Genomic DNA, 57671 nt, shown 5'->3' on the forward strand with positions numbered 1-57671 from the left:
TTTTAACTCCTGCTCCAAATCCGCCAAGAGCGTTTTTCTTTGTAGCATTATTTCCAATAACGGCAATAGATTTTACTCCGTCTAGTTGTAATGGTAAAGCGTTGTTTTCGTTTTTCAACAATACAATTGCTTCAGCAGCAATTTTGTAAGCGTCTTGGTAGTGTGCTTCAGTTGCGATGCTTCCTTTTGCACGCTCGCCTCCGCCCATTGCTTTCACTTGGAATAAAACTCTTAAAATTCGTTTTACATGCAGATCAATTTCTTTTTCCGAAACTTCTCCAGATTTAACTGCAACAATTAATTTATCGGCTAAGAAAAATTCATTGAAAGGTTTTGGCGTTCCCATTTCAATATCTAAACCATTTTTCAAAGATTTTGCTGTAGAATGCACTGCAGCCCAATCTGAAACTACGACACCTTTGAATCCCCATTCGTCACGAAGGATTTTATTCAGCATATAATCGTTTTCACATAAATATTCACCTCTAAATTTATTGTAAGCGCCCATAATGCTATAGGCCTTTGCTTCTTTTACCGAAGCTTCAAAAGCTGGAAGATAAATTTCACGAAGTGTACGCTCGTCAATTTGTACATCAACAAAATCACGATTCGTTTCCTGATTGTTTGCTGCGTAATGTTTCACGCAAGCCATTACATCTTTTTCTTGTAAACCAACAATCAAAGGCACTGCGATTTTTTTATTCAAAAACGGATCTTCAGACATGTATTCGTATGTTCTTCCTCCAAGCGGTGTTCTCACCATATTAATCGCTGGAGAAAGCAGCATGTCTTTATCTCTTGCACGTAACTCTTCTCCTAAACTGGTTCCAAAAGTATGTGCCATTTCTGCGTTCCATGTTGCAGCCAAAGCGCCACCTGCTGGATAATATGTTGCAAAGTCATTTGTCCATCCTGCTGGAGCCCAATTGTCGCGTGAGATTTCTTCGCGAACTCCCAACGGCCCATCGGCCATTTTTAATTCTGGAATTCCTAAACGTTTTACGCCTGCATTGGCGAACATGCTGTTTCCGTGAAGCATTCCCACTTTTTCTTCTAATGTCATCTGCGAAATCAGTTTGTCGATTTCTGCATCATGATCTGTGCTTATTTCTTTTCCAACGTATTCTTCGGTCTGCGCCGAATTTGAAGCTAAAGTTTGTGCATCATTTTTACAAGAAGTAAAAAATGCAAAAACCAAAGCCGATGAAAGGAACATCATTTTGTTTTTCATAGATAGTTAGGTGTTTTGAATTTAAAGATTTTGATTCCTCACACATAGCCTTCAAATCCAGTTAATAATTATATTATTTGTGGTTTTTTATCTAAAATTATTGTTTCATTAATTGTATGAAAATATTTTAACACATAGAACTAGGTATTAAAGCTAGCTTTTTCTGTAATCTTTAAAGAGAATAAAAATCTATGTTTCTATGTGTTTAAATTAAAATCTGTTATTGTTTAATTAAATTCAGCATCACAACATCATTTTCATTGATTTTAAATTCCTTGCTGAAAGTTCCTTTTCCGTCAATCGTAATTTTTTCTGTCGAAATTGGCGCCCCGTTATTTTTCTTTTTTATCGAATTGACTTGCTCACGTGTTAACTGGCTTGGTTTATTCATCGTTAGATAATCCGCGTAAGCGTCATTTACCTTATACCCCACTTTGTAAATTTCTAAGATATATTTTCCTTTCTGCATTCCGTTCACTTCAACTTTGACTTTTCCTTTTTCTTTTGATTGAAGGTCTTTTATGTAATAGGTTTGATTCAGCTCTTTATCGCCAGGATGAGTATTGGTAAAATCCCAAAGCAAAACTTGCACATCACCTTTTGTATTTTTAGAAACCCAAGAAGCTTTATCTGAATTCTGAAGTTCTGTTTCTCCCAATTTATTCATTAAATAATAAGAAAAATAGGCAGGCTTTTTAATTCCTTGCGTATTCAATAATCCGAAACCGCCGTGAAAAGGCGTAAATCTTGGCCCCGCTTCTTCAAAGATATCGGTAAAAACCCAATAGGACATGGAGTTTGCAGCATTTCCAACTTGTTTTATTTTTTGCAGAATATAAGCAGCCGAATGATAACTGTCATGAATTGGATCTGCTGGGGTATACGATGAACTCCATTCTGTATAATGCAATTCTAAATTTGGTTTAGCCGATTCTGTAATTTGTTTTCGTGAATTTATAATTTCTCCGCTTACGCTAAATTCATCTTTACTTAATATGGTTCCAGAAGTTCCGAATTCATCCAAATAGCCGTGCTTCACTCCGTATGCATGTGTTGAAATAAAATCAATCGGAAGATTATTCTTGGCACAAAAATCAATGGTTTCAGGAACCCAAGCTGCACCTGCTGTTGCTGGACCGCCCACTTTATAGGATGGATTTACTGCCTTTACGCCTCGAGCAGCGTAATCATATAATTTGAAATATTCTGTTTGTGTTCCTGTCCAAAAACCTGGTGATAAATTCGGTTCATTCCATACTTCAAAATACCAAGTTTTTACTTCTTCATCTCCGTAACGATCTTTAAAATGCTGCGTTAAATTTCTAATTAAATCTTCCCATTTTTTATAATCTTTTGGAGGCGTTACATTTCCCTTCCACCAAAAAATAGTTTCTTTTCCGCTTGCCAATGCATTCGGCATAAAACCTAATTCTACAAATGGTTTCATTTTGAGACTTACAATATAATCAAATAAAACGTCAACATATTGGTAATTGTATTCTGGATTTCCTTTTTCGTCTTCACGATAAACGGCCATATCATCAGACAATAAACCATGAAAGCGGATGTACTTAAAATCGCATTCTTTTTTAACCAATGCCAGTTGCTGCTGCCAATCGGCACGAAGTCCTTCATTTGCCCTTCCTGCGCCAATGCATTCTTTGAATATTGTGTTTAATTTTCCGGCAGTTTTATTGAAATCTACTTTTATGGTTCGGCTTTCATTTTGTGCGAACGAATTAATTGAAGAAATTAAAACGGCTGTTATTATTAAAAGTTTTTTCATCTGAAAATGGTTTCCTTTTTATTATCCTAACAGGTTTCCAAAACCTGTTAGGTATCTTTGCAATCCTAATATCTCAAAACTAATTATAATCTCACTTTAAATTAAATACCTAACAGGTTTTGGAAACCTGTTAGGATATTAAAACCAATAATTATATTTTTTTGAATCTAACAGCTCCACCACCTGCACCGCCTAATTTCAATTGTAATTTATCTGAAGCTTTTACGGTTTTCTTCGAAATTGCCACTGCTTCTGGATTATGCGTTTGGTCTGTTCCTTCAGCATCAACATAAATCTGTGCTTCGTATGTTGCATTTGGATCTAAGAATGATAATGAAACTTCTACATTTCTTGGTTTTTCATTGGTCAAAGTTCCTAGATACCAGTCGGCGCTATTTCTGTCTTTTCTTGCTGTTGTGATGTATTCACCAATTTTTCCTTCTAAGATTTTAGTGTCTTCCCAATCTGTTGGAACATCTTTTAGGAATTGCAAAGCTGGTTTCCCTTCGTAGTTTTCAGGAAGATCTGCCAGCATTTGAATCGGAGAATAAATCGTAACGTACAATGCCAATTGCTGACCCACAGTTCCCTGAATTCTTTTTCCTGGATAACCTTGTTTTACCTCAACATCAAAAATTCCAGGTGTGAAATCCATTGGACCAGAAAGTAATCTTGTAAACGGAATAATCGTTAAGTGGTTTGGTGGATTTCCTTCGCTCCAAGCGTTATATTCTTGACCGCGAGCCGCTTCTCTCGAAACCATGTTTGGATAAGTTCTTCTTTCTCCTGTATCTTTAATTGATTCGTGGTATAAAACAGCTAAATCGTATTGTGCCGCTTTTTCTAAAATGTATCTGAAATAGTTTACTCCAAACTGTCCAAAGTGCATTTGTTTCATATTCAATTTAGAACCAACATGACCGATTTTCACGGTATGAATACCTAGCTTTTTGTATAAGGCAAAACCTTCGTCAACTTCTTTTAAGTAGTTAATTAAGTTCGAACCTGTTTCGTGATAACCGATTAATTCGATATTCTTTTTCTTTCCGTATTCAACCACTTTTTCTAAGTCGAAATTGTCTGCGCTTTTCGTGAAGCTGAACATGTGCATACGGTTTTCATACCAACCCGGAGTCCATCCTTTATTCCATCCTTCGATTAATAAATGGTGAAAACCTTCTTTTGCTGTAAAATCAATATATTCTTCAGCATGTTTGGTTGTCGCACCTTGTTTGTCGCTTTCCCAGAAAGTATATTTCCCAATGTGCATTCCCCACCAAATTCCTAAATATTTATAAGGCTTGAAATAGCTGTTTGTGTTTTTTAATTTATTTGGTTCGTTTAAGTTTAAAACCAAATAAGAAGTAATTAATTCTCCTGGATTTTCCCCAATTTGAATAGTTCTCCAAGAAGAAGTAAACGAATCTTTCACACGAACTTTTACGCCATCTGCCCAAGGCACTAAATCTGATTTTAATTCTGTTCCCTTTGTGTTGACCAAAGTCATGCTTGCAAAATCATACAAGTTTGCTTCGTGGAAACTTAAAGCTAATCCGCTTTTGCTTTCGATTGTTAATGGAGTTAAAACCGTATCCAGTGTACTTACTGGCGCATCTTTGAAAAGATATTCGTCACGGTTTTCTCTATTAGCCGGAATCCACCAAGCTTTTCCATCTTCTTTTAAATTAAAAGTCGTTTTTTCATCCATGATGAAAATGCTGTCTTTTACATTTTGTTTTGGATAAACATATCTAAAAGCCACTCCGTCATCAAAAGCACGAAACTGAATCTGAAGTTTTCTTTTGTTTCCAGTTTTTTGCTGTAAATCAACAACTAATTGATTGTAGTGGTTTCTGATGTTTTTCTTTTCTCCCCAAACTTGTTCCCAAGTTTCATCAAAAGTCGAAGTTTTGGCTCCTTTGATTTCGAAATTTGAACTTAAGTCTTCATTTCCTTTCAACACAAATCCCATATCAGACGGAGAAATCACTTCTGTTTTTCCGTGAGAAACGGCATATTTTGGGGCGTTTTTTACCAGCTCAAATTTGATTTTGTTTTTTCCGTTTGGCGATGCCAATTCGTAAACGTTCTTCGTTTTTTGACTGTAGCCGATTGTCATTGAAAAGAGTACGGCTGGGAGAATAAGATAGTTTTTCATGTTTTTTGGTATTATGTTTTTTGCCACTGATTTAAAGGATTTTTTTCTTTTCTCTCGCAGATTTGGCAGATTGTGCAGATCTATTTTTTTAATTGTTTCAATCTGCATTTCCTATACTGATTAAAAAATCAAAAAAATCTGCTTGATCTGCTAAATCTGCGAGAGAAATAACCTCTCAATCTGTGGCTATATTTTTTCACCACAAATTCCGCAAATTATCACAAATTCAATTCGTGTTAATTCGTGCAATTTGTGTTTAACTTTTTTATTTTGCCCACTCTGTTTTGAAAGTGGTTTTTCCATTTAATGGATTTGCTGCTACATCAAAATTGTTTCCAGTTTTGTTCACTTTTATTTCTTGAACTGCATCACCTTCTGGTAAAAATACTTTGGCTGCTGCCGAAGTCGTTTTATCGCTTGCAAATACTTTTAATGTCAGTTTGCTCCAATCCATATCTTTGGTTGACTGCGCCAAACCAATGTGCGGAATCGCTGTTCCATCTTTTACTAAAACTACGATTGGCACTTCGCCCGCTTTGATTTTATGCCAGCCAGATTGATAGACTTTTTTAGTTTGATAATCAATCCAAGTTCCTTCTGGAAGGTAAACGTCTCTTTCTTCAACTTCTTCAAAAAGCGGTGCAACCAACATGCTTGATCCAAATAAATATTGATTATCAACTAACCAAGCTCCTGGATCATTTGGATATTCTACAAATAAAGCACGCATCATTGGTAAACCTTTTTGAGAACTTTCTTTTGCTTGAGCGTAGATATATGGCATTAATTCGTAACGCATATTATCTGCTTTTCTAAATCCTTCTAAGAATTCTTTGCTATACAACCAAGGTTCGCGAGGCGGTTCTCCGTGGCTTCTTACGTGTGAAGTAAACATTCCAAATGGCGTCCATCTTCTGTAAATGTTTTCAGGTGATTTAGTTGCAAATCCTCCAACATCATGACTCCAGAAACTAAATCCTGAAAGACCTAAAGAAAGTCCGCCACGTAATTCTGCCGACATTGCTCCGTTTGTAGTTTCAGAATCTCCTCCCCAATGTAATGGGTAACGCTGGCTTCCAGCCCAAGTACTTCTTGCCCAAATTAAAGTATATCCTTTTTCTTTTTGAGTAATTTCTGCAACTGCTTTATTGTATCTTAATGGATATAAATTATGCTCGTAGAAACCTGTTCTTCCAGAATGGTAAATTCCGTCTGGCGGTGCTGCTTCTCCAAAATCAACCTTAAAAACCGCGACCCCATCATCAAACAACTTTTTCAATTTTCCTTGGTACCAAGAAATAGTTTCTGGATTTGAGAAATCTAAAACAGCATCTTCGTACGGAAGATTTCCTTTTCTGTCTCTTACCGCTAAGTTTTTATCCATGATTTCTGGAAACAAAGTATTCTTTGGCGTGAAATAAGGCAACTGCCAAAGACAAACTTGGAAACCGTCTTTCTTTAAATCAGACATCATTTTTGTAGCATCTGGGAAACGAGATTTTGCAAACTCGTAGTTGTTTCTCCAATCTACATCAAACCATCCTGTATCAAAATGAATAACATCGGTTGGGATTTTATATTTACGCAAATCTCTTGCTACATCTCTTCCTTCTTTTTCTGAGAAATACGTAATACGGCTCATCCAAAAACCAAATGACCAAAGTGGCGGCATTGCCGCTTTTCCAGTCAAATTCGTGTATTGATCTAAAATGTCTTTTGGTTCTCCAATGAAGAAAAATAAATCGGCTTCGTCGTCTCCAATATACATTTCGTTGGCACTTGAAAAATATTTTCCGAAGTCAACTGTAATTGGTGTTGAATGGTGCATGAAAACTCCGTAACCACGACTGCTCATGTAAAACGGAATTGGTTTGTACATCGTTTCATTTTGGATTCCGTTGGCGTCATCCGTCCATAAAACTACTTTTGAACCGCGTTTGTTGAATTGTGTGAATGATTCACCACAGCCAAATATTTTTTCGTCTGGTTCTAAACTGAACGCAGCGCCCATACTTCTTGAGTAATCGCTGTTTCTGCGAACATAAGAAAACGGAAGTGTTGGCGTATAGGTATTTTTAAAATCAGTATCGTGAAGCGTGCTTGTTAGCAGTTTTCCTTTTTCATCATAAATTTTTACGTGCCAAGGTTTTACTAATATTTCAACTTTTCCGTGTTTGCTGGTATAACTGTGACCACCTTCGATTTTAGCATATTTCCATAATTCTGGATGATTTGGCGAAACACCGTCAACCAACATTAAAGATTCTTTTTGTGGATGAAACTGTGGTCCAGAAGTCGTTTTGATACGAAGGGTTCTATCTGAAACAAACTGAATTTCGAATGGCAAAACTGGCGAAGCTTCATATTCTGTTGTTGGGAATTCGTTTGCTTTTTCCACATCCGGTTTCATCATCATATTGTTGAAAGCCTGACGTGTTTTATAATTGTATCTTAAATATTTAATTGTTCCTTTTCCCGTTGCAGGATCAAAAGAAGCCAATTCGTCTGCGAAATAAAAAGTATTCAGATAGTTCTGAAAATCTTTACTGATATCGATTGGTGCATTCAGTACATCTGCATTTTGGATTTGAGCATTAGCATTTGGAACTGCCAAAAATCCAAACATAACAGCAGAAAATAATGCGGTTAGTTTTGAGTTTTTCATGAGTTAGTTTTATTTCTTTATATATCTTAAAATCTTTTAAACACATAGAATCATAGCTTATCGGAGTCTTTAAAAAAGGCGTTTCACTTGTTTAAATTCACATAGCTATGTGTTAGAAACTAGTTTCTTTTAATTTTCTTTTTTACAAACAAAAAATCTATGTTTCTATGTGTTTAAATTTTAACGTATTATTACTTTTATTCAGTCGTAATTACAATTGTCGATTGTTTTAGTCCATTCGCTTTTGCTGTTAATTCCAATCTTCCAGATTTATCTCCCGATTGCACAATCACCAAACATTTTCCTGCCAAAGCTGTATGTTTATTTCCTTTGTACGATTCGTGGCTAACTGGATCTCCGCTACAAACGCCTACAATTTTTCCGTTTCCTTTTAAAGAGAAATTAATTTCGTTATTTGCATTTGGTGCTAAAGTTCCTTTAACATCTAAAATATCAACTGTAATAAATGACAAATCATTTTTATCCGCTTTGATGGTGCTTCTATCTGCAGTTAATTTTAATTGTGCAGGATTTCCAGCGGTTTTAATTTCTTTTTCTAACACTACTTTTCCATCTTTACGAGAAATGACTTTTAAAGTTCCCGCTTCAAAAGGAATTCTCCACATTACGTGCAAATCATCTCCTTTTTTACTTCGTTTTCCAACTGATTTTCCGTTTACGAAAAGTTCCACTTCATCTGCATTATTATAGTATGCCCAAACGTCAACCGTTTGTCCAGCTTTCCAATTCCAATGAGGGAAAACGTGAAGAACCGTTTTATTTGTCCATTCACTTTGGTACATATAATAAACGTCTTTCGGGAAACCGGCTAAATCTACAATTCCGAAATACGAACTTACGGATGGCCATTCGTATGGCGTTGGTTCTCCGATGTAATCGAAACCTGTCCAAACATACATTCCTGCTAAGAAATCATGTTTTTTAATGATTTTCCAAGTTGCTTCGTGCGTAGATCCCCAAGGTGTTTGAACTTGATCATATGCTGAAACGGTGTTTCCTGGATTTCCTTCTGTAAATTTAAGATCCCATCTTATTGGCCATTTTTTGATAGTATCTGAAACAGCGTCATAATAACCTCTTGTCTGCAAACCTGAAGTAGTTTCAGTTGCAATGAAAGGAGTTTTTGGGAAGTTCTTTAGATGATGTTCAAATGTCTGGTGCGCATAATTGTATCCGATTAAATCTAAAACTCCAGATCCAGCAAGCGGATTAATCGACACATCTTTTTTCTCAAATTGTAAAGTCACAGCATCAATATTCATATTTACAGGTGGATTCATTCCAGCTGTAAGCGGACGCGTTTTATCGTATTGACGTGTAATTGCGGCTAATTCTTTTGCAATCTCGATACCTTTTTCATTCCATTGTTCTGGAATTTCGTTTCCAATACTCCACATAAAGATGCTTGGATGATTTCTGTCACGGCGCAATTGATCTACCAAATCTTTTTTATGCCATTTGTCCCAATCATTAGCATAATCATATTTGGTTTTATTTTGTTTCCACATATCGAAAGCTTCATCCATGACAATGAAACCCATTTTATCGCAAAGATCTAAAAGTTCAGGTGCAGGCGGATTATGAGAAGTTCGGATTCCGTTTACGCCCATTTCTTTCAGAATTTCTAACTGACGTTCGATTGCACGTGTGTTGATTGCAGAACCTAATGGCCCTAAATCGTGGTGCATACAAACACCTTTTATTTTGACTTGTTTTCCATTCAAAATAAAACCTTTGTTTAGGTCAAATTTGAAATCTCTGATTCCGAAAGTGGTTTTGTATTGATCGACGATTTTATCATCAACAGAAATTTCAGTAACTGCAGTGTAGAGTTCCGGTTTTTCGACTGACCATAAAATTGGCGATTCAATTTCAGCTTTTACATTTAGCAATGTGCCACTTTTTGGAGTAAGAGTCATTTCTATAACATCAGCTGATCCTACTTTTTTATCTTCTTTATAAATAGTAGTTACTAATGTGAATTTCTTTGATTCAGAATGATCATTCTGAATTCGATTTTCAATATTTATCGAGGCTTTTTCAGGTGTAACTTTTGGAGTTGTAACGTAAGTTCCCCATTGCCCAACATGAAGTTTATCTGTGGTTTCGATCCAGACATTTCTAAAAATTCCTGAACCCGAATACCAACGTGAATTGGGTTGTTTTGAATTGTCAACCTTAACAATAATTTCGTTGTTTTTGTCTCCGTAGTTTAAGTACGGCGTAATTTCATATTGAAAACCAATATATCCGTTTGGACGTTTTCCTAAATAATGCCCGTTTACCCAAACTTCGCTGTTTCTATAAACGCCATCAAAAGTGATTGAAGTAATTTTTGTGCTGTCTTCTGCAGCAACTTTAAATGTTTTTTTGTACCAACCCAGACCTCCATTTAGAGATCCTCCGCCATAACCGCCAGGACTTTTTTCATCAAACTTTCCTTCGATGCTCCAATCGTGAGGAACGTCTAAAGTTCTCCATTTTGTTGAAGCTCCAATAGTATCTTTATCAACAATACTATCGTTTAGATGAAAGCTCCAATCTGCATTAAAAGAAACTTTTCGGTTTACAAATGCATCTTCTTTTTTTGCACAAGAATTCAAGAAAAGAACTCCGGCTGCAACTGCCCATAAACTTATGTTTTTTATGTTTTTTATAATATGCATGGGTACTTTTTTGTTTTTTGGAATTTGAAGATAGAAATAAAAAACGGTTTCATTTATTTCTCCATAAAATAATTTAAGTCTCAGTCTTAAAGAACATTACGAATGCTTTTAGGACTGAGACTTCAAAACTAACTAACTTACGATTTCGGCTTGTAGTGGAATACAATTAGACAAACTCCTTCACCAGTTCTGCTTTGATCACGCACTACTGCTAATCTTAAAGATGTTGCTGTAAGCTCAACCACTTTTACACTGATCCAGTTGCTGCAGTCTCCATAATAGTCTCCACCGTAAAGCATTTGTACTCCACCGTTAAAAACCAATTTATTATTTGCAATATCAAATGAATAGGTTCCTTTTTTTGTTGTTTGATTGTTGTTTGCAATCGCTGTTTGAGTAACCGATGTATTGTAATTTCCATTTAAATCAAAATACATTTCTCCCCAGTTTTTGTTAGCCATTACCCAAGAGTTGCTTGCGTAATCTGGAAACCAATTCCAATAGTCACTACCTTTTGGATTATAAGGATAATCTAAACCTGCCCATCCCACTGGATCTGTAAAATCTAAAACCCATGTTTTTCCGTCAACACCATTAGTTAACATTTGCCATTTCGGATCTCTAAAATAACTTTCGTCATTCTCAGGGACGTTTACAGTCACAGGGGCAGCTTCTACAGAACCTCCTCTTGTGTAAGCGGTATAGTAAATTGTATATTTTCCTGCAAAAGGCAAAATCACTTGATCACTGCTTTTGTTAGAATGTCCCAGTTCATTTCCCGATGCATCTACATATTTCCAAAATGGAATTACCGTTGGATCATCACTTTTAAAGTTTACAAGATTTTTATTTGTAGCATCTTGCGTTACAGAAAACTTAAGTGTTTCTGATGTCAAAGTAACTGCTGGAAGGCTTTCGCGATCCTCGATTGCCTCGCAAGAAAATAACAGCGAACCCATTGTAACAGCTGCTATTAAAATATATAATATACGTTTCATAGTCTTTTGTTTTAAATTAATTCCAGCCTGGATTTTGAGTTATTGTACCATTTGAAAGAATGATCTGAGATTGCGGTAATGGGAACCAACCTTGAGTCTCTGTTCTAAAAGTTACATTAAACTGAGAATCTCCAGTGTTGTTATCAATAGCTGCTTTTGCAACCGTCATTCCTTGTCTTATTAAGTCAAAATAACGAAGTCCTTCAAGCGCTAATTCTAACTGACGCTCTTTCATGATGTTCTCTAAACTGACTGTTTTTCTGTGAGTAGTATTTTTAAAAGCACGATCACGTACTCTATCATAATCTGCCTGTGCTAAAGCTGGGTTCGATTGTAAATTCAACTCAGCTGCCATTAGCAATACATCTGAGAAACGAATAATAGCATAATCTTGGTAGTTGTCAATTTGAAAATTTCCTCCGTTTGCCTCTACGACAGCTGTTCCTGCTGCATTGGTAATTGGACAATATTTTTTCCAAGAATATCCTGTGTACTGACGCTGCTCTCTAGCTTGCGGATCAAAATTTAAATTTTCACCTGCATAATCAATAAATGATGCTGCTTTTCTGGTATCTCCAGCTTCGTAAGAATCTACCAACTTAGGATTTACTGTCGCTCCTCCCCAGCCTGTTGCATATCTTCCTATTGATCCTCCACGAGGCGCAATGTTTACCTGAAAACGGTTTCCTTCATGAAGATCCCAGTTTCCTTTTCCTGAACCGTTAAAACGAACCGCCCAAACCATTTCTGTATTATCTTCTCCAACGAAATTTTCGAAAGACGCTGCTAACCAAAGATTAGCAAAATCAGCCACTAAACCGTGTCCGCTATTATTTACGGCATCATTAATATAAGCTGTTGCTTCTGCTTTAGAAACTACACCAGCTAAATCTGCTTTACCATATGTTCCTGTATAGAATAAGAATGTTCTAGCCAAATACGCTTCTGCAGCCCATTTTGTAATACGCCCATAATTAGCATTTCCTGCTTGTGAGTAGTTTTCTGGACCTAAATTATCTGCTGCAAATTTTAAATCGCTTGCTATTAAAGCATACGTAACTTCTGGAGCTTGTCTTGGTAATTCGAACTCACTTGTTGTTACCGTATGGTCAAGTGGGATAATATCTCCAAACATTTTAGCTGCTGTAAAATGAAAGTGCGCTCTTAAGAAACGTGCCTCAGCTTCGTAGCGAGTTTTCAAAGCTGTATCTGATCCCCAATTTACTTTGCCTAAATTTTCTAATAAAATGTTAGCTCTGTAAATTCCTAAATAAGCATTTGACCAAACATCTTTGTTCATGTCTTTGTCCGAAACGTACAAGAAACGATCCCATTCGATATCGGTTTGAGCATCGGCAATACCATAACCTCCAAAGCAATCATCAGAAGCTTGCTCGCTAATTAATAATGGTCCGCCGTAAGCTTCGCGCTGTAAAACATCATAAACTGCTACAAGACCTTCAAAAGCATCAGAAGGCGTTTTATAAAAATTCTCTGTTACCTTATCAGTATATGGTTCGTTTTCCAAGAAATCCTGCGAACAAGCTCCTAAAGTAAGTAAGCTTGAAAGCGCAAATAATTTTATATATGTTTTCATAATTTTCGAATTTTAAAAGTTAACATTCAGCCCCATTAAATAGGTTCTTGGCTGTGGATAATATCCAACATCAATTCCTTTAGCCCAAGATTGATTTACGTTTCCGAAACCAATTTCTGGATCCATTCCTTTGTACTTTGTGAATGTGTAAATGTTATTTCCTGCCACGTACAATCTGAATTTAGAGAAGAACTTTAATCCATCTGTCAACTTCGTTAAATCACATCCGATTGTAGCGTTTTTAATTCTGAAGAAATCTGAATCCTGAATATATAAATCTGAGAATTTAGTATAGTTTCCGTTTGCATCAGTTCCGTAAGTTACTCTTGGAATTCTGTTCGAAGTTCCTTCAGTTGTCCATCTGTTCAACACATCTGTAGTGTTGTTTGTGTAAGCACGTGTATAATCGTGAACTCCAAAAACGTTTTGCCCGCCAGCAATACCGTAAGTATTAACAGATAAATCAAAAGCTTTGTATGATAATTCTAAATTAACACCGTAATTAATATCAGGGTTTGGATCTCCTACTTTAGTCTTATCATTGGCATCAATTTTTCCGTCACCATTTAAGTCTACGAAACGAACGTCTCCCGGCTGTGCATTTGGCTGAACACCCGCTGCAACTTCTGTAGCATTTTGGAAAATTCCGTCTGTTTTTAATCCGTAGAAATAACCCATTGGTTTTCCAACCTCAACACGGTTCATCTCGTCTAAACCTTGGAATAGTACATTTGATTCTCCGTGAATGATTCCTTCGTTGTTTGCAATTCTCAACACTTCATTTTGGTTGCGAGAAAGGTTTGCATTAATAGCAAAATTCCAGTCTTTTCCAAAATGTGTGCGATAAGCCAAACCAATTTCAAAACCTTTATTGCTTACGTCACCACCATTAATATAAGGGGCAGTGGCTCCTGCATAAGCTGGTATAGAGGCCAATACTAACCAATCTTTGGTTTTCTTGTCGTAGTAATCAAAAGTTAAAGTAAAGTTGGTAAACAAGGTAGCATCAAAACCTAAATCTAACTGCTCAGAAGTTTCCCATTTTAAGTTACGGTTTGCTAACTGATCTGGGCTTGAACCTACTAAAAGAGTTTCATCACCAGTTCCAAAATGATATGTTTTATCTGTTGAGTTTACTACAGACATGTAAGCAAATCTTCTTGCAAATTGGTCGTTACCATTTTGTCCCCAGCTCGCTCTTAATTTGAAAGTATTTAAAACCTTGTTTTCTTTGAAGAAAGCTTCCTTATCTAAATTCCAACCTGCAGAGAATGATGGGAAAATAGCATATTTATTATCTGGACCAAATTCTGATGAACCGTCACGACGAACTGTTGCAGAGAATAAATACTTATTGTTATAATCGTACAATAAACGTCCGAAGTAAGACTGGATTGCATAATCTCTACGGTTTCCTTTTACAACATTTGATGTAGGATCCTTTGCATTGTCTAGATATGCGTGCTCGAAATCATCAAAAATTAAGTTTCTTCCTTGCCCTTCCAGATAATCAGACGTATTCTTTTTTGCAGAAGTACCTACTAAAACATCAAAATTATGAGAAGTAGCAAGATTGAATTTGTATTGAAGTGTATTCTCAAAAATCCATCCTAACGATTTTGTTGCACTTTGAGTTACGCTCGAAACCGTATTGTTGTCATTTGAAGAAAGTGAATAAACAGGTCTGAATGCACGGTAATTGCTATCTGTCATATCAACCCCATAACTAGTTCTGAAAGTAAAATTCTTTGCAAATTTTAATTCGGCAAAAATATTACCTACATAACGATTCGTCTTAGTCTGATTAAAGTTGTTGTAATATAAAGATCCAACCGGATTGCTGATATCTTGAGAAATAATAGAACGAGCAAAATCTCCGTTCTCATCATAGGGCTGATCAATTGGGGCTGCATTTAAGAAACTTCTAATCGCATTGCTGTAGATACCATCGTCGGCAACACCGCTTGACTTGATGTTTGATAAAGTGAAATTTTCTCCGATTTTTAAGTACCCTTTAATTACTTCTGAAGTAGAGTTTGCTGTAAAAGTAATACGGTCATATTGAGATTGATTGGTAGATCCTCCAATCATACCTTCTTGTCCGTAGTACGATAAACCTGTTGCAATCGTAGATTTTTCGTCACCACCTGTAATCAAAAGCGAATGATTTTGTTTCATTGCGCCTTCATTAAATAAATCTTTCTGCCAATCGTGATCAGGAAATCCTGCGATTTGCTCTTTTGTGTATAACGGAGCATATCCTGAATTTACACGAGCTTCATTCATGATCGTTGTATATTCTTGCGTATTCATTAAATCAAGTTTTTTGGCAATTTGCTGAAAACCTGTATAAGTACTGAAAGACACATTCATTTTACCATCTTTACCTTTTTTGGTTGTAACCAAGATAACTCCATTTGCAGCTCTTGCTCCGTAGATAGAAGCTGCCGAAGCATCTTTTAAAATGTCAACCCTTTCAATAACAGAGGGATCAAGATATCCAATTCCGTTATCTACTACTACACCATCAACCACATAAAGAGGATCGCTATTTCCTGCTGTACCTGCTCCACGAATATTTACCACCATATTCGCTCCAGGCTGACCAGAAGATGAAGTTACAGAAACCCCAGAAGCCTGACCTTGTAAAGCATTTACAACATCAAGAGATGCCACTTGCTGAATGTCTTTTCCAGACACCAATGAAGTCGCAGCAGTATTAACTTTCTTCTTTTGAGTACCGTAACCGATCACTACAATTTCTTTAAGTTCTGCAGTTTCTGGCTGCAAAACCGCATTGATCACTTTTTGAGTTCCAACCGTAATATTCTGCGATTTGAATCCTACAAAAGTGATTACTAAAACATCTCCTGTTTTAGCCTCCAATTTATATTTTCCATCAAAATCGGTAACAGTACTCGATTTTGTTCCCTGTACTTGGACAGTTGCTCCTGGAACTCCAAATCCGTCTTCGGAAGAGGTAATTGTCCCACTAACAGTTTTGGATTCTTGAGCAAATCCAAACTGCATCATAAATACGCTAAGCAGCACCGCCATAAAATATGGAAGCTTTGTTGTTTTAATACAATTTTTGCTTTTCATAATAAGAATTGATTAAGTTTAAGTTATAGTTAGTGTTTTCTACCCTAAGAGAAATCTGGAAAAACTTCCCAAGCAGGTCATGCCGAAAAAGAGGGCCTGAATCTCTTTTCCAACATGTAGTACTTGTAGACTATAAGCAACTTCAAAATCGATTCTTTTGGCAAATTTGACGATGGTAATCTCATCAAAAAGCGATTAAAATCAATTCCTAAAAAAACATTTGTGGTAAGTTTAAGTTAAGTTGTAGTTTTGCCTTTTTTACTTATAGTCAATCTGAATTTATCTTATGGTAAATTTGACTACAAGTGTAAAACAAATTTTCTATATTAACAATATTTTAGGGTTATTTTTTTTTGATTCTGATTAATTGTAATTCATTTTTATGAATGTTGTAAAACCTGAAGGGGAATTGAAATAAAAAATATAGAAAAATCAATGTTTTCATAAAATTGACCGTCAGTCATTTAGAAGTTTAATAGAATTCAAAAGCTTTTTTTACACATTCTTAAACATTTGATTTTCAATTTTTTGTTTCATTCAAAAAATATAAGGCTTTCAAAAAGGCTAATAATGATTTTATTTATTTAATTTGTCAAAATTTATCTCATATATGGTTGAAAATGTAGACGACAAAACTGCTTATAAAAATGAAAACAGCGCGATGAATGCCATCACGATTGACTGTGTCATTTTTGGTTTTGACAAAGGCAGTCTCGAAGTGCTTTTAGTGCAGCATGCTGAAGGTATCAGTAAAGGAAAATGGGGGCTTCCAGGAGGATGGATTTATAAAAAAGAAAGCACAGACAATGCGGCTCATCGTTTATTGAATGAGCTTACAGGTCTTGATAATATTTATCTGGAACAGCTGAAAGCATTTGGAGATCCAGATCGTTTTCCGCTGAGACGTGTCATTACAATTGGTTATTATGCCCTTGTAAAAAGAGAAGATTATAATATTAAAGCAGGTTTTACGGCTTCTGATGCGCAATGGTATAAAATCAACGAAATTCCAGATTTGATTTACGACCATAATGAGATTTTAGATTACAGTTTAAAACACCTTCGAAACAGGGTTCGTCAAGCCCCAATTGGATTTAATTTGCTTCCTGAAAAATTCACTTTATTGCAATTGATGCAACTTTATGAAGAAATTTTAGGAATCGAAATGGATAAGCCCAATTTCAGACGAAAAATTCTGCACATGAAACTCTTGGTGGCATTAGACGAAAAACAGCAAGATGTTTCACATAGAGCAGCTCAGCTATACAAATTTGATCCAGAAATTTATAATCAATTAACTGAAAAGGGATTTAATTTTGTATTCTAATTTTCAATAAACAATAATTACGACAACAATACATTGGCAGAAATAACTAATCATCATCACAAACCAGCCGTAGAGGGAATCACAATTGACTGTGTTTTCTTCGGATTTAACAAAGAGAGCCTCGAAGTTCTCTTGGTTCAGCACGCTCAAGGTGAAAGTAAAGGCAAATGGGGACTTCTTGGCGGATGGCTTCAGCTGGATGAAAGTGCCGATGATGCTGCGCAACGTATTTTGCAAGAACTTACAGGACTTGAAAATATTTATCTAGAACAGCTAAAAGCATTCACAAATCCAAAACGTGTTCCAGAAAGACGTGTTGTAACGATTGGCTATTACACTTTGGTGAATCGTGAAGATTATAATATTAAAGCCAGTTTGAGAGTTATCGAAGCCAAATGGTATAAAATAAAAGATATTCCTGAGTTGATCTTTGACCACAATGAAATTTTAAATTTCAGTTTATTACAGCTCAGAAACCGTGTGCGTCAGGCTCCAATTGGTTTTAATCTTCTTCCAGAAAAATTTACTTTATTGCAGCTCATGCATTTGTACGAAGAAATTCTTGGAATTGAATTGGACAAATCTAATTTCAGACGAAAAATTCTTCACATGAAACTGCTCACAGCATTAGATGAAAAACAAAAAGACGTTTCGCACAGAGCTGCTAAACTTTATAAATTTGATGATGAGATGTACAAAAAATTAACTGAAAAAGGATTTAATTTTGAATTTTAACGCCAATTTTAATTCACATCTTTCAACTATCGAAGATCAGCATTCCAGAATCCAAAACTTTGCGCTATCTTTGCGCCTTAATAACATGCTTTAAAGTAATTGCTTTGAGGCAGATTATTCCCAAAAAAAGACTTAAAATCGATTAGAGAACCGATATATTAAAATGAAGAAGATACGTAATTTTTGCATTATTGCACACATTGACCACGGTAAGAGTACATTAGCAGACCGATTACTAAGTGCTACACAAACCGTTTCTGCCCGTGAAGAAAAAGCACAATTGCTTGACAACATGGACTTGGAACGCGAGCGTGGAATTACCATTAAGAGTCATGCCATTCAGATGGAATACAAATACAAAGGCGAGGAATATATCTTAAACCTAATTGATACTCCTGGCCACGTAGACTTTTCGTATGAAGTTTCTAGATCTATCGCTGCCTGCGAAGGCGCTTTATTGATTGTCGATGCGGCACAGAGTATTCAGGCACAAACAATTTCAAACTTATATTTAGCACTTGAAAACGACTTGGAAATTATTCCTGTTTTAAATAAAGTCGATTTGCCGAGTGCAAACCCTGAAGAAGTTAGTGATGATATTATCGATTTATTAGGATGTAAATTGGAAGATATTATTCATGCTTCAGGAAAAACTGGTTTTGGTGTGGAGAACATTCTGGCTGCCATTATCGAAAAAATTCCTGCTCCAAAAGGAGATCCGGAAGAGCCGTTGCAAGCTTTGATTTTTGACTCAGTTTACAATCCATTCCGTGGAATCGAGGTAATTTTTAGAGTTGTAAACGGTGAAATCAAAAAAGGCCAAAAAATTAAATTTATGGCTACAGATAACGAATATTTTGCTGACGAAATTGGAACTTTAAAATTAAATCAAGTTCCTAAAAATGTAGTTTCTGCAGGAGATGTTGGATATTTGATTTCTGGAATTAAAGAAGCTCGTGAAGTAAAAGTGGGTGATACCATTACAGATGCAAAAGTGCCTACAACCAATATGGTTGCCGGTTTTGAGGATGTAAAACCGATGGTATTTGCGGGTATTTATCCTGTTGATACAGAAGATTACGAGGACTTGCGTTCTTCTATGGAAAAATTACAGTTAAATGACGCTTCATTAGTATTTACTCCTGAAAGTTCTGCGGCATTAGGATTCGGTTTCCGTTGCGGATTCTTAGGAATGCTTCACATGGAAATTATCCAAGAACGTTTAGAACGTGAGTTCGACATGACTGTAATTACTACGGTTCCTAACGTTTCGTACTTAGCGTATACTAAGAAACATCCAGAAACGCCAATCGTTGTAAACAATCCTTCAGATTTACCAGAGCCTTCAAAATTGGATAGAGTTGAAGAGCCTTTTATTAAAGCAACAATCATTACAAAAGCCGATTTCGTTGGAAACGTAATGAGTTTATGTATTGAAAAACGTGGTTTAATCACCAACCAAACGTATTTAACAACAGAACGTGTTGAGTTGAATTTTGATATGCCATTGGCCGAAATTGTATTCGATTTCTACGATCGTTTGAAAACAGTTTCTAAAGGTTACGCTTCTTTCGACTACTCTCCTATTGGAATGAGAACTTCGAAATTGGTTAAACTTGACGTTCTTTTGAATGCTCAAACCGTTGATGCGCTTTCTGCATTGATCCACGAAGACAACGCTTATAACATAGGTAAAAAAATGACCGAAAAACTGCGTGAACTTATCCCAAGACAGCAATTTGATATTCCGATTCAAGCTGCAATTGGAGCTAAGATTATCGCTCGTGAAACTATTAAAGCACTTCGTAAAGACGTTACTGCAAAATGTTACGGTGGAGATATTTCGCGTAAGCGTAAACTTCTTGAAAAACAGAAAAAAGGTAAAAAACGTATGCGTCAAGTAGGAAACGTTGAGATTCCGCAAGAAGCATTTATGGCTGTTTTAAAATTGAATGACTAGATTTTCTTTTTAGATAAAAAGAGTAAAGAACAAAGAATATAGATTAGACCCGATGACTTGTGTTATCGGGTTTTTTATTGTTTAAAGTTTAAAAATTACAACGTCAAAACTTACAAATAAAACAGATTATTAACTCGAAAAATCCAATATTAACTCATTCGAACAAATCGAAAGCCTTTTTAACACAGAAAATGTATTTTTAATCTTACAACTTTAACATTACAAGACTATGAAAACCAAATTTTCTGTTATTTTAGCACTATTCACATTCTGTTTTGCAAATGCTCAACAAGACCAAGTTGATTCAGAAATGAATTCTGCAAAAGGCATCACTTTTCAAAAAGGTGATATGTTTTTAGAAGGATCTATCAAAATTAGTACAGGCGGCGACGCAGACTATTATGGCTTTAGCCCAAAATTTGGCTATTTGCTAAATGATAAATTTGCTGTTGGAGCTAAACTAAACTACTCAAGTAACAAAGTAGAAACAACTCAAGTAAAAACGAATGTTTTTGGAGTTGGAGCTTTTGCTCGTTACTATTTCTTAGAATTAGATAAAAAACGTTTTAAAACGTATGCCGAACTTGGTTTAGGCTATGGAAGAAACAAAACCGAAATACCACAAGTTGGCAGCGATACAGACAATAGCTTAACAGCTGATATTAATGTCGGTTTGAACTATTTTGTAACCAAAAATATTGCCGTTACTTTTGTCCTTGCAAATGTTTTGGCTTACAACAGCGTTTCTCCAGAAAATGGTCCATCGTCTGATACTTTTCAATTAAACATCAACTTATTTGAAAATATTTTCGACCAGCCTCAATTTGGAGTTTTGTATAGATTTTAATTTTTTTTTTTTCGATTTATGATAGAAAGCTGTTTCAATTTGGAACAGCTTTTTTTATCCTCTTTAGTTTTTACATTTGTATCTTTGAATCTTTGCATCAGCAAAAAGACTTAGAATCTCAGTAACTCAGAACCTTAGAATCTTAAAAACAAATGCTCGACGAAACCCCAAAGCGATTTGACCGAATTGTTGCTATTCTCATACAATTGCAATCTAAAAAGATTGTCAAAGCACAAGAATTAGCCGATCGTTTTGAATGCAGTTTGAGAACTATTTATAGAGACATTAGAACTCTTGAAGCTTCGGGAGTTCCTATTTATAGTGAAGCCGGAGTTGGTTATGCTCTGATGGATGGTTATCGTCTTCCTCCCGTGATGTTTACTCGCGAAGAAGTCAGCAGTTTTATTGCTGCTGAAAAACTGATGCAGAAGTTTACCGATCCTTCTTTGGGAACACATTATGCTTCGGCGATGTACAAGCTAAAAGCTGTTTTAAGAAGTAACGACAAAGATTATCTTTCGAACATCGAATCGAGAATTGTAATGCAGGATGCAGAACCAATGTTTAATGATAATTCGCCAAATACTCTATCGGTTTTGTTTGAAAGTATTGCTGAGAAGAAACAGATTTCACTTTCTTATAAAACATTTGGGAAAGATGAATTAACTGAGCGTAATTTGGAACCTGTTGGCGTTTTTCATGATAATAACAATTGGTATTTCCTTGGTTTCTGTCACTTGAGAAAAGATTACAGACAGTTTAGGGCCGACAGAATTCAAAACCTAAAAAAAACAGATTTAGATTTTACAATCGAGCACGATTCTTTGGAAACGTATTTGAACAAAACAGAAACAGTTCCAACTACAAAAGTCCGCCTTCTGGTAGAAAAGAAAATTGCCCGTTATCTAGCTTTCGATAGAAAATATCATGGTTTTGTTTCTGAAAAAGAAGTTGGAGATAAATTAGAAATGACTTTTCTCTGCCGTGATATCGAAAATGGTTTTCCTCGCTGGTTTTTAATGTTTGGCGATTATGCTGAAATTTTGGAACCTGAAATATTAAAAACTAAAGTTTTAAATTTAATCGAAATCAATAAAAAAAGACTATTATAAAAAAACTCCCAAGAGAATTTCAAATTCTTTTGGGAGTTTTTATTATTGGGCCTTAATTACATTATAAAAATTGTAATCGGTGTTGGAAGCATCTGTAATTCCGATATTTCTTCCCATGGTTACAATTTGTCCTCTGTGATAAGTTCCGTGATTTATAACCTGTAGCAGATAATCTGAAACAGGCAATTCGCACTCAAACCACGGATTGGTAATTTTAACTTCTTTCATCAAATCTTCTTCTGACAATGAATTGATAAGATGTTTCAATCTTGTAGATGAATTGAGCAATCCTTCAAATATTTCATCTTTTGACAATTCGTTTTCAGGCTTTTTTTCTATCATATCATTTTCAGAGATTACAGAAAACCAATATTCTTCTGTAGACCAGATATGATCCAACGTTTTCATGATAGTCGGAAAACTTGATTGAACTTCTGCATAAAGCAATTCATCAGCTTTTGGCGAAAGCCAGTTTACAAATTGCTGGTTTACCCATAAATTGTAATCTGCAAAATTGGACATTATCTTTTTTAAACTCATAGCAGTGGTTTTTAGAATGTGATATTAAGATAGTAAAAAATTATCAATTATCTTTCCCAGAAAAATGGCGGTTCGATATTTAAAGCTCTTAAATACACATAAGCTTGTCCACGGTGATGCACTTCATTATCAATAAAATATAAAATATTCTGAATTACAGGAAATTCATATTGCCCAAAAAGGTTAAAGGTTTCGCTAAAATCTTCAACTGATAGTTGCTCCCAATATTTATTGATTTCTTCTGTAGCTTCGTCCCATTTTTCAAGATATTGTGCTTTAAAAATCAATTTTTCTGTTCCTTCTGAAAATGGTGCAGTTTCTTTCGTTACAATTCCTTTTAAACCTGGAACCGCAATAGCCAAAAGTTCATCTACTAATTTTGAGAAAGGCCTCATTCCGCCAATTGAAAATTCGAAGAAATCTTTCTCTGGGAAAATCTCAATTAAACGGCGAGTAAGTGCTCTGTGCCCTTGCCAGTGTTTCAATAAATCTTCTGAAGTAATAACTTGTGCTTCTAATGTTTTCATGGTTTTAAAGTTTAAATATTTTTAATACTTCAAAAGTAAAATAGGCTGGTGACAACAGTTTGTCAGCAGCAAAAAAATATTTTAAAAAAATATTTTTTTGCACATTTTAGACGCACCGCAATGCGTTTAACACATCGGAAATCTACACCCAAATTTATACACAAGGGAGATGCACTGCGGTACTCTAAGGAAAATTCGTTTATAAAAAACTTTGCAACTCTGAACCTTTGTGTCTTTGTAACTTAAAAAGAAAAATCCTTTGTACCTTTGCGCCTTAATAACTTTGGAACTTAACAGAAATGATTGAAGATAAAAATCAGCAGAGAACTAGTATAGCTCAATTGGGCGAATTTGGTTTAATTGACCATTTAACTAAACATTTTGACATTACTCAGGAATCTACCTTAAAAAGTATTGGTGATGACGCCGCTGTTCTTGATTTTAAAGACAAAAAAGTAGTAGTTTCAACCGATTTATTAATTGAAGGAGTTCATTTTGATTTGGCTTACATGCCACTGAAACATTTAGGATACAAAGCCGTTGTAGTAAACGTTTCTGACATTTGCGCGATGAATGCAAAACCGACTCAAATTACGGTTTCGATTGCCGTTTCTAATCGTTTTCCGCTTGAAGCTCTAGAAGAGTTGTTTGCAGGAATTACACTTGCCGCAAAAGAATATAAAGTGGATGTTATTGGCGGAGACACAACCTCATCTCAAAAAGGATTAATCATCAGCATAACTGCCATTGGAGAAGCTGATGAAAATGAATTGGTTTATAGAAATGGAGCTAAAAAAACTGATTTATTAGTTGTAACCGGTGACCTTGGCGCTGCGTATATGGGATTGCAGGTTTTAGAACGTGAAAAACAAGTTTTTCAGGTTAATCCGAACAATCAGCCAGATTTAGATCCCTACACTTATTTGGTAGAACGCCAATTAAAACCTGAAGCGCGAAAAGATGTTCGCACCTTGCTTCATGCTTTAGATATAAAACCAAACGCAATGATTGATATCTCAGACGGATTATCTTCTGAGATTATGCATATCTGCAAACAATCTAAAGTAGGTTGTAATTTATATGAAGACAAACTGCCTTTGGATCCTCAGTTTATTTCTACTTGCGAAGAATTTAATATTGACAGTACAACGGTTGCCATAAATGGTGGAGAAGATTATGAACTTTTGTTTACAATAGATATTAATGATTTCGACAAGATAAAAGGAAACCCAAATTTCTCTGTTATCGGACATATGACGGAAGAAAATGAAGGAATCCATCTTGTAACCCGTGCGAATACAAAAATTGCCTTAAAAGCTCGCGGATGGGATGCTTTGAGCGAGTAATTTAAGTATTTAGTCTCAGTATTCAGTAACAATAAAAAACACCTAATAGGTTAAAATCCATTAGGTGTTTTTTGTGTCATTATATTTCACTTTAAAACTGTAAAATCTGAACTCTGAAATCTAAAATTTTAAAAAAGCCCTTTGCTTTTCGCTTCTTTTACCAAGTCGTGATCAGAACCGCTTTTTATTTTTAGCAATTCCATCAAATGTTTTTTCCGTTTCACGATGGCATTTAAAGAAATTGGAATATTTTGCAACACTTCATGAATTGGGGTTCCTTTATCTAAATGAATTAATATCTGTTTATCGTATTGATCAATTTCAATTGCATTATGCGTTGATTGATTCAGCATTTTTACAACTGACTGGCTGTAATATTTTTCATTTTTCATTACTTTATCAAAAGCCAAAAGCAATTCGTCAAAAGTAAGGTCGTTTTTAATGATCAATCCGTTGGGCTGAATGGTTCTGATAATGGTTTTAATTTTCAGCAATTCGGTATACATCGTCAACAGAATAATCTTGCATGAAGGCATCTTTTTCAAAATCAGCTTAGCTAGATCTTCACCAGAAAAAATCTCTTTTTCCTCATAGGGAGGCATGCTAATATCCAAAAAAGCGATATCAAAATCAGTATTGTTATTATTTTCAATTATATCATAACCGGATCTACAATCGTGTGCCTGCGAAATTAAAAAATCATATTGTTTTGGATTATAACGAGTTATAGCATTCTTATACCCTTCAATAATAAATGGATGGTCATCTACTATTAAAATATTCTTTTTAACTAATTGTGGAGCTGAGGCTGGTAAATCAAATGTCATTATGAAGGTTATTATTTGGCTCTAATGGGACTTTTATGGTGAGAATTGTTCCTTCTCCTTTGGCAGATTTTATCGTAACTGTTCCCTTACACTCTGTGGCTCTATATTCTATATTATTAAGACCAATTCCGTTTTTAGTTTTATTGGTATTAAATCCAATTCCGTCATCCTCGATGGTTAAAACTAAATTATCATTTTCGTTTTTAAACTCTACTCTAATAATATCAGCCTTAGCATATTTGTTACAATTCTGGAGCCCTTCTTGAACTATTCTATACAAATTGATTTTTACGATGTTGCTTATTAAATCCCATTTAATTTCAGGATCAAAAACAGTAATCAATTTAGAACTATACATATTCTTTTGATCTTCAAATAGTTTGTTCAAAATAGAAACAAAATTATTAATTAATTCCGATTTTTCTCTATTTAAATCATGCGAAATTTCCCGAATATCCTGTTCAACATTTTTCAATTCGTCAAGATATTTTTTTCTTTTAGAAATAGCCTCAGATTCATCTAACTTATCCAAACTATCCAAACTTATCCTAATACCGAACATACGCCCTAAAACACCATCGTGTAACTCTTGGGCAACTTTCTTCTTTTCTTTTATTCGCGTAAGCTCAATTTCATTTTGCTGCGAAATCATTAAATTGTAAATATCTTCGTTTGCAATCTGTTGCTGTTGTTTAAAAAGTAGTTCTCGATTTTTAGCCTGCTGTGTTTTGTAAACATAAAAAAACAATCCGAGTAATGTACAAATACTAAATACATAAATCAAGGTTTTATTTTTTTCCTGAAGACTGGAATTTTGATCTTTTATCTCGTTGGTTTCATATTCGATGCGAGAGAATTTTTCTCCCATTCTTCGCTCTGCTTTTAACAGTTTATCATTCAATTGAATATATTCTTTGGAATATTCTGAAGCATTTTTGTGATCAACGATTGCTAGTTGCTTTAAAACTTCAAGTGTATTTCTTAATTTATTGGATGTTCTAGAAAGATATAATGCTTCCTTAGAAAGTTGAATTGCCTTAAGAGTATCTTTTTTGACGGCATAAAATTCAGACAAATGCACCTTGTTCAAAATTATTCCTGATGTCAAATCTAAGCTGTCTCTAATCTTTAAGGATCGATAAAATTGATTGGGAAGATCCTCAAAATCATTTAATTTAAATTTTGAATAGGCTAGATTATCTAACAACATTGCATACAATGGTGTACTTTCCTTAAATAGATTGTTTTGCTGAAGACCATTAGAAAAACTTTTTTTTGCATTTTGGTAGTTCTTCATGGATAAATAAACAAAACCAATATTATTCAACGACGTTGCCTTGAGTTGTAGATCGGATGGGATTGATTGGTCTTGCAGAATATTTAATGCTTTATTATGAAACTCTAAAGCTTTATTATATTCCTCACGTTCATTGTATAATATGCCAAGTAAATTATACGATTGATAAAGCAGGTCGCTTACGTTTTTCTGATCTTTAAGTATTTTTAAAGCTTTAAAAATGGTAATCTCACTTTCAAACAAATCACTTTCTTTAAATTGAAGATCAGCTTTACTTAGATATGTTTTAGCCAAATTATTTTTATCATTAATCTGCTTATACATTTTTTCTGCTTTAAAATAAACTAAGAAAGCACTATCTGAAATTGACTTTCTGCTATAATAATCCCCTAGGTAGGTGTAAGCTTTTGCTAAATTTATTGAATCACTGCTATTGATTGATCTTGTTATTATCAATTTAGAGATACCTCCATATGATTCTAAATCATTCATATTAAAATACCTGTTTGCAACCTTAAACAAATTTACTTTATTTAAAGAGTCATCCTTTTCAGCTAAAATAATTGATAATGCCTTTTTTGTGTCCTGTTGTTTTAAGGCATAAGGCCGATTAATGTCGTTTGCCAGCGATAGATAAATAGACAAACTGTCTTTAGAGGAATTTGAATTTTTATATAAGTTGTCTTTCTTGGTACAACCAAATATAATTAAGAATAGAAGCAATAATATTTGGCTATATTTTTTCAATAGATTTCTGATTTTCACCAAAAATAGCAAAAGTATAAATACAAAAAAAGGCTACCAGTAATTGATAGCCTTTCTTATATTTTGTTTTCTATGTTTAGTCAATTTTTCTATTTAAAGTAGAAAATTGAGTATCAGAGCTAAATCCGCCAAGATTTGTATAATCATGTTTTCTTCCCATATCTGATTTTACTCCTCCATCGATAGGTAAGGTTTTAATAGTATCGTTAGCTGCTAAATATGTTGGTGCTTCAGTTGGTGCAAAAGAAGTTGCAACTGCTACTAAAGAAAATAATCCGATTGTTAAAGCTGTTTTTTTCATGACCTGAGGTTTTAATGTTTGTATTAATTTTTGGAGATGATCCGCTGTTTGCTTGCGAATCAGAGTGTAAAACTAATACCAGGATGAAAAAAAATTTATACAAAAAATTAGGTTTGTGGTAGATCGTACCCAATTGATAGTCAATGAGTAGGAAATCAATGTAATTGCCTAATTTTTAGACCTCTAGGTAATTTCCTGCTGCAAAATCGGAAATAATCTGCTCTATATTTGCCTTGTACGTTTTAGAAAAAGGAATCTTTTTTGTGGAGTTTTTTATGTAACAGATTGAGTTTCCGCTATGAATCCTCGAAATATAATTTCTATTAATGACATAACTGTTATGAATACGGATAAACGGATAGGTCAAAACACTTTCGAAATGCTTTAAAGTTTTGAAGGCCGTAATCATTTCGCCAGTGTTTAAATAAATATCCGTAGAATTATTGTCGGCTTGAAAATAACAAATATCGTCAGCATTTAAATATCGATAATCACCATAAGATTTTATGCAAATGGTTAATGGTCTTTGGATATTTTGAGGAATCTTTACATTATTTACATTGTCAATTACAATTGAAGTCTGTTCTTCTGTTGAACTTACTGTTTTTACCTCAAAATTTGCTTTTTTAAGCTTCAAAACGGTTTTAAGAAGATCGGTATGTGCAATGGGTTTTAAATGATAATCAAACACTCCATATTGAATAGCATCAAACGCTTTGTCTTTCTTATTTGTAGTAATGATAATTTTTGGAATTTCATGAAAGAAACGGTGCAATTCGCTAACGAAAGTCAGAGACAAATGACTTGAAAGATTTTCAGGTTCGATTTCTAGAAAAATCAAATCGGGTTTGTGTTCTAAAACCAAGTTTAAACCGTCCTGGAAATTTGATGCCGATCCCGCAAAAGATAATTCTGAAAAACCTGAAGCGGTTGTTTGGGTTTTCAAAATACTCTCAGCAACATCATCAATTATAATATACGAATACTTTTTCAATTTCGGGTCTTGTTGGTTTTCTCACTGCACAATCATAATAAAAAAACACTTTTGATTTGCTATATGAAGAAAAAAATTGCTCTTTGCAGTAATATAAATTTAAAATTACGGATTTAAACATTCTAAACATCTCATTGTTAACACATTAAGCCAAAATGTTAATACATAAGGATGAAATGCAAAAAAAGCCGATAAAATACTTATTTAAAAAAGAAAATCCCAAACTCTCCCGAAGCTTTGGGACAGAATTTGGGATTTCTATAATAAACTGTAAAGATTACATCTTCATTAACCAGTTTTTCATCGAAACTTCATTTTCGATAATACCTCTTAATTCAGTAATTTTTACACGATCTTGTTTCATGGTATCTCGATGACGAATCGTTACCGTTTCGTCTTCAAGCGTTTGATGATCTACTGTGATACAGAAAGGCGTTCCTAAAGCATCTTGTCTTCTGTAACGGCGTCCTACAGCATCTTTTTCATCGTATGCCACATTGAAATCCCATTTCAAATCTTCTATGATTTTTCTTGAAACTTCTGGTAAACCATCTTTTTTAACTAATGGCAATACTGCCGCTTTAGTTGGCGCTAAAACTGCCGGTAATTTTAGAACTGTTCTTGTAGAACCGTCTTCTAATGTTTCTTCTTTTAATGAAGTAGCAAATACAGCCAAGAACATACGATCTAAACCAACAGAAGTTTCTACTACGTAAGGAACGTAGTTTTCATTTAATTCAGGATCAAAATATTGTAATTTTCTTCCGGAATATTCTTCGTGTGCTTTTAAGTCGAAATCTGTACGAGAGTGAATTCCTTCCAATTCTTTAAATCCAAATGGGAAATTAAATTCGATATCAGCCGCTGCATTTGCGTAGTGCGCTAATTTCTCGTGATCATGAAAACGATAATTTTCTTGTCCTAACCCTAAAGATAAGTGCCATTTTAAACGAGTTGCTTTCCAGTGCTCGTACCATTGCATTTCTTCTCCCGGACGAACAAAGAATTGCATTTCCATTTGTTCGAACTCACGCATACGGAAAATAAATTGTCTTGCCACAATTTCATTTCTGAACGCTTTACCCGTTTGAGCGATTCCGAACGGAACTTTCATACGACCTGATTTCTGAACGTTTAAGAAGTTCACAAAAATACCTTGAGCCGTTTCTGGACGTAAATATAAATCCATTGCATTTTCTGCAGATGCCCCCAATTTAGTTCCGAACATCAAGTTAAATTGTTTTACCTCTGTCCAGTTTTTAGAACCTGTTTCAGGATCAGCAATTTCAAGTTCTTCGATCAATGCTTTAACATCAGCTAAATCTCCAGCTCCCAAAGAACGTCCTAAACGCTCTCTGATTTCTTTTTCTTTAGCTAAATATTCAATAACACGAGCGTTTGTAGTAACAAACTCTTGTTCGTTGAATGCATCGCCAAAACGAGCTTTTGCTTTTTCGATTTCTTTTTGAGCTTTTTGGTGAATTTTTTCAGCAAAATCTTCAACCAAAACGTCAGCTCTATATCTCTTTTTAGAATCTTTATTATCAATTAATGGATCATTGAAAGCATCAACGTGACCAGAAGCTTTCCAAGTTGTTGGATGCATCAATATCGCAGCATCAAGGCCGACAATATTTTCATTCATCTGAACCATTGATTTCCACCAATATTCACGGATATTCTTTTTTAATTCGACACCGTTTTGTGCGTAATCATATACAGCACTTAAACCATCGTAAACTTCGCTTGACGGAAAAATAAATCCGTACTCTTTTGCGTGCGAAACCACATTCTTAAATATATCTTCTTGTTTTGCCATAGTGATGCAAAAATATAAAAACTAGCTATATAAAAAAGAAAAATTATAAAGATTGAAGCTTTGATTTTGTTACTTTTGTAAATAAAATCTCTCTTTTTGTGATTAATTATCTAATAAATCTATTTTTCCCTAAAGTCTGCAGCGGATGCCATTCACTTTTGCTTCAAAATGAAACCGTTTTCTGCACCGTCTGCCGACATGAAATGCCTCTAACACAATATCATTTAAATCCTAAAAACGAAGCTGTCAAAAAGTTTTACGGTAAAATTGACATTCAATTTGCATCAGCTTTTTTGTATTTCAATAAAAAAGGAATCGTTCAAGAATTAATTCATAATTTAAAATACAAAGGTCATCAGGAAATTGGAACCGTTTTAGGAAATTGGTATGCAGAAGATTTAAAGGAACTTCACTTACAAATTCCTTTTGATGCTGTAATTCCCGTTCCGCTGCATAAAAGAAAATTTAAGGAACGAGGTTATAATCAGGTTACCACTTTTGGAAAAGCAATTGCATTGGGTTTTGAAATTCCTTTTGCAGAAAATATTCTAATCCGTAAATTATATACCAAAACGCAATCCAAGAAAAACCTTTTGGGAAGATCTGAAAATATTGAAAACATTTTTGATGTCAAATTCACCGAATCTGATCATAACAAACATTTTTTAATTGTTGACGATGTGCTTACAACTGGAGCAACACTTGAAGCATGCTCAAAAGCTTTACTAAAAATACCTGGCGCTAAGATTAGCATACTCTGTATGGCGATGGCGCATTAACCTTTAAAACTCAAAAATTAATTCACCAATATTTTTTTCACTTCTTTTCTGTTACCATCAGTAACCGTTACAAAATAAAGACCCGAAGGCACATCTGGCAACTGAATATCTTGAATAAAATATCCTGAACCTTGGAAAGTTCTATTGTAAACATATTTTCCATTAATATCATTTACGTAAACTTTAATCTCGCTCACCGAATCTCTATCAAATTGCACTGTAAAAGTTCCTTTATTTGGATTTGGGTATGCAACGAAATCAGCATTCTCAAAATCGTCATTTCCTAATGTATAGGTTTTAGAACAGATATTTACTGACGCAGAATTTATTGTTCCAAGAGCTCCCACAGTATCATCAAGAACTCTAAAAGTCCAATTTCCTTGTGGATTTTCCCCATTAAAAACGCTTAGAGCTGTTGAAGGAATCACAATCTGGCTAGTAGTTGTATTACAGTTCAAAGCAGCTCCGCTATCATCAAACTGCAAGGCAAAAGTTGAATTTGTACTTCCGCAGTTTTTATTAAACAAAGTCACCACTGTGCCGCTTGGGCTTATGATTTGCATAGTCAAATCTGAAAATCTCGCATGCGTTACATTTACTGAAACATTGACATCTGAGACTGACCCTGATGAGGTAGGCACAGAAACTGTTTTATTCACATTTACATTATCGCCTGTTGAATAACCACCACCAAAATTATATGACGCGCAAGAAGTCAAAACCTTATATCCTAAAGCAAATGGTTTGGAATTTATAGCATAATAAATATTGCCAACTGGCTCTACCAAAAGCCTGCAATTTGTAGAAGCGTCAATTTCTGGAACCAATATCGTTTCAGAACCATCATTTGGAGTATTAGTAGCTAAGATTATTGGAAATGTTAATCCGCCATCTACTGATAATTTGATATTTACATTTGACGAACCTGGTAGTGTATTAGTGTTATTTACACTCCAATTAATTGTTTGTGCAGACCCTTTTGCCCACCCGAGATTATCATCAGCTTGTGAAGTTACTGCAAATGGTCCAGCAGCAGCAGTTACAGTTACGGCCATAGTATCTGTATTGGTTTGTGCTTTTCCTGCTGCCGCATTGTCTCTTCCTGTCAAAGTAAAATTCATTGTCTTTGCAATAGAAGAAACAGATTCCCAAGTTGTCGTCAACTGGTTATTTAATACCGAACTTAAAGCTGGCATATAACGAACTGGCGAATTTGTAGGCGGTAGAGACCTAAACATTGGGCCATCTGGTTTTGTAGGATACGTTAAACTATTACTTGCAAAAGTTGTTGTAGCGCTGTCAAATTGCTCCCAAGTATAGGTTATAGAATTTCCTTCAGGGTCAGAACCCGTTCCCGTCAAAATAAAGGGTGTACTAATTGGAATTGTATAATCTGAACCTGCATTTATAACAGGCGGATTATTATCAGCGATGGGAGTCGAGACTGGACAGGTTTTCCCTGCCAAATTATTCTGTATTTGGCTAATGCTTGCATAAGAAAAATAATCGTCTGAATGATTCTGAACATCATAATTTGTTACTCCAGCATATCCCATAATAGTTGAACCGCTTCCAGGTTCATAACATGCTCCATAACCTTCATTTTGGAAAGAAAAAGTATGTGTGCCTCCAAGCTGATGTCCCATTTCGTGTGCCACAAAATCTATATCAAAATTATCACCTTGCGGTTTTGCATCTGCTGGAGATGTAAACGCACTACCTTTTCCTATTGGTTGGCTTGGAGTTGGACTATCACATATACAACCTATACAACCCGCATTTCCTCCTCCGCCAGAACCTCCAAACAAATGACCGATATCGTAATTGGCTTCACCAATAACATTAGTTAACGTTGTCTGTACTTCTTTTGGCCAAGTAGGATTATTTTCAGCGGCACCTATACTAGGAATAGAATAAGGATCTGTAGAAGCATCTGTATAAATAACAGCATCATTGTTTGCAATTAAAATTAATTGTACAGCAAGATCTCGATTAAAAATACCATTTACTCGAGTTAAAGTGGCATTCATTCCGGCTAAAGCTCCTGCTTTTGTTCCGCCAAAATAAGCTGTGTATTCCCCTGTACAAGATAATGCCAATCGAAGTGTTTTAAATTGTTTGGCATTAGATGCTGTTTTTGCGGTTGTTGCCGTTTTATTGACAGAAACAAGATTGGTTGTTTTACAGTCCAACAACATTTTTGATGTTGCGTTGTCTGTCGATTTAAACAAAACATATTCAGATTTATTTTCTGGGTTTTGCTCAATATATTCAGTTGGTTTAGCTGTTCTAAAAACCATGGTCTGTACGCCAATTGGAGCAACACTAAAATGTATTTTAGCATTTTTATCATCTATTCCTCGACCTTCATAAGATCTGATTTCTGGATATTTTGCTTGTAATTCGGGATCAAAATTAGAAGATTCCCAAATAGAAAAACGTTCCAAAATGCCATCAGTATTCGGAATAGTGATTTCTGACGTCGTGTTTTTTGCTGTTTTATTGGATGCCGAAGCTAACTTTGAGCTGAGAAGACTTGTATTTAATTTATAGTATAATTTATTGGAACTTGTGCCATCAGCTCTTCGTGAAAGCGATGAATTAGTTACTTTCTGCCATAAAACGTCTTGTGCTTTAATTGCTACAGAACAGAAAATTAAAAGTATACAAAGTAGTTGTTTTTTCATACTATTAAAATATAATAATCAAAATTACTTTAATTAATTTGAAATTATATTATCTACACGACAATTATTGTTTTTTAATCGACGAGTCGGCATATTTTTACAAAAAGATATATTATCTGTTAAAAATCGATTTGGCATAGTATTAAATTTAAAAGAGAATAGTATAAATTTGCAGCATCTTAAATAATTTGTTTTGAAGCTCTTTCATTCTATAAACGATTTTCAGTCAACCAAGAAAACAATTTTAACTCTTGGTACCTTTGATGGCGTGCATATTGGTCATAAAAAAATTCTGGAACGAATTACTCAGAATACTGAAAATGGAAAATATGAAAGCCTAGTTCTGACCTTTTTTCCGCACCCAAGAATGGTTCTTCAGGAAAAGTCTGAAATAAGATTACTTAATACCATTGATGAAAAAATAAAACTTTTGGAAGCAACTGGAATAGAAAATCTAGTTGTTCATCCTTTTAACGAAAGTTTTTCAAGATTAACCGCTGAGGAATTCGTTCGTACCATTTTAATAGAGAAATTTCAGATTCAAAAAATTATTATTGGACATGATCATCGTTTTGGCCGCAATAGAACAGCAAATATTGACGATTTAATTGCTTTTGGAATCGAATATGGATTTGAGGTAGAGCAAATTTCGGCTGAAGAAATTCAAGATGTTTCAGTTAGTTCAACCAAAATCAGAAAAGCTTTAAATGAAGGCAACATGGCTTTGGCCAATGAATATTTAGGTTATAGCTATTTCTTGAACGGAACCATTGTAAAAGGAAAACAGCTTGGACGTACCATTGGTTTTCCTACTGCAAATATCCATATTGAAGAAGATTATAAATTAATCCCAAAAATTGGTGTTTATGTTGTGAGAACTGTTGTAAACAATGAAACTGTTTTTGGCATGATGAATATTGGTTTTAATCCGACAGTAAATGGCGAAAAACAGACTATTGAAGTTCATTTGTTTAACTTTGACAAAGACATTTACGATCAGAACATTGAGGTTTCTTTATTGCATTATATTCGCGAAGAGCAAAAATTTAGCTCAGTAGATGCCTTGAAAGCGCAACTTGATCAAGATAAAATCAATTCTCTGGCTTTTATAAACTCTTCATTAAAGGATCAGACTGCATAGTTTTTACCGTTTTTAAATCATCGTAGTTATTTTTTTAGTAAATTTGATAGAACACTGTTTTTCAAATATTTACTATTAACTTCTAAAAAATAACCACTATGAAATTACCTAAAGAAATTACCAACGGGTTTTTGATTTTCCTCGGAATTGGCATTTATTTTTTATTAATGAATGTACTAGGTTTAGCAGATTTGTTTTATTTGAGAACACTTAACGTTTTCTTTATATTCTACGGTGTTAACAGGACCATGCAGATGAATCTTCATGAAGGGGAAACCAACTTTGTTTCTAATGCTGTTTCTGCGATGGCTACTTCTGTAGTTGGTGTCGCACTAAGTATTTTTGGCTTATTGGTTTATAGTTACGCCCGAGGTGGAGATGCCTACGTCAGAACTTTATCCGAGACATTTATGTTCGGAGGAAATCCATCAGTGCCAACTTACTGTATCTGCTTATTATTTGAAGGAATCGCTTCTTCTGTAATAGTAACTTTAATGATGATGCTGTATTGGAATAACAAATACGCAGCAGATTAATTTTTAATTTGTTGCAACCAAATTTTAACGGCATACCTTTTTAAGTGCACTTTTTGTGTATCGATCAAATCAAAAAATTTAGCCAAAAGAGATCTTAAATCTCAAGAAATATTTTTAAATTGCTTATAGCAGAGAGTTATAAGCAATTTTTTTATTTGAAAAATGAAGTTAAAACAAATTGAAAGGGTTAAAAAAATCTCAAAAGAAGATTTTGTTTCCCAATATGTAAAAAAACAAATTCCTGTTGTTATCGAAGAATTGACCGAAGATTGGCCAGCTTATAACAAATGGAGATTATCTTATATTAAAGAAATCGCAGGAGATTCGGTAGTTCCTTTGTATGATGACAGACCTGTAAATCACGAAGATGGTTTTAATGAAGCGCATACTACAATGAAAATGAGTGATTATATCGACTTATTGGAAGAAAAGCCTACTAATTACCGTATTTTTCTTTACAATCTAATGAAAGAAGTTCCTTCATTAAAAAACGACTTCTTATGGCCTGATATAGGCTTAAAATTAGTGAAGCAAATGCCGATGCTATTTTTCGGAGGCGAAAATTCGAGAGTTTTTATGCATTATGATATTGACTATTCAAACATACTTCATTTCCATTTTCACGGGGAAAAGCAATGTATGATTTTTGCTCCAAGCCAATCGAAATTTATGTATAAAGTGCCTCATGCGTTAATTTCAAGAGAAGACATTGACTTTGATAATCCGGATTACGAAAAATTTCCAGCGCTTAAAAATGTCGAAGGTTATATCACAAATCTTAAACATGGCGAGATGCTCTATATGCCTGAAGGATATTGGCACTATATGAAATATCTAACGCCAGGATTTTCGATGAGCCTTCGCTCCTTTCCAAAAAACATTGTCAATTTATCCAAAGCAGCTTATAATGTTTTTATTATGCGTCACTTTGATATTATGATGCGAAAAATTCAAGGTCAAAAATGGATTGACTATAAAAACGAAAGGGCTCTTAAAGACACGCATCAGAATTTACAGCGTACCCTTTAATAAAAAAGCGGTTGAGAATTTAAAGACTCAACCGCTTTTTATTTATCTGAATACTATTTTTCTTGACGCTGTTTTTCCATTTTCTAAAGTTATCTTAACCAATAGAATTTGCGGTCCTGATTGAAAATTATTTATAATCCAATCTTTATTTCCAATTTCCTTTTTATGATATAACAATTTACCGCCTACATCATAAATAGAGACTTCTTGAAGATTTTCCTGTTCAGAAATAGATTGCAGTTTGATGTTTTTATCCTTAACAGAAACAACAATTTTTTGGTTTTGATTTTCAAAATCCTCATTTCCAAGTGATTTATCATCATCACTATTTGTATAACGTAAAACAAAACGATTCAGAAAAGTTCCCGGCGCTGACCTAAACGTATAACCTCCTGTTTTAAGATTATGAATCGTATTTGTTACATTGTCTTGCAGATAAATATTCTGATTACTTAAATTCCCATCTGTATGATCTATAGCAATTGTAAAATTACCTTCTGGAATAGTAGACTTATACCCTAAAGGAATTGTATCGCTCACAACAAAAGGCAACGCTCTTCCTTGAATAACCAATTTTTTCCCTTCATTAATGCTATAAAAATCAGCATAAGGATTGGCACTCATAGTTAACGCGTCATAATTATTATCCCAAAAGTTCGTGGCGCCTGTTACATATCCAATAAGCAACTGCTTAAATACTCCTTCTGTATTTGTTAAATTCAGCCAGATACGGTGTTTTTCTATTACAGTAGTAGCTGAAGATTTATAGAACTGACTGTTACGACTTGGCACCCTCATAGAATTTGTATATACAGCATTCTGTCCTGTTATGGATTTAGCAAAAAAACCCTGTCCTGCAGCAATGTATCCAGCTGGAGCAACTTGATTTCCTGGAGATGATGCTCCAGTTCCTTCCATATTACCTGTTTCAGTACTTCCAGACAAATTATAATAGGCATAATCACTTCCATTGTATGTATAAGTATTGGTACCTGGAATTTTAGTTGGAGGACTATTATGCGTCCAAAAGTAAAGTGTTCCATAAAGCCTTTCTGCATTATCATGAATAAACTGATCTGCATAAATTGCTGAAGGATATGGATTTCCTAAAAAAACAAATTTTTCAGCAATGGATGGAGGCCCCAAAATTGTTCCATTATTTGGAACTCCTATAAATTCTCCTCCAAAAATCTGTGAGGAATTTATATCATATGGCTGAGGCGCACGAATACTATAACCGTAACCCCTTATCATTTCTTCAGTTCCATTATAAATTGTGATCCAACTACCTGATGGATTCCATTTTTGAAATTTATCATAGAGTGTATTAGGTGATAAATCATGTAATGTGAATACTGGGTCACGGGTTACAGGCGAAGACCAATATGTAACATCGTAACGTCTTACAGGTGTTGTATTTCTTTTATAGGTAATATTTCCAGTATTAGGTACATCTGAAATTTGAACTAAACTTGAATTGTTTTCAAAAGTTAAAATTCCATTACCAAGTACACTAACTTCATTTGTTACAGTGATTGTATTTGTACCCTGCACAATAAGAGATCCATTGTTCTGAACCGTTAATCTGCTGACAAAAAAGCTGGCATTAGTTCCCGAAATAATTGGATCAACTCCTACGTCTGGAATATCTACACAATCAGAAGCAATAGGAACGCCTGCTGGTGTCCAGTTTGCTGGATTTCCCCAATTAGCATCAACACTTCCATTCCACGCTTTAGTCACAAAAGCATTTATCATGATTGGCGTTGCTTCTGATTCGCATCCCGTTGCACTGTTTCTAACCTGCACATTATAAACCCCAGAAGATAGTCCAGCAAATATTCCAGAAGTATTACTAAAATCTACTCCATCTATACTATATATGTATCCTGTTCCAGATGCTGGTGAAGTGACTGTAATGACACCTGTATTATTTAAACAGGTTGGCAATTGAGTAACAGATGCTGTTGGTGCCGCTGCAACCGCATTTACCGTCAAAGAAACATTTTGAGTGGCTTCGCAACCAGTCGAAGTCTTAATAGTCATGATACCATTATAAGTTCCTGATGCAGTATTTGCTGGTACATTTACATTTATAATATTTCCTGATCCCGAACTAAAAGGAAATGGTGTAGCACCTTGGTCTGTTAAAGTAATCCAGTCAATCGCATAACTAGTTGGAGATCCAGTTGTAGCATTATAAGCTAATGTAGTCGTCTGCTCTGACGGGCTTTGACAAACCGAAGCAAAGGCCCCTGCTGTACTAATGGTTGGAAGCGTATTAATGGTCAAAGAAATTGCTTGTGTTGTCAAACATCCATTTGATGCGGAAATTGTCATTACACCAGTATAAGTTCCTGCAGCTGTTCCAGCTGGAACATTAATATTATCAATATTTCCTCCTCCTGAATTAAAAGAAAAAGTGGTCGTTGCTTGATCATTTAATGTTACCCAATCTATAGAATAGTTTATTGGCGAACCGGTTGTAGCAGAATAAGGTAAAGAAGCAATTTGTGCAGATGCATCTTGACAAATTGAAATCAAATTTCCAGATGTTGTAATTGTTGGAACCTCATTGATAGTTACTGTAAAAACATTATCTACAGACAAACAGCCATTTGCATTCATTACGGTTAACGTTCCTGTATAAGTTCCAGGAGCTGTTCCAGCTGGAATTGCAATAGTAATTGGACTCGCTGTTAAAGCTTCATCAGTAACTGTCGCAAAACTATTTGTTGGACTGGCATTCCAAGTGATGCTGTAAGTTGTTGGCGAATTCGTAACTGCTATATACGGCAATGCCGTACTCTGTGTAACTGAACTTTCACATACTGATGCAGTAGCTCCTAATGTTATAGTTGGCAAAGGATTCACAGTAACTGTAAAATTATTCGCCGTTGATACGCATCCACTCGCATTGCTTACCGTTAATGTTCCTGTATAAGTTCCTGCGGCAGTTCCAGCAGGAACAGCAATACTAATCGGACTAGTTGTTAACGTCGCATTTGTAACTGCTAAGAAACTGTTTGTCGGACTGGCATTCCAAGTGATGCTATAATTCGTTGGTGAATTTGTTGTCGCGGTATAACTCAAGTTTGCCGTTTGATCTGAAGCATTGAAGCAAACCGGTGTTACTGTGCCAAGTGTGATAGTTGGCACCGCGTTTACAGTAACCGTAAAATTAGCTGCTGTAGACACACACCCATTTGCATTGCTTACCGTTAATGTCCCAGTATAAATTCCTGCTGCTGTATTGGCAGGTATTGGAATCGTAATAGGACCTGCAGGCAAGCTTGCATTTGTAACTGATGCAAAAGTATTTGTCGGACTGGCATTCCAAGTGATGCTGTAATTTGTTGGCGAGTTTGTGGAAGCACTGTATGGCAGTGTTGTACTCTGTGGATTGGAACTTGCACATACCGCGCTCGTGGCACCCAATGTTATTGCTGGCAATGGATTGACGATAACGGTAAAATTGGTTGCCGTTGATATGCATCCATTTGTATTACTTACCGTTATTGTTCCCGTATATGTCCCTGGCGCTGTGTTTGCAGGTATTGGAATGTTAATTGGGCTTGTTGGCAAGCTTGCATTTGTAACTGGCGCAAAAGTATTAGTTGGGCTCGCATTCCAAGTGATGCTGTAATTTGTCGGCGAATTCGTAACCGCTGTATAAGGCAATGGAGTATTCTGTGCGCTTGAACTTGTACATACCGCTGTGGTTGCTCCTAATGTAATCGTTGGCAATGCGTTTACCGTTACTGTAAAATTAGTTGCCGTCGATACGCACCCGTTTGCATTGCTTACCGTTAATGTTCCTGTATACGTTCCTGCTGCTGTATTGGCAGGTATGGGAATATTGATTGGACTTGCTGGAAGAGATGCATTTGAAACTGCTGTAAAAGTATTTGTTGGACTCGCATTCCAAGTAATGCTATAATTAGTTGGTGCATTTGTAACTGCCGTATAAGGCAATGTTGTACTCTGTGCGCTCGAACTTATACATACTGCCGTAGTGGCGCTTAATGATATTGTCGGCAATGGATTTACGGTGACTGTAAAATTAGTTCCCGAAGAAGTACATCCTGTTGCATTTTTCACAATAATAGTTCCCGTATATGTTCCAGCAGCAGTTCCGGCAGGAACCGCAATACTGATTGGACTAGCGGTTAACGTAGCATTTGTAACTGCTGCAAAACTATTCGTTGGACTGGCATTCCAAGTGATGCTATACGTATTGGGAGAGTTTGTTGTCGCAGTATAATTCAGATTGGCCGTTTGGGCTGATGCATTAAAACAGACTGGCGTTGTCCCGGTTAATGTAATAGTTGGGGGTCCGCTTACTGTAACCGTAAAATTACTTGCTGTCGATACACATCCATTTGCATTTCTTACCGTTAATGTCCCGGTATATGTTCCAGCAGCTGTATTAGCTGGTATTGCAATGCTAATCGGGCTTGCAGGCAGAGATGCATTTGTAACTGCTGCAAAAGTATTCGTTGGACTGGCATCCCAAGTAATACTGTATGTAGTTGGCGAATTTGTTGTCGCAGTATAAGGCAATGGAGTATTCTGTGCGCTTGAACTTGTACATACCGCTGTGGTCGCTCCTAATGTAATCGTTGGTATTGCATTTACCGTTACTGTAAAATTAGTTGCGGTTGATACGCAAGTTCCATTATTAACTATTAATGATCCTGTATATGTTCCCGCAGCAGTTCCTGCAGGAACAGCAATAGTTATTGGACTTGCTGGTAAAGTCGCATTCGTAACTGGCAAGAAACTATTTGTAGGGCTTGCGTTCCAAGTAATACTATAATTTGTTGGTGAGTTAGTAGTTGCTGTATAGGGTAATGTTGTATTTTGCGCACTGACACTGGCACATACTGCAACAGCTGATCCTAAGGTTATTGTTGGTGGAGCACTAACTATTATATTCACAGCATTACTTCCACTTATAGATGATGTACAGTCTGCTGAAGCTAAAGAAGTAACTGTAATAGTACTATTTCCTATACCAATCAACCCTGCAGCAGTAAAACTTCCAGATCCTGCAGTTGTCACAGTCATCGTTGCTGTTTGTCCTACATTATTTGGTCGGCTTACATTATAAGTTACGGTATAAGTACCAGTTGGCAGACTTGCCGCTGTACTTGTTAGCTGTACCTGCGTAGTGGTTCCTGTACAAATATTTGGAGCCGATATTCCAGTGAAACTATATGTTTTACAGGTATAAGTTATCGTCGCTTGCCCTCTTGCACCGCTTCCTCCATTAGCTGGGTTATTAGAACTCATTCCTCCTCCACCTCCACCTCCATTGGGTGTACCATCATTTCCTACACGATCTGATAATATCACAGAATTAAAAGCCGCTCCTCCAGCACCAGCTCCAGTGACTGTACCATAACCACCAGCATTTCCGCCACCACCAGAAGAAAGAAGTGCGCCTAATGCTGCACTAGATCCTGCTGTCCCATTTGCTCCAACTGCTGTTGCTAGATTTCCAATGGCTCCAACACCACCATTTCCACCAGTTGGAGTAGAAGTCGTAGTCGTATTCCCATTTCCTCCCTGCCCTCCAGGAGCATTTAAAAAAGCTGTAAATCCATTTATATAGGTTGACCCTCCAGCAGCACCATTACCAGCCCCTCCTGTAGCAGTTGCTCCAACGACAACATTTAAACTTGATACCGTTGTTGTATTGAGAGTTCCTCTTGCGTATGCACCACCGCCACCACCACCGCCACTTCGTCCTACTAGCGGTGTAACCTGTGCGCCACCTCCAGCACCTCCGGCACCCCATGCTTCAACGGTAACAACATCCATACCCGCAGGAAGAAGTAAAGTACCGCTTGCGGTAAATGTATGGGTTCTGGTTTGTGCTTCTAAAAAAGAGCTATAAAGAATTGCTAGAATTAAAATTGGAAGAAACTTTAATTTTTTGTGAAGATAATCTAATGTAAAAAAACTGAAAGAACTCAGCGTAGAAAGTAAATCTTTTTTCATCTTGTGGCATTTTAGTAATTGAAAAACAAATTCAAACTCAAAGACGATTAATTGGAAAATCGAGAAGATTATGCTTTGCAATTACATCAACAAGACTAAGTTTTTGATATAGAATCAAAGAAATACTCCAATTTTACAATCAACTTTAAGGCAAATACAAAACAGTATGTTAAACTGTGGTTTTTTGAAAAAAAAATTTAATTGAAGGGCTTGTAGAAAAGTATTTAATCGAATTAAAATGCATTTAATCGATCAAACACAACTACAAGGTACGATTTTATTTACATTGAAATTAACATTGTAATACTAAACCCATAATTTTAACACTTTGACATAGAAAAATAAAAAAAATAGGAAAAAACTGTTAATTTTACAGTATAACAAATTCAATCAACTGATTTACAGACACATATTTACTTGACAAATATTTATGTGATTTATTAAAAAATGACCTTTTTTGAGGTTGATTGACCATTATCAAAAATGACTTTTATTAGTAAAACCTGATGAGAAGAGAACAAATTTAGGATATTTAGGTTTTTAGTTTCGAGCTTATCTTTTCTATATAATTGATTCCCTGAAACATCAAATATTATAACCTCTTTCAAATTATCTTTAAAAGAGTCAATATTTATATTATGGCTTTTAACCGATATTAAAACGTCTGTAAAGTTGTCTTCAGATGTTTTGTTTGATAAAGTCTTATTAGCATAAACTATTGAAAAACGATCGTTAAAAGTTCCTGCTTCAGAATCAAATTGATATGGTCCTTCAGAAAGGTTATGAAATTTATTTATGGCCTTATCCACTAAAAAAATATCAATTTCATTAAATAATATATCCTGATGATCAATTTCAAAATTTAAAGTAGTTTTTACATCCGATCTATACCCCAACTTAATTGAATCATCCTCTAAAAATGGAAGAGCCTTTCCTTGAATTATCAGTTTTTTGCTTTCTAAAACGCTATAGAGATCAATTGCTTGACTCGAACCGAAAGATTCTGCATCATAATAATCTAAAGAATTAGAAGCTTCTTTAGCATAGCCTACTAAAATCTGCTTAAATGCACCATCGCTATTATAAAGATTTAGCCAGAATCGAAGCTTTTCAGCTTCTGCAATAGCTCCAGAGTTCGCAGGCTTTAAAAAAGCGCTATTGCGAGCTTTAACTCTCATGCTGTTATTAAATTCTATAGAGCCTTCCGAACTACTCTTTATAAAAAAACCTTGTGCCGAAGCTATGATTCCATCTGGTGTAACGGTGTAGCTACTTGAATTTAGCGTAGAAGTTATTCCAACACCCCCTAAAAGATTATATACAACATAATCGTTTCCAGAGTATTTACCATTTACAGGTGGCGTACCATGCGTCCAAAAATAAAGTGCTCCTTGTATTTTTGAGGAATTGGTTTTTATAAAAAGATCAGCGCTTATAGCGGATGGATATGGATTTCCAATTAAGTAATAGCCATTCGTCATCCTTACTTCAGCATTAATCTTTCCGTTATTTGGAATTCCTTTAAAAATACCTTCAAAAACTGTTCTATCTGTAATTGAATAATTCTGCGGAGCCCTAATACTATAACCTTGCGCAGGAATCATGGTCATCGTTCCGTTATAGTTTATAACCCAACGAGAAATAGGATCGTACCAACAGTATTTATCCCAAAGAGTATTTGGCGAAAAGTCATTCATTTTTTGATTATCGACAGGCGACGACCAATACGTAATATCATAACGGATTACAGGCGATGTTTTTCTTTTTAAATGAATTATTCCTGTATTTAATATATCATCATCTGACTGGTACAAACTTGCAGTATCTTCTATAACCAAAGTTCCAGAGCCAGCATATGCAAATTCTACGGAAAGAGTATTTTTCTCTAGTAACGTTACTATTTTACCTTCATCAATATTGCAACCACAAACCGAGGTGGTTTTTAATTGTGGGAAATTTTCTTTAAAATATACATCTTTTCCTGCTGAAGGAGAACCATTTGACCATGATATTCCATTCCAAACTGTGGTATTTACGCAAAGTTTTAAACGTGCAATTCTATGCTTAGAAATACCAGAAACAGAATTAAAATTACCTCCAACAAGCAATTTATAATCCTCCGTAAATTTCATATCAAAAAGAGTATTATTTAGAGTCGCAGTAAAGGAATTATCGATAACGCCTGAAGGCATTAATCTAATAAGTCTGGAAGATGCCACATTTTTATATGTTCCTGAAAAAGTACCTCCAATCAAAATCCGGTCATCTGGTTGAACTAAAATAGAACGAATATCTCCTTTACTAAAACCTGTTCCAGATTCAAACGTCACATCAAGACTTCCATCGGTATTTAACCTAACTATTCTCTTTTGAGAAATCCCATCAAAGGTTAAAAAAGAACCGCCAACAATAATCTTTTGATCTGATTGGAGTGCCATTGCATAGACATATTTATCAAATCCGTTTCGAATATTAAAACTGGAGTCAATACTTCCGTCAGGATTTAAACGAACTATACCCGAAAAAGGCTGGGCATTAAATGTCTTAAAGTGCCCGCCTAAAAGAATTTTTCCATCGGATTGTACTACTATTGCTTCAATAGTTCCATCGGCTCCCAAGCCAATATTAAAATTATTATCTTTTGTTCCATCTGGAAGAAGTCTCACAACACGACTATTGTTTAAAGTCGATCCATTGTATTTGGTAAATGCTCCTGCAACGATAATTTTTTGGTCAGTCTGAACAGCAAGTGCGTATACCTGTCCATTAAAACCTTCTCCAATGTTAAGTGAATTATCAGCTTCTCCATCTGATAAAATTCTAATAATCCTATTACTGAGTATATCGTTGTATTTTGTGAAATTACCACCAATCACTATTTTCCCATCAGCTTGCAATACTGTTGTTTTTACCAAGTAGTTTGCTCCAGTTTTTCCTGTATTAAAAGAGGTATCGATAGAACCATCTTCTAAAAGGCAAGTTATCTTTGAAACCGCTGTTCTGTTAAATTTATTAAAATTACCCCCAACGATTATTTTCTGATTTGGAAGTGGCAAAATGTTCAAGACAGAATTATCGAAGCCAATACCTGAAGACAAATATGCAATATCGTGTTCTCCATCACTATTAATTTTAGCTAATCTACCTTGATTTTGTCCGTTAAAAACAGAAAAAGAGCCTCCTATAAACCAAGAACCTTCTTCATCGCACTCTAAGCTTAAAACAGAAGCGGAGGCTGGTCCTGAACCAATATCAAAATTAGTTTTTAAGGTTCCGTCTGAATTAAGAAAAACTACTCTATTAACTTCGGAGCCATTATAAAAGCCAGTAAAAGAGCCTCCTATCATTAAATCTCCATTCGAATCAATTTTAATTGTCTGAACTCCTTCTTTGCTGAAACCTAAGCCAACTTGAAAACTTTCATCTTTTGTTCCGTCAGCATTCAAACGAATAAAACGATTGGCCACAATATCGTTAAAAACGGTAAAATTGCCTCCTATAACCATTTTACCATCCGTTTGCAATGCAATCGCATTAACATCATCGTTGAAGCCAGTCCCGCAATTAAAAGTGGAATCGAAACTTCCGTTACTATTTAAACGTACAATTCTGTTTGCTGGAGTTCCATTAAATGTGATAAAATTTCCAGTAAGAATTATTCTTTCATCAGTTGTAATCTTAACATGAGTTATATTTAATGTTGAGCCAGAGCCAGTCAAAAGAGAAGAATCAAGTGTTCCGTTGGGAAACAAACGAGCCACTCGATTTACTGTACTATTTGCATATTTTGTAAAACTTCCAACAATTATTATTTTCCCATCGGACTGCATCGCTATATCATAAACAATTCCTGTTGTCGCTCCTATCGAAGTATTAAAAGTGGGATCATAAGATCCGTCAGAGTTTAAGCGAATCAGTCTTCCAGCACTAATTCCGTTGTAAGATGTGAAACTTCCTCCCAAAATAATTTTACCATCTGACTGCAAATAGGAAGCATAGATTTTGCCATTAAAACCCGTTCCTGTATTAAAACTTTCGTTGATTGAACCGTTGGGATTTAAACGAGTAAGATAAGAAACGGGAGATCCATTCAAACTCAGGTAATCTCCACCAACAATTAAATTGCCATCCCTTTGTAAAAGAAGAGTTCGGACAGTCCCATCGAAACCATCTCCATACTGTCCGTCATCAAATACATTAAATGAATGGTCAACTTTTCCCTGCTGTGCGAGAATGCCTGAAAAGGGTAATAATAAAAAGAAGATTAGGCAATAGAATAAAGTTCTAATCAAAACTATGCAATTAAAGTTAATATTGTAAGAATTAGGCTAAAATTACAAGACTATCATAAGATGTACAATACCAAGATTTAGGGATATTTTTGCACATAAAAAAGCCCATTCCTTAAAAGGAATGGGCTTCTAATTATTTTGGTTTTATTATTTACAGATTAGAAAAAATAACTTTCTTACTAAAAGTGTGTCCGTTTTCTAGAGTTATTTTTACCAATAGCACTTGATCACTAGAATGCAAGTTTTTAATTTGTAATTGTGAAGCATTCACCTTGCTATTACTATATAATAACTCCACACCAATGTTGTAAACATTTACTCCTTTTATTATTTCTTTAGATGAAGTAATATTTATCGCTTTGTCTTTAACTGAAACTAAAACTGTATTCTCAAGATTTTCAAATTCACCTGTTCCTAAAGTTTTATTGGTATAACGAAGAACAAAACGATTTGAGTAAGTTCCAGTTCCACTTGTAAAAGTATAATTCTCTTTACGTAAATCTTTTATAACACCTAATTCTTTATCTTCTAAATAGACTTCCTGAGTATTAAAGAATCCGTCTGCATGGTCAATAGAAATGGTAAAAGTACGATCTCCTGTTGCATCAATACCACATTTAAACCCTAAAGGAATTACTTCTGTATTATCAAAAGGAAGCGCACGACCTTGAATAGTCAGTTTTTTACTATCATTAATACTATATAAATCAACATAAGAGTTGCTTCCCATAGTAACCGCATCATAACTTACATCAATAGCATTTGTGGCTCCTTCAACATAGCCAATTAACATTTGCTTGAAAGCGCCTTGCGAATTTGCTGCATTCAGCCAAAGACGATTTTTTTCAATTTTCTTAGTTTTAGCCGTTTTATAAAATTGTGTATTTTCCGAGCTACCTCTACGAAGATCATTATTAAACTTTATTTGTGATACAGTTGGCTTTGCAAAGAAACCTTGTCCTGCCGCAATATAACCTTTAAATTCGTCTGATGGACTAGAAGGATTATTTACTCGTGTAGATCCTACTCCATTATAAACAAGATAATCTGAACTAATATATCTATAAGTATTAGTTCCTGGAATAATTTGCGGAGCCTGACTATGCGTCCAGAAATACAATGAACCTAATACATCTTTATTGGTATCTAAAATTAGTTCGTCAGCATCAATCGCAGAAGGATAAGGGTTACCCAAGAAATTCCACTTATTTAGCTCTACCGTAACATTGATATCTCCATTGTTTGGCACTCCCGTGAATACTCCTGTAAATAAAGATGGACTTACAATATCGTGATTTTGTGGAGCTCTAATGTTATAACCTTCTCCTCTTTTCATAGGCTCTGTACCATTAGTGTTATATACCCATTTACCATCTCGCGCATTCCAATAAAAATATTTATCGTACAACGTATTTGGAGAAAGATCATGCATTGTAAAACCATTTTTTGTAAGTGGTGTCGACCAATAAACCACATCATAACGGCTAAGGTTAACTGCTCTTTTATAAATAATATCACCCGTATTTACTGCATCTTTACCTTGTAATAAACTTGAACCACTTTCAAATACCAATTTACCATTACTTGTTATAGCATTTGTAATGTTCAAAGTTACTCCTGATGGAACAGTTACATCAGCTCCGGCAGTAATAATTAAAGAACAAGCATCTATGTTTGTTTGAGCAAGAGCGCTAAACGGCTGTATTGATCCAATACTAGAAATCGTAACTCTTTTATTTCCGTCTGGAGTACCATTTGTCCATCCTGAACCGTCCCATTCTGTATCAATAGTAACATCATTAATAGTAATACTTGCTATGTTTGAAGTACAACCTGTTGCATTATTTGTAACAGTAAAGTAATGTGTTCCCGCTGTAAGATCTTGAATCGGATGTGTAGCACTTGTCCCATTAAATGACCTTGGCCCCATGCCTCCTGTTTGGTTAATTGTCCAATTTCCTGACAAACCTGTCAGCGTTATGCTTCCAAAACTACCACAAGACACATCAGTGTTTTTGGTGATTGATGGAGTTGTAGGGATTGGGTTTACAGTAAGAACAACTGCATTTGAAGTAGCTAAAGGGCTGCATGTGCCATTGACAACAGCACGGTATCTATAATTATTCATCCCTGCTGTAGCTCCTGTTATGCTCATTGTTGCAGTAGTTGTATTAGAATAAACTCCGCTATCTGATAAATCACTAAAACTAACTCCACCGTTAGTGCTAACCTGCCACTTGTATGTCAATCCTGATCCTGATGCAGCAACTCCAAATGTGGTGTTGCTTCCTGAACAGATAGCTTGAGCTGAAGGCTGGGTTGTTATAGACGGTGCTGTATTTACCGTTAGAACAACAGCATTTGAGGTAACTGCTGGAGCACACGTTCCAGTAATTACAACTTGGTATCGATAATTATTCATACCTGCTGTAGCTCCTGTTATGCTCATTGTTGCAGTAGTTGTATTAGAATAAACTCCGCTATCTGATAAATCACTAAAACTAACTCCACCATTTGTACTAACCTGCCACTTGTATGTCAATCCAGTTCCCGATGCAACAACTCCAAATGTGGTGTTGCTTCCTAAACAGATAGCTTGAGCTGACGGCTGTGTGGTTATAGATGGTGCCGTATTTACTGTTATAGTAGCAGTCCCTGTAATATCACCCGCAATTGCATTGCAACCTGTGCCATCACTTAAAGCTGTAATAGAATAAGTCGTAGAATTCGTTGGATTTACATTTACGATATATGGATTTGAACTGGTTGAGAAAGTTCCAGACGTTCCTCCATAACTATACGAAAAGTTCCACGGTGCCGTGCCAGTAAAACTAACTGCGATTGGTGTATTTGCACCACTACAAATAGTTGTTGTACCACTAATAGTAGCTGTTGGTCTCGGATTTATAGTTATTGTAATAGCATTTCCAAAACTTACACAAGATCCAGTTTTTACTGTAAGTGTAGCAGTATAAGTTCCTGCTGCAACATTTGCAGGCACATTAAATGCATTAGAAATCGTTCCAGGTCCATTGCTTGCTGCAGCTGTAAAAGCGATATCTGTTCTATTTGAAAATCCAGCGCTAATTGCTGCTGTACTCCATACTATACTATAACTTGTCGGCGCTCCTTTTGTTGCCATATAACCAAGTGATAAATTTGTTGCGCTTGAAGGTGAACAAATTGTTCTGGTACTTGTTGCAGAATCTAATGTAATTGAAGTTGGGTTTGTTACTGTAACTGCAGTAACATTACAAGTAGTCTCCCCACATGCATTTTTATATTTAACAAAATAGTTAGTATCTGCAATTGGGGTTATGGTGATAGAGCCGTTTAATAAAGTCGATCTTCCTACTACAGGTCCATTACAAGTTCCTGAAGTCCATTCTGCATATCCCCCTTTATTAGTACCACTTGTTCCTCCTGTTACAGTCAATGTAACTGCTGTGCCTGCACAAACTGAATTCGAACTTGCACTCGCAGAAGTTGGTGCAGAGAGTTGACCAGGTATATTTACAGGAATTACAACAATAGTCGCATCAGAATAAATTCCTGATGTAACAGTTCTTCTATACCAAGTTGCAACTGTTATTCCTGCAGGAATATCATAATCTTTTCCGTTACTAACCCCAGGCGCAACAGAATAACCGCTCGTAGCACTAGTAGTACTTACTTCCCATAAATAAGAATAAGGTCCGTTACCTCCAGTAGGAGTTGAACCAGTTATAGTACCAGGATTCGTTCCAGCGCATATTGGAGTAGAATAAGTTGCCACGACATTATATGATTTTACAATTCCATAACAAGGATCTCCAAAAGTACTGTTGAAGGTATTTCCCGATGAAGGAATTGTAGCTGTAGTATTTCCTAATAAAGTAGTAGTTACTGTACGGCTATTAAAAGCGTGACAAGATCCAATTGTAAAGTTAGGACTTGTACCTCCTGGACTTCCATAGCTCGCGAATTTAACATTAATAAATACTGTCCCGGCTGGTGCTGTAAGAGTTAACGAACCTGGCAATGAGTTTGTTGGTGGATTTGCATACTCACCAGAAGTTCCGGCTATGTCTCCAGACATCCCATTACTAACAGAATACGATGCGTAATTATTATCAATGGCTGATCCTGGTGGAGTTTGCGTAATATTTATTCTTCCTGTATTACCTGAGCCAGTAGCAAAAAATGTATCATTTGTATTATTAGCACTTGGATTTGAAGAAGTACTACCCCATGACGCAGTCAATGGCCCAGCCCCTCCCAAAGTTAAAATTGCGGCAGAATGCACGTAAGAACCTAATGCTGCTTGTACACCAGTTGCAATGGACCAAAGATTACTAACAGTGGTTGCAGCTCCAAAAGTTTTTAATCCAGAACCCGACAAAATTAAATTATAATATGTAAGATTGCCTGATCCTAAATTTTGGGCACCTGATCTATTAAATTCGACAGTACTTGTATTTGCAGTAAAAGTTCCACCAGTACCAGATACATCTCCTCCAATTTTTAATGTGCTGGATCCTCCATTTAGTGCACCACTTGTTCTAGTCCAATTTCCTGTAAAAGTATGTACCAAATTTGAACCTAAATTTAAGGCAGTTGCAGTTGTAGATCCTGATATTGTCAAATTTCCTCCATTTACATTTCCTGTAAATGTTGCCACTGTTCCTCCTGTCTTATTCATTAAAACTGTTCCTGAAGTTGTAAAACCGGCAATATTTTGTGTATTTCCTCCAGATATAGTCACACCTCCAGTTGTTCCTGTTATTGTTCCAGATCCATTATTAACTAAATTCCCATTAAGAGTTAATAAATACGTGGACATATTTAAACTACTATTGTCGTTTAAAGTAATTGCCCCATTTGCAACAGTAGCCGCGGTTAGAGTTTTTGTACCTCCGTTTGATAATGTTAGATTATTATAAGTATATGGGCCTCCTATGTTTTGCGAACCATTAGTATTGTAATTTACTGTTCCAGATGGTGCCGTTAAAATTCCACCAGTCATTGTTCCACCAATGTATAAAATTCCTGTCCCAGAAAATAACACTTCGTTATTTGTATTTAAAGTAACACTTCCACTAACAGTTACTGTTCCATTACTTATTCTAAGTGAAGAGTTTCTGTTTGTATTACTAGTGCTTGACATGGTTATTCCAGCACATGATAAACTTCCATTTCCGACGTTTAAAATTTTATAACCTCCAGCTGTTGTTCCAGCTCCAATCGTAATCGTATTTGATACAGTTAAAGAGTTAGTTCCACTAATTAAAACAGTATCACTCGAGTTACCACCATTAATTGTAAGGGATTTGCAAAATGCATTAGTATTTACCGAAACATCTGGGGTTCCATTAGGAATTATAACATCGTCTGTACTTGTAGGCACAGAATTTGGTGTCCAATTTAATGAATTGTTCCAATTCGAATTTGAATTACCTGTCCATGTTCTAGTTTGTCCAAAGCCAAGAGAGTGTAAAAAAATGAAAAATAAAAACGAGTAAAGTAATTTTCTCATCATATAACAGTAGGTATTTGTTTTAAATTTGTTTTTGGTTTGCTTTAAAGCAAAAATGGCATTTCTTCCAGAAGAACAATGTTCTTTTTGGTAACTAACTGAACCCTAAAATGTTAAATTCTGGTATTTTAGGCCGGAATTCAAAATGTTAAAATTCCGTGCAAAAATATTTAAATTAGCCTAATACACAAGGTTATAATTTATTTCTTTTTATAAAATATTAACAAATTTCAGAATTAATTTATAACTAATTCAACATTACTCAATTTAAACGTTAAAACGCATGAAAAAGCCGACGAACAGCACTTTTACCATCAAAGAAGCTTTACAAAAGTTAGAGCATTTTTGTGCTTACCAAGAACGTTGTCATGATGAAGTAGTTGATAAGTTATACAGCCTAAAAATGACTCGCGATGAGATTGACAGTATTGTCGTACAGCTAATTGAAGGGAATTTTCTAAACGAAACTCGTTTTGCTTGCAGTTTCGCAAGAGGGAAACATAGGATCAAAAATTGGGGAAAAATTAGAATCACCAACGAACTTAAAGCGAGAAATATTTCCTCAACAAATATTACCTTGGCTTTGAAAGAAATTTCAGCCGAAGAATATTTTGAAACTTTCGAAAATTTAGCAGAAAGATGCTGGAATAGTATTTCAGAAAACAACAACCTCAAAAAACGCAAAAAATTCTGCGACTATATGTTGCGAAGAGGTTATGAAAGTAATCTTGTGTACGAAAAAGTTAAAGAACTAGAAGAAAACTAAATTTCTTTTTGCCATAAAAAGTGCCTTTTCATCTTTTCCAAAAATCATTTCGATTTTTACCAAAAAATTACCTAGACAAACCAAATAACTTTTGGTTATAAAATATTCCGTTTTTGCACAATTTATAGCAAATTAGACGTTTTTCAGTCCAAAAACTTAAAAAACAGTCTTAAAAAACTTCATTTCTTGCGATTATTCTTATAATATTTTTCGGCATTTTATAAGAATACTTATCGAACATTAAAATTTTTAATGCAGTTCATCGACTATTTTATCAATTCATCGATTATATGGGGGTTCTCAAAACCCTAACAATTTCCAGCACGTAGATGTATCTATCTTTGCCGCGGTTCGAAAGTCCTATGCCAGCATAACAAATTGATAGAAAACATTTAACATGAAAAAAACTTTACTTTTACTTTTGTTTTTATTGCCCTTTTGGGGAATTTCTCAAGTTAACTTAGTCAAATGGGATAATCCATCGGGCAGTGTAGTGCCTAATGTTGTGGCCGCATACACCAATGCCGTTTCTGGTGATAACCTAAGTGGCGGAAGCGGAATCACGCTAGACCCTTTACAATGGGAAGGTTTTAGAGGAAGACCTTGGCCAACTTCTTTCAGTATAGACGAAAATAAATATTTTCAAGTTGCCATATCAGCAAAAACTGGATACAAAATAAAACTTGGAGCGTTCAACTTTACCTATAATGGAGACAGAAATTTATATGTTCAAAAGTATCAAGTAAGATATTCTAAAGATAATTTTGCTACAAGTACTCTATTACTTGACGAAGCAACACAAACTGGTAAAGTAAATAAATCCATAAATTTATCTAAAATAACTCTTTACGCTGGAGAAAAATTAACGCTTCGCATTTACGTTTACAAATTACAATCGAACAAAGACAATAACTCGCCTTTATTTTTAGTCAACTACAATACTGCTACAGAAACAGGTAACACTGTGCCAACTATTACTGGAACAGTTTCTGCTTACGATCCAACCGTTTTAAATGCAAATGACGATCTTGTGACCACACAAGAAAAACGTGCTATTTCATTTAATCCATTAACAAATGACACTAATACAGCGGGTTCAACTATAACTTTTATTCAGCCATCACCAGCTGAAGGAACGGTTAGCAGAAATGGAAACATTTTTACATTTATTCCTGCGACAAATTTTAAAGGCACATCAACATTTACTTATACTCTAACAAATGGAACTAGAACTTCTACAGCTACAGTAGTTGTATATGTAACAGATCTTTCTCCAAAATTAATTATTTGGAATGGAGCATTAGCTCAACCTAAAGCGGTTGTAACTGACCCTAATATTATTGGAAATGACATTACTGGAACTGGTTTTACTTTTGTTACCAATAGTAATCCGAACTATTTTAACATTAGCGGATTACAAAATGGTGGTTCCACAACATTAACCCTGAACAGATACGTTCAAATGAGTATAACTCCTAAAACGAATTATAAATTAACACTAACTCAATTTAGTTTTACATATAATTCTCCAACAGGATCTGAAGGTGCTTCGATGTTTGAGGTACATTATTCAACTGACCCCACTTTTCCTGGAGGAGGAACAGTTCTTTTAGGGCCAACAACAGCAGTAAAAGGCGCCGATACTCCAGTTACTTTAAATTTTCCAAAAGGAACAACTGTTTCAAGCAATACGAATCAGACATTTTACATCAGAATATATCCGTATGCTGTTCAAAATTTATATAATGGGTATTTTAAAATAAAACATGATTATGGCGGAGAACTTGGACCAACTCTTGCCGGTGTAGTTGAACCTTCAAATTTAATAACTGCAAATCCTGATACTGCTTCGACAAATTCAGCTAGTGCTATTGCTATTCCTATTTTAGCAAATGATGAAAACTATACTCCATTAGCATCGATTACAGCGACACAACCTGCAACTGGAGGATCTGTTGCTGTGAACGGCACAACAAATGTAACTTTCACGCCAACAGCCGGTTTCGTTGGAACTACAACTTTTGAATATACTATCTCGAATGGAACAAATTATTCAACTACAACGGCAACTGTTAACGTTACTGCTCCTCCATGTACTCCAACTGGAGATCAAACTAATTTTGGATCGAACGTATGGAATGGTTATGTTTATAAAATAACAGATAATGCAGCAATGCCGCCAAGTGTTTCTTATCCTGCTTTGCCCAATAATGGCATTGCCACTTACATTGGGACAGTAACTGAAGGCAAAAACTTTGACAGAAATAATGGCAACGGCGCTATTTCTGGTGCTACTACAGATTTTGCATGTGATGCTGCTCCTTCTGATAGATTTTTTGTTCGCTACAAAATGCGTGCAACCATAACTGAAGCTGGTTTGTATAGCTTTAACCTTGGGAGTGATGATGGAATAAGACTTTACATCGATGGAACGCAAGTTTTTACGAGATGGAACGGTCACGGCTTTACAATGGATTACTTTACATTTAATTTAAATGCTGGTGATCACGAATTTGTTCTAGAGTATTATGAAGACGGTGGAGCATCAAGAGCTTCTTTCTATTATGGCTTACCAAAAGGAGATCCAACTTTATATGGCGACAAAGTTTGGAATGTTTATGGATATGTCAACAATGATATAACATTGAGCAATGTAAGATATGCTGGTTATTATGTTGACCCGAACTTAAGTCCTTTTTCAACTGCTTATTGGACAAGAGATAAATCACCTTCTTCTGCAACAAACTGGCAGGGTGCTCAAATTCCAGATGATAATTTTACAGTCGTTTTTAAACGTAAAGGTTTTGATTGCGGATTATATCAATTGCAACATGTGAATCATGATGATGCAATTGAGATTTATATTGATGATGCTTTAATTTATTCTCAAGATGGCTGGAGCAATAATTCATTTTTAATTAATAATGGTCAACTTTACGCTTTAAACAGTAATTCTAGAGTAGAAATTCGTTTAAGAGAAGATGGTGGCGATGCTAATCTTGGTATCAATTTCACAAAAACTAACGTTGTTTATAATGGCACAGGAACTATTCCGAATGGCAGCTCTGTAGTAATAAATGCAAATACAGAATTAAACTCTGACCTTAATGTCTGCTCTTGCACAATTAACGATGGAGTTACCCTAACGGTTAAAAAAGATGTTACATTAACTATTGATGAAAATATAAATGTACTTGGAGAAGGAAAACTGCTAATTTTAGATGGTGGGTCATTACTTCAGACTTCTACAAGTAAAGACATGTTTACAGGAAGCTCTAAAACTTTCGAAGCTCAAAGAACAATCAATGTTTCGCGTTATGACATTACATACTGGTCAGTGCCTGTAAACAATAAGAGCTACACAATGAACAGTTTGTCGCCACAGACCTTATACGACAAATATTCTTCTTGGAATGCTACGGCTGGAAAATGGGAAGTTAGCCCTAATGGAGTATTACCAATGGAACCCGGCAAAGGATATAGCATAAGAGCTCCACAAACATATGATATTGATTCTCCAGCAGATTTTACCGCAAAATTTATTGGAACCCCAAACAACGGAGATATTACGGTATTGCTTGTTGCTGGCAAATGGAATTTCATAGGAAACCCTTATCCATCTTCTCTCGATGCAGAAGAGTTTATTAATCAAAATGGCGATGTTGGGGCATTGTATTTCTGGTCACATAACACTCCTCCTAAAAAAATAGAAGGAACCAATACCTACAGATATAGTAGTTCAGATTATGCTGTTTTTTCTTTGATGGGGGAAACAAAAGCATCTCCAAAAGGGAATGTGCCAAGCGGCTATATTGGTACTGGACAAGGTTTCTTTATCCAGCCAAAAGTAAGTTCTGTTGTTTTTACAAACACACAGAGAGTCAAAGCAAAAAATACATCATTCTTTAAAACGACTTCAAAAACCAGTCAAATAGAAAAAAATCGTTTATGGCTGAATTTGTCTAATAATGACAATGCATTCAAACAAATGTTAATTGGATATGCAACTGGGGCAACCAATAGTTTAGATCACAATTATGATGCCGTTACCATGGGAAGTAATTCTTATGTTGATTTCTTTAGTGTAAACGAAACTAAAAAACTGACTATTCAAGGTCGTGCTTTACCTTTTGATGATACAGACACTGTTCCTCTAGGCTATAAAAGCACCTTTGTAGGTGATCTTACCATTTCAATAGATCATGCTGACGGATTTTTTACAACTCAGCCTGTTTATCTAGAAGATAAAATAACAGGCACAATAACCAACTTGAGAACTTCAAATTACACTTTCAAAGC

The 57671-nt window shown here is 35.2% G+C and carries 31 protein-coding genes (2 of these 31 only partly in view); 12 read left to right on the plus strand and 19 right to left on the minus strand.

The genetic code is table 11. The features are described from left to right. From FF52_RS10910 to FF52_RS10945, 8 genes are all read right to left on the minus strand, one after another. Window positions 1–1231: the 5' portion of a glycoside hydrolase family 3 C-terminal domain-containing protein gene (locus tag FF52_RS10910; protein WP_008465412.1), read on the minus strand. It extends 1007 nt beyond the left edge of the window; only the first 1231 of its 2238 coding nucleotides appear in the window; it begins with the start codon at window positions 1229–1231; the stop codon falls past the left edge of the window. A gap of 220 nt (window positions 1232–1451) precedes the next feature. Next, window positions 1452–3017, minus strand: a complete 1566-nt coding sequence (locus FF52_RS10915) for a GH39 family glycosyl hydrolase (protein ID WP_008465413.1) — start codon at window positions 3015–3017, stop codon at window positions 1452–1454. Between the two features lie 151 nt (window positions 3018–3168). Then, window positions 3169–5175, minus strand: coding sequence for a glycoside hydrolase family 97 protein (locus tag FF52_RS10920; RefSeq protein ID WP_035691406.1), 2007 nt, complete (start codon window positions 5173–5175; stop codon window positions 3169–3171). Window positions 5176–5440: 265 nt separating this feature from the next. Then, window positions 5441–7840 (minus strand): alpha-xylosidase, encoded by a 2400-nt coding sequence (locus FF52_RS10925; RefSeq protein WP_008465415.1) that lies wholly within the window; start codon window positions 7838–7840, stop codon window positions 5441–5443. A 197-nt stretch (window positions 7841–8037) separates the two neighbouring features. Then, a complete protein-coding gene (locus tag FF52_RS10930; RefSeq protein ID WP_008465417.1) occupies window positions 8038–10527 on the minus strand; it encodes a glycoside hydrolase family 2 TIM barrel-domain containing protein in 2490 nt (829 codons plus the stop codon). Between the two features lie 137 nt (window positions 10528–10664). Continuing rightward, on the minus strand, window positions 10665–11525 hold the full coding sequence (locus FF52_RS10935; RefSeq protein ID WP_008465419.1) for a hypothetical protein: 861 nt from the start codon (window positions 11523–11525) through the stop codon (window positions 10665–10667). Window positions 11526–11541: 16 nt separating this feature from the next. Further along, a complete protein-coding gene (locus FF52_RS10940; RefSeq protein ID WP_008465421.1) occupies window positions 11542–13122 on the minus strand; it encodes a RagB/SusD family nutrient uptake outer membrane protein in 1581 nt (526 codons plus the stop codon). A 12-nt stretch (window positions 13123–13134) separates the two neighbouring features. Continuing rightward, complete coding sequence (locus FF52_RS10945) at window positions 13135–16224, minus strand: SusC/RagA family TonB-linked outer membrane protein (RefSeq protein WP_008465424.1); 3090 nt, start codon at window positions 16222–16224, stop codon at window positions 13135–13137. 610 nt (window positions 16225–16834) lie between these two features. On the opposite strand from FF52_RS10945, the gene FF52_RS10950 reads away from it, so the two are divergent. The 5 genes from FF52_RS10950 (at window position 16835) to FF52_RS10970 (ending at window position 22205) form a co-directional block, all read left to right on the plus strand. Then, the gene (locus FF52_RS10950; RefSeq protein WP_008465426.1) at window positions 16835–17551 is read left to right on the plus strand and encodes an NUDIX hydrolase; all 717 of its coding nucleotides are present in this window, start codon (window positions 16835–16837) and stop codon (window positions 17549–17551) included. Between the two features lie 33 nt (window positions 17552–17584). Continuing rightward, window positions 17585–18286: an NUDIX hydrolase gene (locus FF52_RS10955; RefSeq protein ID WP_008465429.1), complete on the plus strand. Its 702-nt coding sequence runs from the start codon at window positions 17585–17587 to the stop codon at window positions 18284–18286. Window positions 18287–18449: 163 nt separating this feature from the next. Further along, on the plus strand, window positions 18450–20246 hold the full coding sequence (gene lepA / locus FF52_RS10960; RefSeq protein WP_008465431.1) for a translation elongation factor 4: 1797 nt from the start codon (window positions 18450–18452) through the stop codon (window positions 20244–20246). Window positions 20247–20475: 229 nt separating this feature from the next. Then, entirely contained in the window at window positions 20476–21093 is a 618-nt protein-coding gene (locus tag FF52_RS10965; RefSeq protein ID WP_008465432.1) for an outer membrane beta-barrel protein, read from the plus strand. A gap of 152 nt (window positions 21094–21245) precedes the next feature. Continuing rightward, entirely contained in the window at window positions 21246–22205 is a 960-nt protein-coding gene (locus FF52_RS10970; RefSeq protein WP_008465434.1) for a helix-turn-helix transcriptional regulator, read from the plus strand. Window positions 22206–22247: 42 nt separating this feature from the next. Here the strand turns inward: FF52_RS10970 and FF52_RS10975 are convergent, their stop codons facing one another. Then, the gene (locus FF52_RS10975; RefSeq protein ID WP_008465435.1) at window positions 22248–22745 is read right to left on the minus strand and encodes a DinB family protein; all 498 of its coding nucleotides are present in this window, start codon (window positions 22743–22745) and stop codon (window positions 22248–22250) included. Window positions 22746–22792: 47 nt separating this feature from the next. Beyond that, window positions 22793–23272: a DinB family protein gene (locus tag FF52_RS10980; RefSeq protein WP_008465436.1), complete on the minus strand. Its 480-nt coding sequence runs from the start codon at window positions 23270–23272 to the stop codon at window positions 22793–22795. Window positions 23273–23571: 299 nt separating this feature from the next. On the opposite strand from FF52_RS10980, the gene thiL reads away from it, so the two are divergent. Next, the gene (gene thiL, locus FF52_RS10985; RefSeq protein WP_008465437.1) at window positions 23572–24618 is read left to right on the plus strand and encodes a thiamine-phosphate kinase; all 1047 of its coding nucleotides are present in this window, start codon (window positions 23572–23574) and stop codon (window positions 24616–24618) included. 128 nt (window positions 24619–24746) lie between these two features. Here thiL and FF52_RS10990 read toward each other — a convergent pair whose 3' ends face one another. The 5 genes from FF52_RS10990 to FF52_RS11010 form a co-directional block, all read right to left on the minus strand. Next, window positions 24747–25445, minus strand: a complete 699-nt coding sequence (locus tag FF52_RS10990; protein WP_008465438.1) for a response regulator — start codon at window positions 25443–25445, stop codon at window positions 24747–24749. Then, window positions 25435–27489, minus strand: coding sequence for a tetratricopeptide repeat-containing sensor histidine kinase (locus FF52_RS10995; protein ID WP_052017597.1), 2055 nt, complete (start codon window positions 27487–27489; stop codon window positions 25435–25437). The genes FF52_RS10990 and FF52_RS10995 overlap by 11 nt, the downstream gene beginning before the upstream one ends. Before the next feature lie 94 nt (window positions 27490–27583). Next, window positions 27584–27808, minus strand: coding sequence for a hypothetical protein (locus FF52_RS11000; protein ID WP_008465440.1), 225 nt, complete (start codon window positions 27806–27808; stop codon window positions 27584–27586). A 175-nt stretch (window positions 27809–27983) separates the two neighbouring features. Further along, window positions 27984–28802: a LytR/AlgR family response regulator transcription factor gene (locus FF52_RS11005; RefSeq protein ID WP_008465441.1), complete on the minus strand. Its 819-nt coding sequence runs from the start codon at window positions 28800–28802 to the stop codon at window positions 27984–27986. A gap of 277 nt (window positions 28803–29079) precedes the next feature. After that, on the minus strand, window positions 29080–30621 hold the full coding sequence (locus FF52_RS11010) for a glycine--tRNA ligase (RefSeq protein WP_008465442.1): 1542 nt from the start codon (window positions 30619–30621) through the stop codon (window positions 29080–29082). 98 nt (window positions 30622–30719) lie between these two features. On the opposite strand from FF52_RS11010, the gene FF52_RS11015 reads away from it, so the two are divergent. Beyond that, window positions 30720–31400 carry a ComF family protein gene (locus tag FF52_RS11015; RefSeq protein ID WP_035691375.1) on the plus strand — a complete coding sequence of 227 codons (681 nt, stop codon included), beginning with the start codon at window positions 30720–30722 and terminating at the stop codon, window positions 31398–31400. Between the two features lie 17 nt (window positions 31401–31417). Here the strand turns inward: FF52_RS11015 and FF52_RS11020 are convergent, their stop codons facing one another. Beyond that, the gene (locus FF52_RS11020) at window positions 31418–34087 is read right to left on the minus strand and encodes a reprolysin-like metallopeptidase (protein ID WP_008465446.1); all 2670 of its coding nucleotides are present in this window, start codon (window positions 34085–34087) and stop codon (window positions 31418–31420) included. A gap of 193 nt (window positions 34088–34280) precedes the next feature. On the opposite strand from FF52_RS11020, the gene FF52_RS11025 reads away from it, so the two are divergent. From FF52_RS11025 to FF52_RS11035, 3 genes are all read left to right on the plus strand, one after another. Then, window positions 34281–35228, plus strand: coding sequence for a bifunctional riboflavin kinase/FAD synthetase (locus FF52_RS11025; protein ID WP_008465448.1), 948 nt, complete (start codon window positions 34281–34283; stop codon window positions 35226–35228). Between the two features lie 98 nt (window positions 35229–35326). Further along, window positions 35327–35764 carry a hypothetical protein gene (locus tag FF52_RS11030; RefSeq protein WP_008465451.1) on the plus strand — a complete coding sequence of 146 codons (438 nt, stop codon included), beginning with the start codon at window positions 35327–35329 and terminating at the stop codon, window positions 35762–35764. A gap of 162 nt (window positions 35765–35926) precedes the next feature. Then, window positions 35927–36793, plus strand: a complete 867-nt coding sequence (locus tag FF52_RS11035; RefSeq protein WP_008465452.1) for a cupin-like domain-containing protein — start codon at window positions 35927–35929, stop codon at window positions 36791–36793. Window positions 36794–36835: 42 nt separating this feature from the next. Here the strand turns inward: FF52_RS11035 and FF52_RS23160 are convergent, their stop codons facing one another. The 3 genes from FF52_RS23160 to FF52_RS23165 all read right to left on the minus strand — a co-directional run bounded on the left by FF52_RS23160 (window position 36836) and on the right by FF52_RS23165 (window position 52609). Next, window positions 36836–42799, minus strand: coding sequence for a T9SS sorting signal type C domain-containing protein (locus tag FF52_RS23160; protein ID WP_008465453.1), 5964 nt, complete (start codon window positions 42797–42799; stop codon window positions 36836–36838). 440 nt (window positions 42800–43239) lie between these two features. Then, on the minus strand, window positions 43240–47091 hold the full coding sequence (locus FF52_RS11050; RefSeq protein ID WP_008465454.1) for a T9SS sorting signal type C domain-containing protein: 3852 nt from the start codon (window positions 47089–47091) through the stop codon (window positions 43240–43242). A gap of 151 nt (window positions 47092–47242) precedes the next feature. After that, the gene (locus tag FF52_RS23165) at window positions 47243–52609 is read right to left on the minus strand and encodes a T9SS sorting signal type C domain-containing protein (RefSeq protein ID WP_008465455.1); all 5367 of its coding nucleotides are present in this window, start codon (window positions 52607–52609) and stop codon (window positions 47243–47245) included. A 280-nt stretch (window positions 52610–52889) separates the two neighbouring features. Here FF52_RS23165 and FF52_RS11060 point away from each other — a divergent pair, with 280 nt between their 5' ends. Together FF52_RS11060 and FF52_RS23170 are read left to right on the plus strand one after the other, a co-directional pair. Beyond that, entirely contained in the window at window positions 52890–53372 is a 483-nt protein-coding gene (locus FF52_RS11060) for a regulatory protein RecX (protein WP_008465456.1), read from the plus strand. Between the two features lie 397 nt (window positions 53373–53769). Further along, window positions 53770–57671 carry the 5' portion of an Ig-like domain-containing protein gene (locus tag FF52_RS23170; RefSeq protein WP_008465457.1) on the plus strand. The gene runs 313 nt beyond the window's last position, so only the first 3902 of its 4215 coding nucleotides appear in the window; it begins with the start codon at window positions 53770–53772; the stop codon falls past the right edge of the window.

It is taken from the genome of Flavobacterium sp. F52, from assembly GCF_000278705.1.
Lineage (GTDB): Bacteria > Bacteroidota > Bacteroidia > Flavobacteriales > Flavobacteriaceae > Flavobacterium > Flavobacterium anhuiense.

Bases quoted from the DNA above. Each gene is read 5' to 3' on its own strand.
- FF52_RS10915 (WP_008465413.1), bottom strand. From the start codon at position 3,017: ATGAAAAAACTTTTAATAATAACAGCCGTTTTAATTTCTTCAATTAAT.
- FF52_RS10920 (WP_035691406.1), bottom strand. From the start codon at position 5,175: ATGAAAAACTATCTTATTCTCCCAGCCGTACTCTTTTCAATGACAATC.
- FF52_RS10925 (WP_008465415.1), bottom strand. From the start codon at position 7,840: ATGAAAAACTCAAAACTAACCGCATTATTTTCTGCTGTTATGTTTGGA.
- FF52_RS10930 (WP_008465417.1), bottom strand. From the start codon at position 10,527: ATGCATATTATAAAAAACATAAAAAACATAAGTTTATGGGCAGTTGCA.
- FF52_RS10935 (WP_008465419.1), bottom strand. From the start codon at position 11,525: ATGAAACGTATATTATATATTTTAATAGCAGCTGTTACAATGGGTTCG.
- FF52_RS10940 (WP_008465421.1), bottom strand. From the start codon at position 13,122: ATGAAAACATATATAAAATTATTTGCGCTTTCAAGCTTACTTACTTTA.
- FF52_RS10945 (WP_008465424.1), bottom strand. From the start codon at position 16,224: ATGAAAAGCAAAAATTGTATTAAAACAACAAAGCTTCCATATTTTATG.
- FF52_RS10950 (WP_008465426.1), top strand. From the start codon at position 16,835: ATGGTTGAAAATGTAGACGACAAAACTGCTTATAAAAATGAAAACAGC.
- lepA (WP_008465431.1), top strand. From the start codon at position 18,450: ATGAAGAAGATACGTAATTTTTGCATTATTGCACACATTGACCACGGT.
- FF52_RS10965 (WP_008465432.1), top strand. From the start codon at position 20,476: ATGAAAACCAAATTTTCTGTTATTTTAGCACTATTCACATTCTGTTTT.
- FF52_RS10970 (WP_008465434.1), top strand. From the start codon at position 21,246: ATGCTCGACGAAACCCCAAAGCGATTTGACCGAATTGTTGCTATTCTC.
- FF52_RS10975 (WP_008465435.1), bottom strand. From the start codon at position 22,745: ATGAGTTTAAAAAAGATAATGTCCAATTTTGCAGATTACAATTTATGG.
- FF52_RS10980 (WP_008465436.1), bottom strand. From the start codon at position 23,272: ATGAAAACATTAGAAGCACAAGTTATTACTTCAGAAGATTTATTGAAA.
- thiL (WP_008465437.1), top strand. From the start codon at position 23,572: ATGATTGAAGATAAAAATCAGCAGAGAACTAGTATAGCTCAATTGGGC.
- FF52_RS10990 (WP_008465438.1), bottom strand. From the start codon at position 25,445: ATGACATTTGATTTACCAGCCTCAGCTCCACAATTAGTTAAAAAGAAT.
- FF52_RS11000 (WP_008465440.1), bottom strand. From the start codon at position 27,808: ATGAAAAAAACAGCTTTAACAATCGGATTATTTTCTTTAGTAGCAGTT.
- FF52_RS11010 (WP_008465442.1), bottom strand. From the start codon at position 30,621: ATGGCAAAACAAGAAGATATATTTAAGAATGTGGTTTCGCACGCAAAA.
- FF52_RS11020 (WP_008465446.1), bottom strand. From the start codon at position 34,087: ATGAAAAAACAACTACTTTGTATACTTTTAATTTTCTGTTCTGTAGCA.
- FF52_RS11030 (WP_008465451.1), top strand. From the start codon at position 35,327: ATGAAATTACCTAAAGAAATTACCAACGGGTTTTTGATTTTCCTCGGA.
- FF52_RS11035 (WP_008465452.1), top strand. From the start codon at position 35,927: ATGAAGTTAAAACAAATTGAAAGGGTTAAAAAAATCTCAAAAGAAGAT.
- FF52_RS23160 (WP_008465453.1), bottom strand. From the start codon at position 42,799: ATGAAAAAAGATTTACTTTCTACGCTGAGTTCTTTCAGTTTTTTTACA.
- FF52_RS23165 (WP_008465455.1), bottom strand. From the start codon at position 52,609: ATGATGAGAAAATTACTTTACTCGTTTTTATTTTTCATTTTTTTACAC.
- FF52_RS11060 (WP_008465456.1), top strand. From the start codon at position 52,890: ATGAAAAAGCCGACGAACAGCACTTTTACCATCAAAGAAGCTTTACAA.